Origin of the sequence: Dyella lipolytica (assembly GCF_030160075.1) — a bacterium.
GTDB classification, from domain to species: Bacteria; Pseudomonadota; Gammaproteobacteria; order Xanthomonadales; family Rhodanobacteraceae; genus Dyella_B; species Dyella_B lipolytica.
In genome coordinates this window covers 479,347-537,017 of record NZ_BSNQ01000003.1, presented here as the reverse complement: position 1 = coordinate 537,017, position 57,671 = coordinate 479,347, and the positions used below count along the sequence as shown (strand labels likewise).

The window sequence follows — 57,671 nt, the reverse complement described above, 5'->3', positions numbered from 1 at the left end:
CGGTGCGATCGCTGGTTGGTTGGCGGGCAAACTGGTCAAGGGCGGTGGCTTCGGTTTGTTGGTCGATATCTTGGTCGGCATCGCCGGCGCTTTCATCGGCGGTTGGTTGTCCGGCGTATTGGGTATCAGCCTGGGCGCTGGCTGGATCGCATCGATCATCACCGCCACCATCGGCGCCGTGATCTTGTTGTTCATCGTACGGCTGATTAAACGAGCTTAAGTGGATGGCTAACAGTCGTTGCCCACATTCATTCGGGCAACGAACTGGATACTCGACTTCTTATATAGACAGACGGGAGCGTTTTGCTCCCGTCAAAGAAATGCATTACTGGTACGTGATCGAAGGGTCCCATCTCGTCATGTCGCAATAGTTATTGCTATTGGGACTGACCATAAAGAACAACCCATCGCCAGCCGCGACGTTCAGATACATATTTGGACTCTGGCCTACGGTGTCCGCGTATGCGATGGAGGCGGAAAAGATCTGGGTTCCGTTATGCACCAAAGAAGCGTTTACGCCATTACCACACGTTGGATCTGCTTTGCGCACCGTTCCGCCAATGAATACGGTTCCGGCTTTAGGAGCCACCCATTTGAGAACCGGGATCTCGGCTGTGCCGGGGTGCATCGCATCTTGATAAATACGCGCCCATGAGTCAGTACCAACCCAGTAAGTGCCTTGCCACGTCATGTCGGGTAGCGGACCATTGCCGCCATATTGATACGACCACACCGGACCTTGTGTAGTTGAGTAGTCACTCGACTGACGATAAGAATCGATCGACGGCCCAAGATTCACCTCCCAGCGATACAACGCGAAATTCGATTGGTCCGCTAGCGGATCCTTCTCACAGTAGACATAGAAGTACTGTCCGACCTCGCCGTTCGTTGCACCATTCGGATCCATCAAACTGCAGTACTGATAGCCGCCATTGGGGCGCTGTGTCGCGGCGGTCTCGTCCGCTATGACATAAGACGGCGACCAATTTATGCCGTCGGATGACTCGTAAAGTTTGACGGTGGTGTCAACACCACCCCAGGCCATGGAGCTCAACGCCAAGTAGTACAGTCCCGTGTAACTGCTATGCACGGCTTGTGTATGCGTGATCCCCCAGGGTGCGATTGGGCTTGGCTGCCCTCCGAGACCTGGTTGGCTAAAGCTACCGTTGTAATACTTTTGCCAGAGGTTGTTTCCCACATTACCGGCCTGTGCCGCCGCAATGACGTCGTTAACACTGGCTCTCGCTACGCCGATGCCTTCGGTAATCACACAGGGGTATCCCGTCGTGCAGTTGTTGGCCGGCGGAGGAACGCCAGTAACGGAGTCTGTGAAATAGACGTAGAAGTATCCGTCTTTGACGATGAAAGGAGCGCCTTCGATATTGAATGGCTGAACATCGCCGTACGGACTGATGATGCGTCCCAGGTATGTCCAATCGTTTCCTCCATCCGATGACCATGCTAGACCAATTCGTGTCAGCCCTTCTTGATTGGAGGATGTCCCGCCGGAATTACCTACCTGCTCTTCATGTATGAAGCCGAGCAGATTTGTACCTGTGGTGTCGGTTTGGTAGACATTGACAAACCAAAGATCCACTACATCCGTCGGAACGATATTAGTGAAAGCTGTATAAGATCCGTTTACGCAATAGTTGTTGCTTGCGCGATGACAGGTGTCCTTGGTCCATGGCACTGCGGTATACGGACTGTCCAAACTTCCTTGCAGCATTGACTGGCTAAGTCCGCCGCTCAAAACCCATGATGTAGCCATCCAGTATCGCACCCCATATCTCGTATAAGTCGCGAGGGGCGCATCAAGCTGCGAGCCCGCGAGGGTGCCGCTTGTCATTTGCGCGTGAGTTGCGGATATGACAGGTGAGGTTATGTTCGACGTGGTCAACGTTTGCGCTGACAATTCGCAACTGAAAAACAGGGCGAGGCTCGCCAAGAGAAACTTATTACGCATCTTGCATCTCCTTTGCTTAGGCATTTACATAGTGCATGCCGAGCGCGAGTGACCGCAAGTCACCCACTGAGACTCGCATGACGAGCTGCGACGGTGTTCTTAAATTCGTCTAGTCATCTGCATTGCGTAGTTCAATATCACCGTCCGCCTTCACTCTCTTGGCGTCAACCCGGAAGCGGCAACACTGCCCGCCGCGCACGATGCACTCCAGATGATGGATGTCACGTCCGCTGGCAGCCTTCATATAAGCGACATCGAACTTGCAGACTTCCTTGTGCTGCTTGGCTACTTCATGAAAGACGCAGTTGAAGGCTTCGATTTGCCATTCATCGCGATACTTGACCGGCAATGCCTCGTAACCGAGCCGGTCGAGATGGGTCGCGAGCGCACGCACAACGTCCTCATGACTTGCCGTCGCCGGCAAGGGCACCTCGCGTTGCCCGAGGGCCAGACCCATCTGCTGCATGAAATGGTCGAGTTGCTCGTCGCCTAGCCGGCTTCGAAGAGCGGCGAACATTTCCATCGTGATGACGCTGTAGTTGCGGGGAAACAGCAGACTCCCTGTCTCAGTGATGCGGAAGGTAGCCAGCGGGCGCCCGCCGCTGGGCCGCGACTGTGCGCGTTCGACATAGCCGTGCGCGATCAGAGCACTCAAGTGTTGGCGCACAGCGTTATGCGTAATACGAAGCTTCAGGCAAAGGGTCTCGACCGTGCAGCCCGCGTGCTCAGCCAGCAGCGCCCTCATGAGACGCTGCTGGGTTTCGCCTAGACGGTCGAGGCCACTCATGGTTATGCGGCTTTCGCGGGAAATTGCTTGGCGATCGCGCCAGCCAGTGCATCGGCGATGACATTCATATGCTGCTGCATCGCCGTCCACGTCGTGGCTTCGGCCTTTATGTCACCCGACATGATTTCCTGGATTTGCGCGGAGTGATGCGCGACATGTCCCTCCAGCAGGCTAGCCACGGTTGGCTCCGGCAAGTTGGGATTGGCCGCGGCGAGGAACTTTGCAATGTCGGTGACATTCGCGTTTAGCGCATTCATGGCGGCTGCCTGACCGGCAGTATCGTGTGCGTTGACTGCATTCGTGAGCGCCTTCACACCGCCCCAGTGCCCTGCCAGCAACGTAAGCATCTGATCGCCAGCGGCCTTGCCGTAGAAACTGCCGACGGCATTGGCGATGGCTTTGGCGTTGGCCACTACCGCATCTTCCGCAGCCTTGGCTTTGGCCGCATCGTGCGCATGCACGGCCAGTGCGTATTCGCGGGTATGCACGACATGCTCATGCCATAAGGAACGCATGGCCGCTTGCAACTTGGGCGCAGCCACAGGCGCTGCTGCATCCATGGCCATGCCGTCCATCGTGGGCGCTGCCGCGAGCGGCAAAGGCTGTGCGAAAGCGAACCCTGTGCAGGTCAGCAAGAAGGTGGTTGCGAATAAAAGTCGAGTTTTCATTGGTCTACCCCAGAACGTCGCCGGATGCGACTGCGTTCATTCTGGACACACCGTCGAGATAGGCAATTGACCTATGTGTAAAGCTTATCCTATATGGCTCTCGGCGGGTGGCAGGCGGGCCGTCGATCAGCACAAGCTATGCTCCTGCTGAGTTCAATCGGAGCCTAGAGCCATGGAACCTCGCCTTATTACCGATCCGAGGTTATTGCCGATACTCGACGCATTGAAGCAACGCGAGCCGATCTTCCATCGACCGGAATTCGGCACGACACGCCACGACTTCGAAGCCATGACAGAAACCGATTATTGGGAAGTCGGCGCATCCGGCCGTCGTTACAGCCGCTCATACGTGCTCGATGTGCTGGAAGAACGCTTCAAACATCCTGTCGAAGATGTCTGGGAGACGAGCGACTTTCACTGTCTGGAAATCGCTAGCGATAACTACCTGCTTACCTACACGTTGCATCAAGGTGAGCGCATCACTCGCCGTTCGACCCTTTGGCGCCATACCGCGCAAGGCTGGAAGATCGTTTATCACCAGGGAACCTTGGTCGCCGACTCAGCTTGATAGCGCAGCGGAAGATCGCCGCCTGCAAAACCAAAAGCCCGCACTATGGCGGGCTTTTGGCATCTTGACGCTGCATATAGCGCCCGTGCTTATCTACACGGTAACGCGCGACGTTCGTTCAAGTCGTTTCTCAATGCGCAGCCCCGGCGTTCTTCACCGGTATGTCGCCGCTCTGCATCTGCCCGAGATTGCTCGGCCAGTTGTTGTTGGCGTTGGTCTTCGAATTTGACCAAGAACGAACGAAGTGACCTGCCTGGTCGAAACTCATCATGGTGGAGACCGTCGTGCTGGAGTGCTTCGGAATCTCCGAACCTGTCGTAGGCGTGCTATCCGCCGATATGTTCTGCACCTTGCTCACATACTGCAACTGCTGCGTACCATCGGGCATCCGTGTCGACTGAAACGGTTGACCCAATGCAGCTTCGACCTGGGCAATCGTGGTGACGCCCGGCTGGAATGTTGCGATGGTTGCCGGGTCGATCTTGTTGCCTGAAGTGGTGGCGCACCCTGCAAGTAGTGCCATCACCATCGCTGCTGCAAAGCCCCTTTTCATTGAACCCTCCTGTTGGACTGAAACTGCACTGTGCAGCGGGCATACTCCGCAAAAAACGTGAATAGGGCACATGCCTTAAGTCACGCCGCAGAGGCAAACCACGCTGAGCGGGTCAATTTGTCCGAATGGATTGAAGAGTCAAGGGCCGCATGCCTCTGAAAAACCGTGCGATTGGCTTGCCCCCTATCCTGCCCGCGCGGCCGAGGAACCTTACGTAAGGCCCTTGTAATGGCTTATTTAGATCAGGGCACTCGGTGCCGCAGCACCGAGCGCTCTCATGGACGGCGCGCAAGCAATGTACGCTGAGCAGAACAGCTCAACGAAACCATCGACACGGCGTATCTGTTGCGGTGAACGGATCAGGCTTTCAGCTTGGAGTGGTCACTCTTAAAACCGGCATCCTTTACGTGCGGGATGTTGCGATTCTTTTCCTTGACCTCGCGCAGAAGTTCCAGCACGTGTGCGCGCTGTTCCCGTCGTTTCTGATCCTGCATCGCAAGCAAGGCTTCACGTCGCGTCATGCGCACGGGAGCTTGCCGCAACGAAGCGTTCATCGTCGGGTGAACGATGCGGGTGATGTAGTGGGACCATGTGCTGAGATGCCATGGAGAATGAGAAGAGCCCTGCGTGTTCATGAATCGGCCTCCACTGCATTGACGGTTGCCCGCGGCAGCTAGACAGCTGCCCGGACTATCAATGTGCGCCTAGGATCGTTAGACATTCGTAACGCCAGCGGCAGGGAATCGGTGATCACGCAGGCAGCCAGAACCAGGCGCAGCGGGTGCTGGCACGGATACCTCAGTCCGACAAGGACTTACAGATCGCTTCTAACGGATCGCTTCGGTTCTAGGGTGCGATCCACCCGGCAGCACCCGCCCGAACGACCAATCGAAATGCCCACAGACCTTCCTTAAACTCTCGTCAGAAGTATGACTTGGTAGGAAAGAAAGAACCGATGCGCATCATTCCCGGCGACCTCAACGATCCGCGCGTCATAGCGCTTCTCGACACTCACGTGACGACCGCCCGGGCTGAAACGGCACGGGGCAGCGCGCACGCGTTGGACCTTGCCGGCTTGCAATCGCCAGACATCCGCTTCTGGGCGATCTGGGAGAACGAGCAACTTCTTGGCGTTGGCGCGCTGAGGCGGCTCACACCCGATCACGGCGAAATAAAGTCGATGCACACCGCGCAGTCCACGCGCAGGCACGGTGCGGGCAGTGCCATGCTTCGACATATCATCGACACTGCGCGTGCGGAGGGTTTGTCACGTCTGAGCCTCGAAACCGGCGCGTGGGATTATTTCATTCCTGCTCGCGCGTTCTATCGACGCCATGGATTCGTGGAATGTCCGCCATTTGGTGATTACGCGGCCGATCCGAACAGTGTCTTTATGTCGCTTGATCTAGAGTGCCCCTCGCAGTCGTAACACTCATCTGCGGTTGACCCATTCATACGTTCCGGCTTGCGAGGACACGAACATGAGCCGACGCTTCGACGCGATCATCATCGGTGCCGGACAGGCCGGTCCCTCCCTGGCGGCCAGGCTGACTGGCGCAGGCATGACGGTGGCACTGGTGGAACGCCATTTTTTTGGCGGTACCTGCGTCAACACAGGCTGCATGCCGACCAAGACCCTGGTCGCCAGTGCACGCGTCGCCCATCAGGTGCAGCGCGCCGCAGAATATGGCGTGGTCGTGCACGGCGACATCGGCATCGATCTACCGCGTGCCATGGCACGGGCGCATAAAGTCACGGAAACATCCCGCGGTAACATCGAGCGCTGGCTCGGCAGCATGGAGCGCCTCACTGTGTTGCGCGGTCACGCTCGTTTCGGGCGCGCGGATACGCTGCGTATCGACGATGAAGTCATTACCGCGCCACGCATTTTCCTCAACGTCGGCGGCCGTGCCCTGGTGCCGGAGATGCCAGGGGTCGGTGCTATCGACTACCTCACCAATACCTCGATATTACAGCTCGATGTTGTACCCAAGCATCTAGCCATTGTCGGCGGTAGTTACATCGGTTTGGAATACGCACAGATGTTTCGTCGCTTCGGCGCCGAAGTGACGATCGTGGAACGCCTGCCGCGACTGATCGCGCGCGAAGACGAGGACGTCTCCACGACGATTCGCGAGATACTCGAAGCCGAAGGCATCACCGTGCGCACGAATGCCGAATGCATCGCTTTTGCGGCAAGGCCGAATGGTATTGGCGTACAAGTCGATTGCACTTCCGGCAGTCCAGAAGTCATTGCCAGCCATGTGTTGCTTGCGGTGGGCCGCCGTCCCAACACCGACGACCTGGGCTTGGAACATGCGGGCGTGACAACGGATCAACACGGTTACGTCGTGGTCGATGACACGCTCGCCACCAACGTGCCGGGAATCTGGGCGATGGGAGATTGCAACGGTCGCGGCGCTTTCACACATACCGCTTACAACGATTACGAAATTATCGCCGCGAACCTGCTCGATGGCGGACAGCGTCGCGTGTCATCGCGCATTCTCGGTTATGCCTTGTATACCGACCCGCCGCTGGGGCGCGTCGGCATGACAGAAACTCAAGCACGCGCTAGCGGCAAGCCGTTGTTGGTATCGAAGCGTCCGATGACACGTGTGGGTCGCGCCGTCGAACGCGACGAGACGCAAGGGTTCATGAAAGTCGTCGCCGATGCCGAAACGCATCGCATCCTTGGCGCCGCCATCCTGGGAGTCAGCGGTGACGAAGCCATCCATGGCGTGCTTGATCTGATGAACGCCGATCAGCCTTACGAAACGCTGCAATGGGCCGTGCCGATTCATCCGACCGTATCCGAATTACTGCCCACCTTGGTGGGAGATCTCAAACCGGCCTGACCGCACTCAGCGCCCCTCACCCACATAGTCGACACGCCAGACGGAGTTGGATCCATCGTCCGTCACCAGTAACGAACCATCCGGCGCGGTGGCAAGGCTTACCGGGCGCCCCCAGACCCGTCCATCCGGCAGCACGAAACCGGTGAGGAAATCTTCGTACTCGCCGCTCGCTTTGCCCGTGTGATGACGGGGAACGCGGATCACTTCGTAACCCACCCGCGTCGCTTTGTTCCACGAACCATGTTCGGCGCCGAACAGATCGCCGTCATACTGTTGGGGAAAACGGCTCGCTTCGTAAAACGTAATCTGCAGCGCCGCGTTATGCGGCTGCAGGATCACGTCGGGTGTGATCACCCTGTCTTTCAGTTCCGGATGCTTGCCGGCGTGGCGGGGATCCTGATGGGAACCCATGTACCACCACGGCCATCCATAAAAACCGCCTTCGCGCACCGACGTGATGTAGTCCGGCACGAGATTGTCGCCTAGACCATCGCGCTCGTTGACGGTCGTCCACAATTGTCCGTTCTTCGGATCGACGGCGATACCCGAAGGGTTGCGAATACCCCAGGCGTAAATGCGCTGGTGCGTGCCATCCGGGTCGAAAGCCAGAATGTCTGCGCGATCTTTCTCTGCCGGCGTGGTATCAGGATCATCCACGTTGGAGGCCGAGCCGACCGCGACATACATGGTCTTGTTATCGAGCGAGAACGCGACGTCGCGCGTCCAGTGTCCGTCTCCGCTCGGTAAGTCGACGATATGTTCGACCTTTCCCCTCGCCTGCAGATCACCGTTGCGATATGGGAAACGGACCACCGCGTCGGTGTCGCCCACGTAAACCCATTGCGGATTGGGTCCCAGCGGATAGAACGCGATGCCATAGGGCTGGTTGAGGTGCCTGGCAAACACTTCAGTTTGCTCGGGTTTGCCGTCTGCCGTCATACCTCGGAAAACACGAATCTGTCCGCTGCCGCTTTCGGCAAGAAAAATATCGCCGTTCGGCGCGACACGAATCACGCGCGGCGTACCTAGCCCTTCGGCATACAGGTTGACCTTGAATCCTGCGGGCGCTATCGGCCATGCATTGGCGGGGCGCGACACCATGGTGGGTGAATTGCCAGCGGACCGGGTGGCGTACGGCGCCGGCAAATCCGCAAGTGTGATCTTGCGTGAATTGCCGGGCGCTTCGTAGCGGAAATCGGTAAACGGCGGTTGTGGCGGCGGTGTCGTGATGGACGACGCCACCGGTGTTTGCTGTGCCGCTTGCACAGGCTTCGCTGTCGGCAACGTTTTCAGATAAGAAACAATCTGCCAGCGTTGCTGCTCCGGTAGCGAGGACCACGACGGCATGCCGTTATTCACCGCGCCCTTGGTGATAAACCAGAACAGCGCACCGTCTGTCGCTTGTTGCGCGGCACCGTGCGCGAGAGCCGGAATATTGCCGCTGCCCTGCCCGCTGATACCGTGGCAGCTCGCACAATAGGTGGCATACGCCGCGCCACCTGCCTTGATCGCCGAAGCTTGCCCGCTATACGGATTGGCGACGGACGATGCAGCGCTCGGCGCATCGTGGAAGGCCGGCGTATCCGCAGCAATGCTTGCAGCCGCTCCGAGCAACCCAAGAAGGCCACCTGCAAGAACCGGAAAAGTTGGACGCCATGAATATGGCAGCGTGAAAGATTGCCTGGCCAAGATCCGCCTCCATCCGTCGTATTTCGCTAGATTGTCGCCCCTGAAGTGTTACCGATGACTGCCTGATGCTACGAAAAAATTGCCAGATAGCCTCAATAACACCTTCGCCAACCCAAATATGCGACAGAGCACGCGGCCTTCACAGTGCCAGAAGGCTATGTCTGAGTTGATCTGAACTTCCTTGTCCGGATCCACTATTCATACTGAGAGATCACTCGCCATAGTAGTCGCGGTACCAGCGCACGAAATTGGCCACGCCGGTCTCGACCGAAACCTGCGGGCGGTAACCGACTGACTTGATCAGCGATGAAACATCCGCCTCGGTATCGGGCACATCACCCGCCTGCATCGGCAGCAACTGCATCTCTGCCTTGCGTCCTAGACACTGCTCAAGCACCTCGATGTAGCGCAGCAGTTTGACCGGCTGTTCGTTGCCGATGTTGTAGATGCGATACGGAGCGACTCCGCTGCTGGCCGGGTCCGGCGCATGACCGTTCCATGTAACCGCTTTATCCGGCACGGCGTCCAGCGTCCGCACAACGCCTTCGGCGATATCGTCTACGTAAGTAAAGCTACGCCTGTGCCTGCCATGATTGAAAACCTTGATCGGCTCGCCAGCCAGCATCGCCTTGGTGAACAGGAACAGCGCCATGTCGGGCCGGCCCCAAGGCCCGTACACCGTGAAGAAGCGCAGACCCGTGCATGGAATGTCATATAAGTGTGCGTAGCTGTGCGCCATCTGCTCATTGGCTTTCTTGCTGGCGGCATAAAGGGTCAACGGATGTTCGGTGGACCGGTGCTCGGAAAAAGGCATCAACGTATTGGCGCCGTACACTGAACTGGTCGATGCGAACACCAGGTGTTCCACGCCATGGCGGCGGCATCCTTCCAGAATATGCAGAAATCCCGTGACATTGCTGCTCACATATATATGTGGATTTTCCGCCGCGTAGCGGACGCCGGCTTGCGCGGCGAGATTCACGACGCGCTGTGGCTTGTGTTTGGAAAACACTTCTTCGATCGCGGCCCTATCCGACAAGTCCGCATGGACGTGCGTGTAGTTGGATCGATCGGTCAGGCGCGCCAGGCGCGCCTTCTTTAGTCTCACGTCGTAATAGTCGTTGAGATTGTCGACGCCGATCACCTCGTCGCCGCGATCGAGCAGCTTGGCCGCAACAAAAGATCCAATGAAGCCGGCGGTTCCGGTAACTAATATTTTCATTTTTTGTAATCTCTAATCAAAGGTGACGGTCGACGGCGTCGTGCCTCGGCGGGGCTTCCTATCGCGGACTACTGCGCAGCTCCGCTTGAAACTGTATCCATCGAGTGAAAGTATCGATGTCCGATGAGCAACAGCTGACCAACCATGTCGTGCCATGCTAAGCGTAGGTGCGGCAACGCATGTACCCTGCGCAATGGCTGCTCGTCACGACCGGTAGCCATGCGGATGCTGCGATTGCCAGCGCCAGGCGTCCATACACATCTGCGGCATATCGTACTGCGCACACCAGCCGAGCATCTGCTCCGCACGAGAAGGATCGGCCCAAACTTCCGCCACATCACCGGCACGACGGTCAACGATCTGATAAGGGACGCGTCGACCCGAAGCACGCTCGAAAGCCGACACCACCTCCAGCACGCTATGGCCTCGGCCCGTACCTAAATTCAGCGCACTGCAACCACCGTTATGCAAGACGTCTAACGCCTTCACGTGCGCATCGGCGAGATCCATCACATGAATGTAATCGCGCACACCGGTACCGTCGCGTGTTGGATAGTCGCCACCGAATATATTCAGTCGCTCGCGCAACCCTACCGCGACTTGCGATATATAGGGCAGCAAATTATTGGGGACGCCATGCGGGTCTTCTCCAATGAGGCCGCTCGGATGCGCACCCACCGGATTGAAGTAACGCAATAGGACGGCGCTGAACGAAGGATGCACCTCGCACAACTGGTTGATGAGCTGCTCCATCACCAGCTTGCTCTGGCTGTAAGGATTGGCCGCCCTCAGCGGCGCATCTTCAGTAATCGGAACTGCATCCGGTATTCCATAAACCGCAGCGGATGAACTGAAGACCAAGTTGTCCACACCTGTGGCGTGCATCGCCTGCAGCAGCGTGATCGTGCCGGAGATATTGTTTTCAAAGTACGCCAAAGGCTTCCGGCGACTTTCGCCTATGACTTTTAACGCGGCGAAATGGATCACCGCATCCACTTTATCGGCCAACAACGCCTCGACAGCGGCGCGATCGCGGATGTCACCTTGCACGAAGCGCACACTGGTGCCGCTCAATTCGCTGATGCGCTCCACCGCGACCTGCGACCCGTTGACAAGGCTGTCGTAAATCACCACCTCGTGACCGTGCTCTAGCAGTGCCACGCAGGTATGACTACCGATGTAACCAGCTCCGCCGCAGACAAGTACTTTCATGCGTCCTCTCTCAGCTTGTCCGCACGTCTTCGAAACGGACGACATCGTTATTTCCGAGAAGATAACTGCCCGGCAATGCGTTCGACATCGGGATCGCAGCCCGTGTCGACAGAGTGAGTAATTCCGAGCCGCTATATCGCCATTCGCAAACTCAAGCAGCGAAAATTACGAGAAAACGCTGGTAAATCTTCTCACCGGAAACAACATGTCCGTGTTCATCACTGTCATGGATAGCTTGCAGTATGCACCTCGCTTGTCCCAATCTGCTGCGTCATCAGTCTGCTCATCCGTCCGATGAAAACTCAAATCGTCATTCCGTGGGGATAAATTTTCCAACTTGAGCAAATCTCGTTTCATCATGATTCATGCGCGAGTGCTTCGTCGATGTCATCGCAAGTTGTCGTGCAGCAACGATTCAGTTTTTTCATCGGTCAATTAAGTTCTGTTCACGCGACATGTGGCATCACATAACACCCTTTTGATATCCCGCTCATCTCGATGTTCTCGCGCACGGAAAGTCATTGACGAAAAGTGATGGCCGCGCTTTTTCAGATCGGTTTTTCGAGATCCCTGTGGTTTAGCTCGAAAAACTGAACGCGATGGCAATTCGTCCATGCGCGCGGCGGATTGCTGCCTCGTGGTACGCCCTCTCGAATACGGAGCCCACCGTCCATGAAAATATTGTCCGCCTTGATCGTTTTGAGTTCGACGCTGCTCCTTCAGAGTTGCGTGTTGGCACCGGGACAAAACATGTCCACCAACGGATTGGTCCGCGGCACGCCGACGGACAACAGTCAGATCCAACTGGTAACCATTACTCCGCAACTTCTAGCGAGCGACCATGCCGCGGCGACGCTGAGCGCCGCGATACCGCAGGAACTGCTGACGTATCGGCCTGAACCGTATCGCATCGGCCCTGGTGACACGCTCTTCATCACCGTCTGGGATCATCCGGAACTGACCTCGCCAGCCGGCGCGCAACAACAGTCCTTGCCGAACGGCCGCTTGGTACGCTCGGACGGCACACTGTTCTACCCCTACATAGGTGCTCTCAACGTTGGCGGAATGACCATCGAAGACCTGCGGCTGGCGCTCACCGCCAAACTCGCCAAGTTCGTGGAGAAGCCGCAGGTGGATGTGAATGTCGTTGGCTACAACAGCCAGCATGTGACATTCCAGGGCGCGTTCATGAAAACCGATCCACAGACGATCACCGCCGTTCCGTTGACCTTGGGACAGGCGATCGGCCTGGCTACCATCAATCCCGATCAAGCCAATCTATCGGACTTGACTCTGAGCCGCGATGGTCACGATTACCACTTGGATCTGACCGCACTGAACCACGGACATGGCGCTGCGAAGGATATTTACCTCAAGCCGGGTGATCACATCTTTCTTCCGTACAACGACACCAAAGAAGTGTATGTCATGGGTGAAGTGATACGTCCCATGGCAGTCGGCTTCAGAACCGTCACCGATCTTTCCTTGACGCAAGCGCTAGGCCGCGCGGGCGGTCTCAATCCCGTCACCTCCAACGGCAAGGAGGTGTATGTCATTCGCGGCGCGAATGATCTGCAAAACGCGCCTGCCAAAGTGTTCCAGCTCGATGCCCGTTCGCCATCGGCATTCGCGCTGGGCGATGAGTTCAGGGTCGAGCCGGGCGACGTGGTGTTTGTCGGCGCAGCAGGCATAACCCGCTGGAATCGTGTGTTGAGCCAATTGCTACCGGCGGCCAGTCTGCTCAGCAGCGCGGCTTACACCAATTACAGCGCGTCGCACTGAATAGTTGCGCGATCCTTACTCTGCTTGTTCAGAAACAATATACAGATGCCATTCAGAAATTTTTCTGCGTCGCGAATGAATCGCTCAACATAATTTGAACAAGCCGTTGACAGGATCGCCAACTAAATTTTTTTCAGCTGAATACATCGCTCTCATGAAACAAAACCGATATCTTGAGGTGATAGGTTCCAGAGTAGAGCGTTAACACCAATGTCTTCATCACTCACGCAACAACCGCAGGATGGTTCATCAGCGTCAACGTTGTTCCTAAACAAAAGAAAGTAAGCGATCTGATGATCGTGGACTCATAGACGCAGGTCATCGTGCAGGTCATCGCACGGCGCCTGTACCACTCAACCAATGAGCTCGTTCGGATTTAGGGGGAATCACTGAGCGCGATGGAAAAGAAGTGCTATGCAAGAACCACGTGTGATTTTCGACTGTCTAGTCGGTACATGCACCTCAGCAGCGGCCATTTTCATGCTGCGACGATACGCCCTATCGCTGGGCCTTATCGATCACCCCAGTCAACGCAAGCGGCACGTTGGCGATGTGCCGCTGGTAGGCGGTCTCGCCATTTTTATGGGCGTGATCGCGGGAGCGGCCTGCTATGGCCAATTCCATTGGTTCGCGAAGATTGTGATCGACACCGCTGCGCTGCTTACCCTGCTTGGCGCATTGGATGATCGCTTCGATCTCAGCGTGCGGGATCGTCTGCTGATCCAGGCCCTAGCCATTCTGATCGTCATTGCCAGTACCGGCGTCTACATCCGCACACTGGGACACATCTTTGGCTATGAGGTGACGCTCGGCTGGCTGGGACCTCCGCTAACGGTGATCGCCGTCATCGGACTGGTGAACGCGTTCAACATGATGGACGGTATCGATGGTCTTGCCGGCAGCCTGGAGCTGGTCAGCATTGCCGCCATCGCCTTGTTTGCCAATGTCTCCGCGTTGCACGAGGTGATTATGCTGCTGGCCTTGTTGGCCACCGCCTCGTTGCCATACCTGGCTACCAATCTGGGACTTATGGGCCGCAAGATTTTTCTGGGTGATGCGGGAAGCATACCTATCGGCTATCTGTTGGCGTGGGCGCTGATCCGTACGAGCCAGATGCCGCAGACGCATTTGTCCCCGGTCAATGTGCTGTGGTGCGTGGCGTTGCCAGTCTTCGACACGCTTGCAGTCATGTCCCGGCGCATGAGCCAAGGCAAGTCGCCATTCAAGCCGGACCGTGGGCACATTCATCACATCCTGATGGGGGCCGGCCTGGGACCGCGCACAAGCCTGGTCGCACTCATCGCGCTCGCCATCGGCTTTGCGCTCTTGGGTTCATTCATCAGCCACGCAGATCTCTCGGCCGGTCTCAATCTAGCGACGTTCCTTTTCGTGACGGGTGTCTATGTCGCGACCGTCACGCAGATATGGAAGCGTCAGGAGGCCGCGCGCGTACGCGAGCGCTCCATAGCGCAGCGTGCCACGAAGACGCGCCTCGTTGCATCGAAGATAACGCGCCCGTTCGGCATGCATATGTTTGCCTCGCGCGTGCGGCCACGCCTTAAGCTCTAGGGATACCCAGATCCGGATTATTGGATTTCACGGAACTCGACCGCCGCACCATTTGCAATACCTGTTATGCCGCCGCCGACGTCGTTGTTATATTGGAAGGAGCCGCCGAACATCATGTGACCCCTGCTGATACGCATCTGGTTGCTGGTGCTAAGAAACGACATCGCGGTAGGCTTTGCTGACGCGAAGGGCGCGCTGTGTCTTGCCGTGTTCCCGGAGATGATCACTCTGTCGATGTGTTTTGAATGGTCGGCAGGCTCGTCTTCGGCGAAGTCGATGCAGGAGCCATGAATATCGACAAACACGTTGCCCGCACACACCAGCCCGCTCGCGCCAAGTATTCCGATGGCCCCGATCTGCGGGCGTATACCGGTGAATGTATTGCCGGTTATCACCGCGTTGATAGCGTTCGCGCTGGTTCCCCAGGCAAAGGCGCCGAGGCGAATCGCATCGCCGCCCGGCCCTGATCCTGGCGGCGATCGTTCAAACGTGCATCCGCTGACCCGTGCGCCGCTCAATCCAGCGATGGCTATGTCCACGCGTATCGAATTGAGAAAGCCGCAATTCAATACCGAAAGGTTGTCCGGAACGTCTGCGGCCGTCTTCGATTTTGTCGCAGCGGTGATACCCCAGTAGCAGTTCGTGAATTGGCAATCCGATACCACCCAATCATGAATATTGTCGCCCGACTGACGTCCGTTAAAGAACGTGATGCCCGCCGTGTTCACCGTATCGATATTGATGAATCGGCAACGGGAAATCGTCACGTCCCGGTACACGCTCCAGGTGTGATCGGGTTCGAAGTCGATGCCGCCCACCGAACAAGACAGTTTCGCGTTGCCGATATTCTGGAAAGTGCAACCTTCCACCGTCAGCTGGTCGCAGTCGATAATGGATAGGCCGTTACGATTGCTCTTGACTGCGCCGTCGAACAGGCAGTCGCGCACGACGACACGCTGGTTGTGACGCTCCGTCGTCTTCAGCGTGCCGGAGCCGACATACATGCCGTCGCCGCGAAAACCGTAGAAAGTCACGCGCTCGACCGTGAGATCCGACGTGGCATTGACGGCAAAGAGATAGAAGAACTGCATGTAGCCGAACTCCGCTACACGCCCATTGAGCTTCAGATCATGCAGATAGATGTTGCGCATATTGTCCGCGACATGACTGCTACCGCCGTCCCGCACATAGGTGACGATCATGAACTCGCAAGCCAGCGAATTGTTGTATGCCCGAAATTCGCTGGCATCCCCTTCTCCATACAATTCGAAGTCGGATTTGAGGTTCAGCTGTCTCACGGGGTAAACCCCGGCAGGCACAAACACTTTGCCGGCAAAGTCGATGGCCGTCTGGATGCCACCCGTGCAGTCGTAGGTGCTCGTACCGGCGCGAATGGCGGCGTGCTCTGCCTGGGGCAGAAAATCCAATACATTTGTCGCCTGCGACGCGGATGGCATGATATTCCTCCAGTGACGAATGGCTTCAATGACGAAGGCACAAGCTTTAGTGCGTACGTTGGTCGAGTCTAGCTCGACAAAAGTTTGTGTTATGCATGGTCCGTACCAGAATGCGACCACGAAATCCTAACTTGATGGACGTCTATCTGCGTTGTTCGCCATCGCTTCAGCCGGATGACATAGCTCCGCATAAACCTCCAGGGTCCCCTGAATGACCATGCGCTCATCGAACTGCGTGCGGGCCTTCATGCGTGCTGCGCTTCCCAATCGACGTGCGAGGTCCGGGTTGTCCTGCAATCGCTCTATGGCTCGCGCAAGCGCATCCGCGTCTTTCACTGGAACCAGCAATCCGTCGACGCCATCGCACACAACCTCGCGGCATCCAGGAACATCGGTGGTAATCAGCGGCAGTCCGCACGCTGCGGCCTCGACCAGGCTCCTTGGCAATCCTTCGCGATAGCTCGGCAACACGACGACATCCACCGATCCAAGCAAGCCGACCATGTCATCGACATGACCGAGCCAGGTAATCAGGCCCTCATCGACCCAGTCTCGTATCGTCGATTCTGGAACCGTCGCGGGGTTGCCCGGATCCGGCGTGCCGGCGAGCAGCGCGTCGATGTCGCGACCTTGATTGCGTAGCTTTCGCAAGGCGGCGATATATTCATCGATGCCTTTATCCCAGAGCAGGCGGCTTGCCAGCAACACGCGTATGCGTCCGCCATCAGGAACGCGACCAGACACCCCGGCGAACTGCGCGCAGTTCACCCCCGAGCCACGGATCAAGCGAATATGCTCAGGATCGACCAAGTGCTCTCGCTTGAATAGTTCGACGTCGTCAGCGTTCTGCAAGATGAGCCGCGCATCCTTTCCACCCAGTGCGAGCCGCATCAGGCCACGCACCACCGGCCGCAGCAATCGCGCCTTCAGCTGTGTGCTGGTAAACACGTAGCCCATTCCCGCTACGGCATTCACTCTCACGGGAATGCCGGCCAGCCGCGCTGCGAGCGAGCCGTATACGGCGCACTTGATGGTGAAGCCGTGTACCAGCGTCGGCCGCTCGCGTCGCAACAATCGGATGAGATACCACAGCAACATCAACTCGCGCAGCACATTGAGGCTACGCCGTTGCATCGGCACCGGTTCCCAGCGCAAACCCAGCTCACGCAGTTTGTCGCCGTAAGGTCCGGGAGGAGAAATCAGCAGCACGTCGTACCCTGCCCGGCGCAACGACATCGCTAGAGCGCGCCGGAAGTTGTAGAGGTACCAGTCGGTATTGGCGAACAGAACAACCTTCATGCATCTACCTCATACGCGCACCATCGGTGATTGCTGTATGCAGGCAGCAGGGCCGTGCATGGTTTGCGGGCAATCGTCATATCGACATCCTCCGGTTCTCTTCAAGCCATGCCTGGAACATCAGCACCGTCCACAGCGCGTGTTGCCAGTTGCGCTTGCCGCTAAGGTGCTCTGCCCATTTCTGTCGTATCGGGGCCGGCTGGAAATAACCTTCCTGGCGAAGACGGCTTTCGCCAAGCAAGGCTTCCGCCCAATCGCGCAAAGGTCCGCGCAGCCAGCTGTCCAGCGGAATGCCAAAACCCATCTTCGGCCGCTCGACCAAGTCCCTCGGCACATGGCGATACAGCACCTGGCGCAGCAACCACTTCCCCTGTCCGTCGCGAATCTTCTGATGCAGTGGCATCCGCCATGCCAGTTCCACTACGCGGTGGTCGAGCATCGGCACGCGAGTTTCCAGACTGTTGGCCATCGCGGCGCGATCGACTTTCACCAGAATGTCGTCGGGCAGATAGCTTTGCGCATCCATCGCCATCATCCGCTGCGACAGATCGTCGGCGTGTGGCCAAGTTTCCGTATCGGTCAGCAAGGTCTGCGGCTCCTGCGCGCCGAGCACGATGCTTGCCGGATCTTGCCACTGGCTGGCAAGACTGAGGAAAAATGCGCGGCCATCCGACATTGCAAGGACTTTCGCCAACTTGTGCGCCTTGTCGCCCGGCGTGGCCAGATGCCACTTCTTGGGTAACAGCGGCTTTGCTTGTTCCACAAGTTTGTCCCATGCAGCCGGCGATAAGGTGCGCAGCGCAGCAGCAACAGCATGTCGCGCAAACGGCGGCATGCGTTGCATCCGCTCCCACGTTGTGCGCGCCGTCAGATAACGGTTGTAACCGCCGAACAATTCGTCACCGCCATCGCCGCTCAGGGCCACGGTCACTTCGCGACGGGTCAACTGACTGATCAGGAAGGTCGGGATCTGCGAGCTGTCGCCAAACGGCTCGCAGAAGATGGATGGCAGCCGCGGAATGACCGCCAGTGCATCCTCGGGGCGGACGTATAGTTCGGTGTGCTCCGTCCCCAGATACCTTGCGACTGCCTTGGCGTGTGCGGCCTCGTCGTAGCCGTTCTCGTCAAATCCAATGGTGAATGTCTTGACCGGGCGGCGGCTGCACGCCTGCATCAACGCCACGACGGTGCTGCTGTCGATACCACCGCTGAGAAACGCCCCCAGCGGTACATCGGAAAGCATTTGCGCGCCGATGCTTGTCGTAAGCTGCCGCTCAAGTGCATCGGTTGCGTCGGCGTCGCTGCAGATCAGCGGCGCATTCAAGCCAGTGCTTACGGCATCGTTGTAGCGCCAGTACGGCTTCGGTTGCGCATGGCGAGGCGCGTCAACGGAAATATGCAGCAAGTGCCCAGGGCGCAACTTGAACACGTTGCGATAAATCGTGTACGGCGCGGGAATGCAGTCGTGGCGCAACAACAACGCCAACGCACCGCGATCGATATCCGAATCGAAAGCGGCATGCGCGCGTAACGCCTTCAGCTCCGAACCAAACAAGACGGTATCGCCCTGCCAGCCGTAGTACAGCGGTTTTTCGCCGATGCGATCGCGCGCCAGTGTGAGCGACCGCTGCGGCCGATCCCACAACGCCAACGCAAACATGCCAACGCTGGCCTGCAAGCTTCGTTCGACGCCCCAGGCGACGAAGCACGCGATCAGGGTTTCCGTATCCGAGTGCCCGCGCCACGCCGGCGCTGCACCTTCCGCGGCGAGACGTTCACGCAGCTCGAGATGGTTGTATATCTCGCCGTTGAAGGCGATGACGTAGCGCCCGCAGGCCGAATGCATGGGCTGGTGCCCCGCATCCGAAAGATCGAGGATCGATAGGCGCCGTTGCGCCAGCACGATGCCCGCCGCTTCATCGCACCACAGACCACTGTCGTCGGGGCCGCGATGCGTCAGCTGCCTGGACATGGCTTCCGCCTGCCCTAGCAACGTCTCCCGATTTCCACGATGCAACTGCCAGAAGCCGGTCAAGCCGCACATCGGCTCTGCCCTGTGCTGCGCAATACATCTGCGAGCCGTGGCGCCTGCATCCTGAGGCTGTATTCGTTTTCGACGCGCACGCGGCCTGCTTGCCCCATACGAAGGCGCAAGGAGCGGCTCGCGATCAACTGCTCAAGCGCGCTTTCCCATGCGGTAGCATGTCCGGCGAGAAACCCGTTCTCTCCATGACGCACAATGTCGAGATTCGCGCCGACGTCCGAGGCGACCACCGGCAGACCGCACGCCATGTATTGAATGATTTTGTAGCCGCATTTACCGCGCTCCCATGGACCATCGCGTAACGGCATGATGCCGATGTCCATTTGCCTGATCATGGCGGCCTCGCTCTCTTCGGACCACGCCACCACTTCCGGTACAACCCTGCTGAACCGCTCGGCCACCTCCGTTCGCGCACCGACCAGCAACAAGCGCGCGCCATGCTTCGCGCAAACCTTCTCCAAAACGTCGCGATGGTCCAACACGTACTGCTCGGTGGTGGGCGAACCGATCCAGCCTATGACTGGCGGCTTCTCGTTCGCATGGCTCACGGCCGTATAGCGCTGATCGTCCACCACCGTGGGAATAATCTCGACCCGCATCGCACCTGCCTTCGCAGCGCGCTCCGCCAGATAGTCATTGCCGGCAATCACGCAGGCAGCACCGTGCATGACTTGGTCGATCTTGTCGCCTAGCAAGCGTCTTACCAGCGGATTCGGTGACAGGTCGTATTTGTGGAACAACGCGTCATCGTAATCGGCCACATACGGCCTGACGGACCGTGCGAGCGCCGACTCGATCCAGTTCGGCAGGTATGGAAACAGTTCGCCCTCGATCCAAGTGAGATCGTGTTCGCCGCTGCGCAAGAGCTGCATGATGCGTTGACTGCCATGCCACCAGGCACGGTATCTGGCAGCTTTGGAATTCCCGCGATAGAGCGCTTCGAGATAAGCGTCCGGAAACAGCGTATGCACCTGCACGTCGATCCCATGACGCTCCAGCAAGGGCAGATATTGCAAACTTCGCAACCGCGAGCTTGGACCCTGTCTCGAATACTTTGAAAACAGCAGAACCTTGGTACGCTTCATGGCGGTGTCGTCCGCAAGAACACCGGATATTCGATGTACCACGCCACCAAGGGGATGACATACATCCACTGCAACGCGAATGCCTCGATATAAGGATTCGTGTTGGAAGCGAGGAACGCGCAGACAAACCCGCAGAACAGGAACTTGTGTCGGTTCGGCAAGCGTCGCGCGAGTGCCATCCGCACCACCCCGACGATGTAGACCAGAAACGGCAGTGCGTAGATGAAGGTACCCAGCAGGCCGACCCGATAGATCGTGGCCAGCCACACCAGTTCGTAGCGCCACGGGTGAACCGGATCGCTGACAAACCCGACGCCGACGCCATGACCGGCACCCAAGCCGCCATTGTCGAAAATACCCGCATACAACGAGCGCGCCATCTGGGTACGCGCGTCACCGCCACCGGAGGCGAGCTTGGTCGAGACGCTGTCGAGCACCGTGGACACGCTGACCTGCGTGTACGCCTGCAACATGACAAGCGCCACAACGATCGCGACCAGCGACGGCAAACCGTATTGGACAAAACGCGCTATCGCCGATGTTCGCAGATGCTCGGTCGTGCGCGGCGCGAGTATCCAGCCCAAAGCCCAACCAATCGGAATGGCGATGATCAATGCCGAGCGGCCGGAGGTCAGCGCGCAGGCAAGCAGCATCCCAAGCAACGCAAACCGCAGAAGCCTGTTCTTGATCAGCTCCGGCGAACTGAAGAAACCGCCGCACAGGAAAATCAGCGAACCATAGACATGCATGGTCGCGCCGGAAAATCCTTCGTTCAGATTGACGTTGGCGCCCTTGAAGAAAAAAGCCACCGCCGCCGCACCGCGCGTGAGGAACAAGTAGAAAAACAAAGCAACGCTCAAAGCGCAAAGAAAGCTGAGCACGACGAACCAGTCGATAAGACGATCGACACCAAGCTGTCTGCGCAAGCCAGCCGCAATGATGATCCAGAGCAATGGCGAAAGAATGTAGACGGCAGCGACTTGCGCCAAGGCGACCAAAGGAGCGTCATGCATGCCGCCCACGATCATGTAGACGATCGTCACGATGATCGTGCAGACATACAACGCCAGCAAATTCCTAAGCTCCGAACCGAACCGCAGTCCCGGCACCGCAAGCATGAAGGCCAGCCCCATCGCCACCGCGGTAGGCGCCGGTAGTGAATTGGGCACGACCACTGCAAGCAGCAGTAACAAAAAAGCCGAACCCAGGAACATATGCCGCACGGTGAGCCGATACTTGCCCGCGCGAGGTAACTGCGCCGGCGGCAAGGCCGGTTGTGCCGATGACATCAGCGACTGATCGTTACCGGCGTTCATACCAGCACCATCCGCGAAATCCAGTTATCGAGCATGCCGGCCTGCGCAATCTTGCTATAGGCACTGATGTCGCGCTGTGCGCGGCCGCCGGAGGGCGACAGCGCTTTTCGTAATGCTTCGCTACCTGCCGTCGCTTCGCCGGTCAGCAGCGCCTGTCCGGCACCGGTCTCCGCAAGGATCGCCGTCGCTGCGTTGTGCACACCGGTGATGCACACCACATCGGCTCCCGCGGCGAGGTATTCAAACAACTTTCCCGTGGCGCAGCTGGCGCGCGAACCGGTCAGCAACAGCAACTTGTCGCAGCGTTTCATGAGCTGCAGCGCTAGCTTGCGCTCGACCGGCTCCAGCACGCTGACGGAGAATGTCGCGCGCTCGATCGACGCGCGTTCGGATGGCGTCAGCTCGCCCACGAACATCACATGCTTGTTCGCGGACGCTTCGACGGAATCGTTCAGCACGTCGATGAAGTAATCGAGACTCTTGGATGCCGATCCGTCGCTAGCACCAATACGCCCGAAGTGGCCGATCAGCATGGCGCCCGCCGGCACATACTTGGCTACGATCGCGGCAGCCTGCTTTTCGCTGCTGGAGTCGTTCCCAAGCGCAGCAAAGTCTGCGGGATCGTAACCGTTGGGAAGTATCTCCGCGGTCTTGTCCGGATAGCGCTGCCGAAAATCGTCGACCAATGGAAGGCTCACCGACGTAATCAGTCTGCTGGCCGCCACGACACGTCTTTCGATCAACTTGCGCAGGGCATGTCGCAACCAACCAGGCCTGCCCAGAGGCTCGAACACCAAGCCATCCCTGAAATCCTGCAGACAACCAATGCGGTGTCGGCTGGCTAGGCTCGCTGCGGCGATCAGTGCGTCGATCGGCGAATAGGTACCGATCGCCACACATTGTTCGCCCGCCGCCAATTTTTCGCGACACAGGCGGTCGGCTTTTGCCAACGCTTGGACGAACCAAGCGTTCGCGGAGGCTTCGCCGTTTGCAAGCATGAACGGCAGTGGGCGTATGAAGGCCGCTAGCAGCGTGAGCAGTGACGATGGCGTGGAAGACTCACTGCCCACGCAGTACCCCGCCAGTGGAAACACTTCGGCATCCGCATGCAGAGGCGCTGCCGCAGCAGGCACGCCCGATGCTGGTTCCCGTGTGAAGACGAATACCCGGTATTTCGCCGGATCCAGATATTTCAGCAAGCCCTTGAAACGCTGGGCCGCAATATTGTTGGATGAATGATGTGCCGCAAAGACAAACAAATTAATCTTATTCACTGTTTGACCCTCAATCGGTCTGCAGCGTCGCCCTCCCCCCTAGTGCGTCGGTGATGTGGAATCGTGCAATTTCGCCTCCGTGCGCATCGTTTCGTTACTCTCGCAACCTCCCTGTGCAAGCACACGATCCGAAGACCGAAGCGCGTTGATGATCAGGGAAGGACATCAGGTCCCCTCCCCGGCGCCAGCAACCAGCCTTCGGACCTTATCGCCGCATGCAACGATCGATACATGACCGTCCATTCGGCGCGGAAATACCAGAAGACCAGTGGCAGCATGGCCATCCAGACAAAGCTGAAGTGAACGGGAGCGTCTGGACCGAGCAACAGCGTGGCGATGGACAGCGCTACCGCGATAACCACAAACACATACAGCCGCGCACGTGGGAAAGGTCGCCATACGTATGCCGACGCCTCGGTCCTGGCGATGAAGAAAACCAGAAAAGCAATCGCGTTGGCGACTACCGCACCGGCCGCGCCGTGCTTCGGTACAAGCCACACACTCGCGCCGACATTGACCGCCAAGGCCACCAGAGTCGACCACAGCGATAGCATCGACCGACGCGTGATGCCGATGCCCACGCACGTCACCTCAGATAAGGTGTACAGCAACGGTTCTCCGATGCAGCACAACATGAGGTACTTCACCTGGACGTAGCGTGCAGGCAGTATGAAGTCGGTCAGCCACGAAAAGGTTCCGCTCAGCACCCAGATGGCGCAGACCACGGCCAGCGCCTGCTGCGCGATGTGATCGACTCTTTTCATATCCACGCCATGCGCTACCCACTTGTAGACCAGCGGTGCCCATAGCACGGTGAAAATGGTCTGGAAGACGACGCCTACACCGGCGAAGCTCATGGAGACCGAATACACCGCCAATTCCGGCAACGTGGAAAGCGAACGCAAAGCCAGCGTGCTGGTGGCATCGAGCCCCCAATAGGCCACGCCTGCAAATATCAATGGCACACCGTAGCTGATGAGACCGCTTATTTGGGTGCGCGAAACGGTGGCGCGCAGCGCGGGACTCCACTCACGCCAGGTATTCCAGCTGTAGAGAAAGAGCACCGACAGCAACGACGCAAGGTAGGCGACTTCCAATTGCCCGAACGAGCGGGAAAAAATTGGCAACACCAACACGCCTACTGCAATCAAAAGAATGATCTTGGGCAGAATCTGGCTCATAGAAAAAGCAATACCCCGATCCTGCATGCGCAAAATGAGCGACAAGAAGCGCGAAACGAAACTCACCACTACGCACGCAACAAGCACCCAGTAGTAAACGACATGGTCCAAACCGAACAGCCACGTCGTAATAACCCGGTCATACGGAAGGGTGATCACCACCGCCAGCAGCAGCAATACGAACCCCGGCACAAAACAAGCTTTCAGCAATGCACCGCGATCAGTCCATTCGTGATACTCCCTCACGTAGGCTCGGTCCAGACCGAGGTTGAAGAGTAGTACGCCGAAAGACACTGCGATCTGAACGATATTTAGGCGACCCACATCGGCAGGCGGAAATATCCAGGCGATGGCGGGCACTGTCAGCAAACCGAGTCCCGCTGTGGCGATAGGTCCAAGAGCAAATGCCAATATGGTTTTTATATTCACTTGCCTACCTTTCAGTTTGACTGCCTTTCAACGAGCTTACGGAGTTAATAGGCGTCGTAATTTCCCCCTTTATGCGGAGGCCCCGCGCGCTGTACGCGTTGGTCGTAATACGAACGTTCGACTTCTTCCTGAACACTTCCGATAGCGAGAACATCCGCCACGAAACGCGAATAATTTCTGGCTGAACTGAAGCTGTCCTCAATCACCTTCCGCGCATTCATACGCATGACCTCTCTCTGTGTGTGAAGCGCGAGCTTATCGATCGCATCCGCGATCTCCTGGCTGCTTGGAGACTTGCTCAACAGAACGCCGCAGCGGCTCGACACCAGGTTAGAAATCCCACCGACATCGGGCGCTATCGCAGGTACGCCCGCGCTCATCGCCTCCATGATGGAAACGGGAATGCCTTCCGATTCGCTGGTATTTATAAATAAATCCACGGGCGTGCCTAGGTAATATTTCTTGATGGTGCTGTTCGGCAACTCTCCCATGAACTCGAAAGAAATATTGTCGATGCCAGTCATTTTCGTCTCGGCGAGCTGCCTGATTTTTTCGAGCAGAGGGCCGCCGCCAATATGAGTCCACGTCGTCTTTATTTGGTTGTGCTGACCGGCGAACAAACACAGCGCTTCGACAATCCTGTCCAGACGCTTTACGGGAAGACAAAATGAAACCGAAACAATATGCAAAACACCATCGGCACTGGGTGCGGACAAGATGTCCGGCAACGGCACACCCAAAGGGCCGACTTTCACGTTCGAAGCGGAAGCGCCGTAGGTCTCCGCCAGGTAAGACTTCGCCTCCTCGGACAGCGCAAATATCCGATCGTAGGCGTGAATGAATTGCCGCTTGAGCGGCATGTATGCATATGCTCGACGCGTTTCGTAAAGGTCGATGCCATGCACACGTGAAACGACTTTGCGTACGAGCCCTTTTCGCTTGGCCAGTACAGCGGCATACGACTGTGTTTCGTTCCAATAACAATAGGCCACGTCGATAGGGCCGTGGATCCAGACGTATCGCTCCAGGCTCTTCGCCTGCTCGATGACCTTGGACGTATGCAACAAAGCACGAAGGACGGTGTAAACGCCTATTTTTCGAGATCGCCGCAAATAACCCAGCTCGTTTCGAAACATCGCTGAAAACAATGCGGTCAGCATGAACCACCATCGCCCCAGCGCTGTACTCCGAGCCATCTCCAGCTCGATCGATATGCCGTTGGGTACGGACCTGGGTGTACCTGTCGCCACGGCAGGCAATACGGTCACCTGTGCGTCCTTATTCTTCGTCCAATACTCGATCTCGTCCTCGATGAATTGCTCGCCGGGATGGTAGGGATACGCATTGGTGAGCATGGCGATTCTCATGACCGCGCCGCCATTTCCGTCATGAGGAGGGAGGCCATGCTGTTTCGGTAAACGATCGGATCCATCTCGAAAGGAATGCTGACCTTGGAACACGCGACGTTGGCGAGACCTTTCGAAAGAATGATCCGCCAATTCGCCACTACGTCTTCCAACGTCAGCATGGGAGGCTTTTCTGTTACCAACGCGTTGTATTTTTCCCAATAAAGATGATCGTGAAAGATGCTGTATTCGGCACTGATGACGGCGATCGACATCTCGACGGCATTGGCCACATCGAGGTCGGACACGCGAATGTCGGAGACATCCTCCCGGACCACGTAGTACAGACGAGAAAGGGGGGACGATGCCGATTCGACTTTTCGATAAAGCCGGTCCGGCCTGATCTTCCTGCGCGCGCTGGCGGCGTTGATCCAGGTCTTGATGTTGAAGTGGGCTTTGTCGATCCAGCCTCGCCCCGCGAGGATCTCGCTCTTCAATACATTGCCCGCGCAGTTATAGCCGTAGATTTTCGGCCACGCCATATTGGCGTGAACATGCGAAGATTCAGCGGAAATGAAGACGATATCGTCGCCGACAAAACCGACGTGCTCATTTCGCCTTAGCGCCAGCATGGCGGCCGATTTACCCGCACCTCCCGTGCCTGCCAGCAAGCAGGCGCGGCCGTCCACCGTCATGCATGACGCATGGATAGGCGCCACATCCTTGAAGAAATAAGCCGATGGAACCAACACGAATTCGTGCAGTATTTGCTCGAATGATTCCACCGCACTGGCATATTCCATCGACAGCAGCTTTTGGATTCTATGCTTGATGCCGCGACGTATCTTGAGAACGACTTCGACTTCCAGGCGCCCACGGTCTGACCAACGCCAACCGACGTCTACTGCCGGAAACGACGTCAGCATCCCATTACCGAATTTTCTGTGCGCCTTTGGATTGATGGCGGAAGGCTTTTGCGTGGTAAGCGCACGTGCAATACGCACCTCCACCTGCGGTTCGATATCTCCCGCATCCGCATAGAGTTCCAGACACTCCAGCAAGGATTCATGGCTCGCTTCGCCTGAAAACAAATAGCATCTTCCAAAGATGATCTTTTTCATGCGAGCGAATCCGACAGCATCTCAACGAGAAACGCTTGAGGCCAACGAAGCGGCAATAAAATCCTGCTGACTCGTATCGAGATAGGGCGACATGGGCAAACTGATGACTTCCTCCGCCGCTTTGTCGCTTATTGCCAAATGCACCTCTCCGTCTAGCAAGGACGGCTGCTTGTGGAGTGGAATCGGATAATGCACAGCGGTCGGAACGCCCAGCTCTTGGAGGCGCGCACGCACGGTGTCACGATCAGGCACTCGAATGGTGTACTGCGCCCATGCGCTGGTGTTGTGCTTGTCGATCTTGGGCAAGGTGACGTGATCGATCCCAGCAAGTAGCCGATCATAGACTCGCGCCACCTGCTGACGCCGAGTCATCTCCTCGTCGAGAATCTCAAGCTTCGGCAGCAGAATGGCCGCTTGCAGAGTATCGAGACGGCTATTCACGCCAAGGCGTGAGTGGTGATAACGGCGATCCTGGCCATGCCTGGCGATTTGGCGCATGGCTTTCGCCAGCGCTGCATCGTTGGTAAAAATCGCGCCACCGTCCCCGTAACAGCCCAGTGGCTTGCTCGGGAAAAAGCTGGTGCATGCGATGGTGCTGAGATTGCAACTCTTGCGATTCTTGTAAGTGGCGCCAAAACTCTGTGCCGCATCTTCGATGACGGGAATACCGTGCTTCGCTGCAATGGTGTTGATGGCGTCGATATCCGCGCACTGACCGTAGAGCGACACCGGAATGATCGCCTTGATGCGCGGCGTGATGGCCGCTTCCAGCAACGCCGCATCGAGATTGTAGGTATGCGGATCAATGTCCACATACACCGGCCTGGCGCCCAGCACAGCTACGGATTCAGCGGTGGAAATGTGGGTGAACCCCGGCGTGATCACCTCATCGCCCGGACCTATGCCGAAAGCCATTTGGGCGATCTGCAGCGCATCGGTGCCATTGGCCACCGAGATGCAATAAGCCGCGCCCACGTAGGCTGCCAGTTTCGCCTCAAGCTCGGTGACCTCCGGACCGAGAATGTACTGGCCATGTGCCAGTACATGGGCGATGCCCGCGTCGATGCTCTCCTTGAGGCGGGCTTGTTGGGCCTTGAGATCAATGAAGTCGATCATGCAGAGGGCTCCTGCTTGTGCAGCGTGCGCCCCCGCAACACGTAACGAGTGCCCGAGTGTGTGCAGACGTCCTCGGCCTGCCCTTCCAACGGCAGGTTCAGTCGTTCGCCAAACTCGCTCATCCAGCCGATTTGCCGTGCCGGCACGCCCACCATCAGTGCGTAGGCCGGCACATCCCGATTGACGACTGCGCCGGCGCCCACAAAGGCGAATTCGCCGATCGTAATGCCGCAGATGATGGTGCAGTTCGCGCCCAAGGTGGCGCCTCGGTGCACCATGGTGTCGAGGTATTCGTCCTTGCGCTCGACGAGCGAACGTGGGTTGTAGACATTGGTGAACACCATGCTTGGCCCACAGAAGACCGCTTCCTTCAGTGTCACGTTGTCGTACACCGACACGTTGTTCTGAATCTTGCAATGATCTCCGATAACCACCTTGTTGCCGACGAATACGTTCTGGCCAAGCGAGACGTGCTTGCCGATACGCGCACCACCGCAGACATGCACGAAGTGCCATATGCGAGAGCCTTCGCCGATCTGAGCGCCTTCGTCGACGATGGCGGACGAGTGCTGGTAGTAGTCCATGCTGCTCACTTTTTGTTGAGGAACGGATGACCGTCGTTCGCAAAGGAAACCACCTTGCCGGTGCGGATCGCCGCTACGGTCTCGATGGCGGTGCGGTTTTCTTCCAGACTAAAACCTCGTCCGGCGAGAATCTCTTCATAGCTGCGATTATGCAGATCGGTGAAGCCGCCGGAAAACTCGATCTCCTCACCGTCCACGGTGATCGAACGGTAGGTGCGCTGACCGCTCTCGCGTTGCGCGGCAGGCACATCTTCGATATCCACTGACAAGAACCAGCGCACGCGGGCGTTCTCGTATTCCAGGTAGCCCGCCGCTTTCGTATCGCTGGACAAGTGCACTGTGTTGATCTGCAACGTACCGAAGATGTAGTGCAGCATGTCGAAGAAGTGCACACCAATATTGGTGGCGATGCCGCCGGATTTCTTCGTATCGCCTTTCCAGCTCTGCAAGTACCAGTGGCCGCGCGAAGTGACATAGGTAAGATCCACTTCGTGCTTGTGACCGCCCTGCTCGCCTCGCACCCTGTCGCGCAAGGCGATGATCGCCGGATGCAGGCGCAGTTGCAGGATGGTGTTGATCTTTCTGCCGGTTTCGCGCTCGATCTCCGACAAGCCGTCGATGTTCCAGGGGTTGAGCACAAGCGGCTTTTCGCAAATGGCACTGGCGCCGGAACGCAAGGCAAAACGCATGTGCGAGTCATGCAGGTAATTCGGAGAGCAGATGGAAACGTAGTCGATCTGGCCGCCGTTCCTGGCACGCCGACGCATGTCGACGTGCCGATCGAAGCGCTCGAATTCAGTAAAGAAGTCGGCATCGGGAAAATGACTGTCGATGATGCCGACCGAATCGTTCGGATCGAGGGCGGCTAGAAGCTTGTTGCCGGTCGCCTTGATAGCCTGCATGTGACGGGGCGCTATGTAGCCGGCGGCACCGATTAACGCGAAATTCTTCATAACTGACATGGAGTTGATCCCGATCTTGCGTCGTTTTTGACGGCGTTAGAGCTACGTATGGCGCTACGGATGTATCTGCAGCGCGCATGCTTTCAATGACATGCCATTCTTCTCATCAAGTCGCCTCGTCGATAGCGTAATAGGCATACGAGTAGTACCCCGTGCTGCGTCTTTCCACGGCATTGAAGATGGCACCCTTGATCACGACACCGTTCTGTTCGAAACGCTGCTTCGCCAAGGTCAGTTCGCGCGGTTGATTGACACCAAAACGCGCCACCAGCAAGCCGGTGCCGGAGTGATGGCCGATGATGGCGGCATCGGTGACTGCCAGAATGGGCGGTGTGTCGATGATGATCAGGTCGTACAGCGGCTTCAGATGATCGAGCAGCGCGGAGAAGCGCGCGTTCATCAACAGCTCCGAGGGGTTCGGCGGAACTCTGCCGCGGCCGATGAAATACAAGTTGTTCAGCGGTGCCACTGGGCGTATCGCCGCCGCTAGTTCGGCTTGATCCGAGATCAGTTCGGAAAGACCGATGTCGGCTCTGCCGCCCATGATCGTGTGCAGCGAGCCCATGCGCATGTCACCGTCAATCAGCAACACCCGCTGGTTGCTTTGCGCAACGACGGCGGCAAGATTCGCGGAGACGAATGTTTTACCCGTATCCGGGCTGGCTCCGGAAATCATAAGCACGTTGTTTTTCGCCTCCAGTCGGGCGAAATGCAGACTGGTACGCAAACTGCGCAAGGCTTCGGTGGCCAGATCCGCCGGCGCATCCATGACCAGCAAATGCTGTCTGCCGTCACCACGATCGCGTTTGCCTTGCAACGCCAGCTCACGCAGGCTGACCGGAATGGTGGCGTACACGGGCAGCCCGAGATTTTCGATGACGGCTGGATCCTCGATGCCGCGATTGAGCGCTTGCCGGATGAATACGTACAGGAGCGCCACAAATCCACCGAGCAGCAAACCGCCAAGCACCACGATGACTTTTTTCGGCCATATCGGCTGAGTAACGTCCACCGCCGCCTTATCAATGACGCGCACATTACCCACGGTGCCGGCACGAGCAATGTCCAGCTGCTGCGCCTGGTTCAGAAGACCTGTGTAGGTGTCGTTGGTCACCTGCACATCGCTGGTGAGCTTCAGCAGCTTCTGTTGGGTATCCGGCAAGCTGCCGACTTTCTTGTCGATCGCGCCCTTTTGCGCTTCCAGCTCACCGATCTGCTTCATCAGCGCTTTGTAGGCTGGATGCTCCGGTGTGTATTGACGCTGCATGTCCGCTTGCTGCAGATGCAACTGCTGGATGTTGGTTTGGATGGAAACCTCCTGATCCAGCAAGCTTTGGGTTTGCATGCTTATATCGACGGAATGTGCCTGGTTCTGAAACGCGTTAAGCGCTGCCGTAGCTTTTTCCAGAGCTTCACGCACGTTCGGGAGTTGTTCGCGGACAAACTTCAAGCTGTTCGTCGCTTCCGCCGAGTTGCGGTCTACATCCTGCCGTACATAAAGCTCGCCTACCTGCTCGAGCAGATTGGTGGCCAGATTCGCATTGGTATTGTCATAGGTCATCTGCAGGATGCCCGAGTCCTTCCCCTGCTCCGTGACATTGATCGCACGTTGCAGCTTGTTGATCACGGTCAAATCGCGATGACGGAAGACAGTAAAATGCGTGCCCGGATTGGCGATCAGCGTCTTGACCTGCATGGTCACGCCGTGGCCGCTGGCAGATTGTCCGGCGCGGCCGATAACCAGGATGTTGTCATTGTCATCCTGCAGAACATAAACACCGCCCTCGCCGGCAATCAGGCGCAACGGTTTGTCCTGCAGGCTGTCGGGAACGTCCAGCTGGAAAATATCCAGCTTCGCACCGCCCCAGTCAAAACTGCTCAAGCCGAACGGAGCTGGAGCCAACGTACCCGGATTTTTCGAAGCATAGTGACGAGCGAAGAAATTGCCGAACAACGGCAAGCGTCGCGGACTGGCTTCAATCGTGAGATTGAGTTTGTCCACCACCGCACCAAGTACCATGCGCGACGTGATCAAGGCCGTTTCAGTCGTCGCTTCGGGACTGGCAGCCCCCAATGTCTGGGTAAGCGCGCTCAATCCCGGCAGACTTGGCACCTTCTGTTCCACCTGCACAACGGCACTCGCCTGATAAATCGGCGTGGCCAACAGCGCGTAGGCCACGCTGATCACCACAAAGATACCCGTGATGATCCCGATCAGCCATTTGTGATCCTTGAGCGTGCCAAGCACTTCGCTCAAGTCGATCTCGTCGTCGCGCTGCAGTGGATTGGGGGTATTGGACATAAGTACGGTCATCGCATTACTCGTAAGAAGAGAGCGGTCACAGATAACGCGCCCAGCTATCGACGCCACGCGCAATCATCTCGTGAACATGCTCGAACGCCGCACGCTGCTGGCGATAGGGATCAGGGATGTCGCGCCCACCCAACCATTTATCGATTAGGTAGATCTTGCCGCGAGACTCGGGCGCAAGCTGAATCATCGCGTCGACGTGATTCTTTTCCATACCAAGCACCAAGTCGGCTTGAAGCAGCATCGAAGGCGTGAGCTGATGAGCGCGATGCGCCGTACCATCGACGCCGCTTTCGCTCAGCAGCTGCAAGACAGTTGCGTCCATGGGACTGCCGATAAGTGCGCTGAGTCCAGCGCTGCATAGTTCAATGCCACGCAGCCCTGCATGTTGCCGAAACAGATATTCGGCCGTTGGGCTGCGGCAGATATTGCCCATACAAACGATCAATATCCGCTTGAACACGTATTCACATACTCCCGGATTGAGGCCAACGGCGTCGCGTAACGACACCTGCGATAAATAGGCCCCCTGTCCGACCTGGAAACCTCATGCTTGAGTGGATCCAGGGTCTTGCTACTGAAGAGATCGGCTATACGGACTCCGTAGATAGTTGAAAACGGTCGCCAGGAAAGTTTCAGCCACACTCATCAATCTGCATACGGTTTGTGTTCTTGAGACTGCAGATCAACGGTATGGCTTGCCGTCCGTAGCAAAGACAATCACTAGTGAAGAACATTAAATCGCCATCAATCATTGCATGATCGAATTGCCAGACCGTGAACCGTAGCGAAATGAATCATGCGTTGAGTGATGAGACGGTGGGATGACATAGGGCGGTCAAACTTAAAAAAACCGCCACGATGAGTCACATAGCGCTTAACAAGTTTTGTTCCAAAGCAACACTGATTCGGCTGCCTACTTCAACTCTCCTTCATGTACCGCGGTACACGCTTGCACTGTTGCGTCCTGCAACTCGCCGTCGTGGAGCGTCATCATGATGACTATCTCTAACAAATCTTTGTGCTCGATGCTCGGCTCATTGTCTCTCGCTGTTGCTTTCAGCGGTGTCGCCCTGGCCCAGGACAGCATGCCTGCCAGCAGCACAACGGCGATGAGTCGCATGAGTACGGGCGCCATGCATCCCGGTATGAAAAGCATGCACACCTTGATCGGCATGCATGCGATGCCGGCAACAGTCTCAGCAGTGGACACTCACACCGGCGTGGTCGATGTCACCAGCGAAGGCATGGCGCTTAAAGTGCATTTTCCACCGGCGGCCATGGCCGATCTGAAAGCCGGCGACACGATCACATTGCACATGGGTTACAGCAAACCCTAGATTGTTACCCGATCGAGCCGCTTTCGGGCGGCTCGATTTGTAGGCACCACGCGAGTCGAAGACCTCATCGTGTTATGAAATCCAGCTCGCGGATTGAGCGCACTGTTTACGCCAAACCCGAGGCGTTACCGCGTTATTTCAATGGCCGTTTAGGCGAGAAAAGTAGGCACTGAACCGCTTCGCGAGCGCTCGATCGCCGTGAACGTCAATAGTGTTCAATGCGACGCCGCCGTAAATCACCATCGCAATGTCGTTTGCCGTTCCTTCGAGTAGCACATCGGCGTCACTGGGATCATTTCGCTCCACCGACAGATCGCCAGCGTCGAGTTTGGCGACAAAGCCTTCTCTTCCCATGCGGAAACCAATCGTCGCGCGCTCCTTGCGGCTACGTGTGCTGTCTAACAACCCCCGCAGCGACAACATCAACGTCGTTGGGCTCATCGGGTTGGAGAGACTTAAGTCCGGTGACATCGCCCCCCACTCAACTAGCGCCCTAACGACGGGTTCGGCCTGGTAACCCCAGGGAGTAAGTTCATAGATCGACACAGAGGCAGGCGGCGGCAGCAGCCGCTTCGTAAGGACTCCCGATTCCTCCAGCCCGTCGAGCCGCATGCTCAGCACGTTGGCGCTAACGCCCGGTAGACCGCTTCGGATGTCTGCGAATCGCTTCGGACCGAGCAGTAATTCTCGAACGATCAGGAGCGCCCAACGTTCACCCAAGACGTCGAGCGCCACCGCCGCACCGCAGGCTTGTTCATAAAGTCGTTTATTGTCTCTCATTGATTTATGTTACCATCAGTCCTAATATATAACTACTAGTTCGTGCCGAGATCCATTCTCTCATCGTCCGAAAGTAAAAGCCCATGCGTGCCCTGCAAATCTCAGCCTATGGAAACCCGTCAGACGTCTTGCATCTCGCAGATGTCCCCTCACCCGGTGCTCCAGGCAAGGGCGAGGTACTGATCGAGATCGAACTTGCGCCATTGAACAAGCATGACCTTCTCTTCATGGGCGGGTACTTCGGCGGTCCCGCCGCGCCCACGGTCGTCGGCAACGAGGGCTATGGCCGTGTCGCCGCTGTTGGGCCGGATGTCGAGAACGTCAAAGTGGGCGATCGAGTTCTAGCGCCAGTCCTAAGCCTTACATGGAGCGAGCAAATACTCGCGCCAGCAAAGACTCTATTTGCGCTACCTGCTGCAGATCCGTTGCAGCTCGCACAGCTCGGCAGTAACCCACCCACGGCTGCGCTGCTTTTAAGTGAGTACACCGATCTCAAGCCTGGGGATTGGATCGTTCAGAACGGCGCAAACTCGGGCGTCGGACGTTCATTGATCGCGATCGCGAAAAAGCGTGGCTTTCGGACCATCAATCTCGTTCGGCGTGACGAACTCATTGACGAAATGAAGCAGGCTGGTGGAGACATTGTCCTCAAGGATGACCCAGCTTCCGTTGCGAAGGCTGTTCAGACGGTCGGCAAGGATGCGATCCGCCTTGCGGTCGATTCTGTCGGAGGCGGTGCTACGGATACGTTGATCCAACTGCTATCCGATCGCGGTGTACTTGTTACCTATGCCGCCGCGACCGGTCAGCCGCTTGCGATAAACCCGCTTCAGTTGATCGGAAAACATCTGACGGTTAAAGGGTTCTACTTGGGTGACTACGACTATCTCTCGAAAGTGCTCCCTGCGCAGATCGAGGCCGCTCCCCTAATCGCTTCCGGCGCGCTGCGCGTTCCGGTGGCCGCCGTTTACCCGATTGCCAAAATCAAGGATGCGCTAGAGCACGTCCAGCAGGGCGGAAAAGTCCTTCTTGATTTCTCGTAGTCCCATGAGAAATCTGACCAAGGAATGATTCGCTCGCGTGATTAGCAGTCATTGTAGGAAACATCCTACAAATGATCGCGCAAAAATCTGGGCCAAGATTTGCTATAGCAGCCATCACAAATCGATCACCAATCGATCGGCATGTTGCACCGGCTTGTCGTGAGTAACAGGGAACGCTAATGGATTTCGTTCGGGGCGTCTTGCGCATCGCGGGGGACTGTGCGCGGAGCTTGTAAGAAAGCACCTACAACCAATTTGGAACAACATAAAATTTTGCGCCAAATCCCAATTACGGGATTGACATAAATTCACTTGCGGGCGCAGAGTTCTCCGCCATGCGGTTCGAGAGCAACTCTCACCGCATCAACGTTATCCAGCATAGCGGCTCAGGGGAAAACATGATGACGCTCGATATGGACGTTTCGTCGCAGTACTTCGTCGCCTCGATTTTTCGCGAGCCCCTATTCGATACTGGCTAAGTTCCGCCAGAAAAGACGATCACCATCTCTCATAGCGCGATGCCAGAGCGGCAACCTCTAGGACGTTGGGCGCTTTCTTACTTCGGCTTCAAACAAGGGAATAGTCATGGCAAAGATCTCGAATCTTTCCAAGTTCTTCGGTCTTGTGCGCGCGAGTACGACGGAAACCAACGCTCTGCTCAATGTGCGGACACTTGCCGCCAAGCATATCCAACGTCGACCGAGTCGAATAAATTCCAAATTGGCTATAGCTCTGGCTGGACTGGTTGCAGTCGCCGGAATCAATAACCAGTTAGTAAGCGTTGCTCATGCCGATGATTCGATTCCCACGAATAACAACAATAACGGCGGCGGCGGCGGTGGCGGTGGCGATGGTGGTGGCAGCGACATCCCCACTTTGCCACCCGTGATTGTGCCTGGCTATATCCCTCCCTCTGTCTACCCCACCCAGATCACGCTGGGCCCCGGGGCGGGATATACGGGGCCAATGATCGAACCCGTGGGCATAGGCCCGAGTGGCGGTGGTTCTATACACACGCCAGCGAGCAAGGCCCCGACAAGCAAAAAGACTCAAAATTCGAACCCTTGCCCAGACAATCAAGGTGATCCCATCATGATGAGCACGGGCAATAAGGCCGTGTCCGTGATGGAGTTTTCGCTACCAGGCGAAATGGGGCTGACATTCGAGCGATTCTATAACTCGAAGTTTCTAGGCACTACCGACAATGCGGGAACGTGGGCAGATAGCATCGACTTCTTATTATCCGGAACGAACTGTAATTGGATTGGGCAGACAGGTGTTCCTGGCCGCTGCAGTGCCATCACATTCATTCGTCCGGATGGATCACAAATCAGCTTTCCAACGACAAATCCCACCCCTTTGGCCAACGGTCTCGACACGGTTAATTCATTTCCGAATGTCGGACCATTTACAGCAGTTGCAACCGCTACTCTGACTTACAACGCAAATGGCACCTATACGGTTCAGGATGAGGACTCTCATGCCCTTACCTTTAATGCATCAGGACAGCTACTGACGATAAAGGATCTTGCCGGTGTGGGCTGGACAGTCAGCCATCCAAATCAATCGACCACTGTAGTGACTCACACATCGGGTCAGTCCTACAGCATTGTGCAAACACAACAAAGCGGCAACAACATTCAAGTCCAGGTCACCGATCCTGCCTCAAACGTATACACCTATCAGAGCAGCAACACCCAACCTGGACTCAGTAGTATTGGCTTGATCAACTCCGTCACGTATCCGGGGTCGCCTACTACAACCGTTTCATACAAATATCAGCAGGCGCCAGGCAATTCCATCGCAAATGAATTGACCGAAGTTGACTACAACGGCGTTGCTCACGACTTAACTACATACGATAGCAACGGTAAAGCCAACTCGACGAGTATGGCCGATGGCACGCAGAAGACATCGATTGTCTATAGCTCGAATAGCACGGGGCCAGTCGCGACGGTAACCAATCCTCTTGGTCATGTGACCGTCTATCAGTACAACTCCAGCGGACTATTGACGTCGGTTACGGGTAACGCATCTGCCCACTGCTCAGCCTCATACGCAAGCGTTACTTACGACTCTAATGGCAACATGGCGTCCTCCACTGACAATAATGGAAACGTCATCAAATACACATATAGCGCCAACGGACTTCTGCAGCAAACGATCGAAAGCCCAGGTGCCTATCAGCGTGTGACAAATTACACCTGGGACCCTACCCCTGGCACTGATCGACTGCAATCGGTTACGGTGGTTGGATATCAAGAGATGTCGTTTGCTTACAATGCACAGGGCAGGCCGCAGTCAACTACAACGACAAATTTGACAAGCAATGGCGTAGCTAATCAAACCCAAACCACGACATATAGCTATGCGCTGGCGTCAAATGGAATGGTTACGAGCAAGACGATTACCCTTCCTTCCCCCAATAACGCCAATACCATCACTTACAACTACAACAGTGATGGCTTTCAGACTAGCGTTAAGAACGCCCTTGGCCAGTCAACAACATATAGCAATATCACCGGCAATGGCTTGGCGCAAACAGTCACCTCAGCAAACGGTGATGTAAGCAACTACACCTTCAATGCTGGACGCTTGACAACCACCTCTCACGCTCACAACGGAACTACGTACACCAAGTACTACTACTATGATGCCAACTCGCAAAATCTATCGCGCGTCGTTGACTATGACGGGGAGAGTACGTCTTATTCGTATGACGCCGATTTTAAGTTGACATCTTCGACATGGACGGGACCTTCCGGCGCATCCATCGTGAAGGCCTATTCCTATGATGCTAACGGTGATGTGACGGGCACCAGCTGGACACGGGGAGGGTTGACTAGTCCGGATTACACGACTCATACGTCCTACGACGAATTAGGACGTGCGATCGTCAAAAGCGGGAACAATAGTCAGAGCCGCACCATAACTTATGACCCCAATGGGAATATCTCTACCGTTACAGACACGGCCAGCAATGTAACCAAGTACAAGTACGATTCAGATAACCGCATACAGTACGTTATTGACGCAAACGGAAAGTCGACTCTTTACCAATACGACTTTGGGGACCAACCATTAGCAACGACCGACTCTCGGGGCCTGGTCACCAATTACTCATACGATGGCTTTGGTCAACTATGGGCCGTGAGCATACCTGACAGCGGAAAAACAAGCTTTTCGCATGACGCGTACGGCAGGCTCAGTTCTAGAACTTACAATAATGGTGTTGCCACCACGTATACGTATGACACGCTCAACCGTGTCACCTCAATGGCAGCAGGGTCTCAAACCTATGAATACACGTACGACTCTTGCACCTATGGCCTGGGACATCTCTGCTCGTACGCAGGAGAGAACGGTGGGGGGTCATCAACCTTAACTTACACAATAGAAGGACTCGTCAATACTCGCACTGATAGGACTTTCCTTGGATCGTCCGTTACGACATTCAATTACGACGAGATGAATCGTCTTACCCAGATGATTAATGGCTCGTCGTATACCGTCAATTACGGCTGGACTGATGACCAAGTGACGAACGTGGGTCTTCAATTCAGCGGTCAAAATGGCAGTGTTGTGTCGAACGTCAAATATGATGCCATGCGGAGACCGATAAGCTGGACGTATGGAAACGGCATTGTGCGCACGCAAACGTACGACCAGGATGAACGTCTGACGTCCATTAAATCGATGCTGAGCTCGACCGCCATCCAAAACCTCACATATTCGTGGGACAACGTGGATCGCATAACCGGCATTACTAACTCCGTGTATCCATCTGCGTCACAGACCTTTGGTTACGACAATCTTTATCGGTTGACCAGCCAGACGGGACCTGCGCCGATTGCATTGACGTACGACACGAATGGAAATCGCACTGCACAGAACTGGATGACAAACGATGCAGTCAGCATTCCGTCGACGAACAACCGCGTAACGTCTCGAGGCTCTCATTCCTACACGTATGATGGAAATGGAAATCGTGCAACTGACACGGTAAATGACGTAACTACGACCTACGCTTACGATGGCTTCAACCGCTTAAATAGCGTTGCAAGAAGCGCATCTCTGACCAACTGCGAAACCAACTACCAGTGCCCTGCATACCCCTCTGGAACCACCACGTACCAAGTTGACGGGCTAGGCCGCACAGTTTTTCGTAATGGCCCGCTTGGGCTGTGGCTGTATGGCTACGGATTGAACGGGGAGTTGATAAGCGAAGCAACGGCTCCCCCTTCTGGAAGCGTCAACGTCAATTGGTACATTTATCTAAATGGGCAACCCGTCGGCTTACTCAATCAGATTGGTAGTGCCACCCCAGTTTTGTACTACATGCATGACGACCACTTAGGGCGTCCCGAAGAAATCACCAATAGCGGCGGCTCGGTAGTTTGGCGCGCGCAAAACTATGGCTTCGATAGAGCTATCGTAACCAACGGGATAGCTGACGTAGACATTGGCTTGCCTGGCCAGGTTTATGACTCGAATACGGGTAACTGGAGTAATGGATTCCGCGACTATGACTCAAGTGATGGTCGCTACCTAGAGTCGGATCCAATTGGCTTGAACGGTGGGGTCAATACATACGCATACGTAAACAACAATCCGATTACTAATGTTGATAGCCTTGGGCTTAGAGCCGACACAGATTTATGCGCCGGCTTAACAGCTAAAGGTTGTATGCAAATTGGCTCTAATTACGCACCCGATTACGTCGAATTGAGCGTGACTGTTCCATCAGTGTTTTCGTTTAGCTACACGTTAACGAGGACCGGTGCTGTATTCAGTTCTGGAGGGTTCACGTTTGGCACTCCGAAATCCATTGCGAGCGGAAAAAACTGGGGCTTTTCCATCATGGGCGGTTTTTTATTGAACCCATGCCACACAGGCCAAAATGTAAATGACTTAGTCAACGGCGGGTCATTGAGTGGTTCATTTTATGATGGCGTAGGCGGAGGTTTCGTACATAACTCAAGCGGAACTGCCATAGAAATGGGATTTGGCTTAGGCGGCCTCGGGGCTGGCTACAGCTATGCGCAGCAAACTGGTCAGCTAGGTATCCATTGGTGAGTAAAGGGAGCTACAACGTCTTAGGCTATATAGGCATGATTGCGTTGCTCGCAATTTTTGCGCATGTAGCAGGTCGATATGACGCCAATCGAGTGCTACCTGGACAACCGTCGAAGTCCGCTCTTAGAGCGGACTTCGACACTATCCCTGTTGCCGAAGGTGATTTTCCTGTCAACGAAATCAGCACAGTTGAACGTGGCGGCGTTTGGAAGGTTGCGCGTAACTACAGTACGACGCGACCTTCCAAATCCGTCTTTGATTACTATCAAAAGGCGCTGCCACCGCTCGGATGGCATCTCGCTGATACGAGTGAGATGACTGAACCAAACGCTTGGATCAAGTTCTGCAAAGGTGCAGTAAGTGTGATCCTTAATACGCAACAAACTGGCTCTAGGACCATTTACTATCTGGGTGTCGGCTGGACGAATCATTCGCTAAACGATGCGTTTTGCCCGAATGACAGACCATTAGATTCGGTTGAAAATTGACGTCAAGATGAGGTCTATTAGAGCCGCGTGCTTTTCGTTCAGATAACTATGCTGTCGTGGAAACGACGCTCTGGCCAAGCCTTATCTAGACTCTAGCGCTATACCCGAACTTCAGGCTGTGTTCGTCTTGATCCCGATCACCTTTGCGCCAGCATGTAATGCGTCTATATAGTCCGCCCAAGCCTGCTTCATGCGTTTGCGATCATCCAGATATTTCGCCGCATAGTTGTACGCACCCTTCACTTCGTTGGGCTCGGCATGCGCTAGCTGGCGTTCGATCGCCCGTCCGTCCCAGCCCATCTTATTGAGTCGGCTGAACGCCATAGCTCGAAAGCCGTGGCCGGTCATCGTGTCACCGTCTTTTCATGCTCGCGAGCCATCCATTGGCGAGTCACCGCTTCGAAGGTATCGGTTGCAGCTTTCTGCGCCTCGACCCGCTGGCGCTTGGCCTCCTGCCTCTCGTCACTGAGGTCAATCCCCTGCGCCAGCAACCCTTCGAGCAGCTGCGTGCTTGCCCCGGGCTTCGGCAAGGGTCGTTTCGGGATAGGTGCCCATGCTCAGCGTCTTGCGCTTACCGGCAATGCGGTAGTTCCGGCGCCACCATTTGGAACCGTTCGGGTTCACCAACAGGTAGAGGCCGCCGCCGTCCGCGTTGGACGCGGTCGGACAATGGGCAACAAAAAACCCGCCTGAGTGGCGGGTTTCTTTAGTCTTTTTGGTCTTTATTGGACCGTATCGGACTTCTTATTGGTGCCCAAGAGGGGACTCGAACCCCTACGACTTGCGTCGCTACCACCTCAAGGTAGTGCGTCTACCAATTCCGCCACCTGGGCAGGTGTTTTGTTTAGTGCTTACTCGACGATGGCGACGCCGGAGCGGTGGCTGCCGGGACGTCGCCCGCCTTGGCCGGGGCCGGTTGAGCGGCTGGCACATCGCCATTGCCTGCTGCCGGTGCGACCGGGGCCGGAACGGCTGCCTGGGTCGGAACCGGGGCAGCGGGTTGCGCATTTTGCGCGGCGGCGGGCTTGTTGCCAAGGCCTGCCATCACGCCGAGATCGCTGTTTTGGGTTTTCTGCGGAGCCACGCCGCCGTGCATCTTCAGGTACATGCCCATGGCGATGCTGAGCGCGAAGAACAGGGCAGCCAGCACGGCGGTGGAGCGCGACAGGAAGTTGGCGGAACCGCGGGCGCCGAAAACCGTCGCCGAGGCACCTGCGCCAAAGCCGGAACCCGCATCGGCGCCGGCGCCGCGCTGCATCAGGATCAGCACGATCATCGATGCAGCGATCAGGATGTAGAACACGCTGAAGATGACGAACATGGTGTCTCGCGTAAGGGTTCGGTGATGCTCAGTGGGCGGCGTTGCAGATAGCGAGGAAATCGGCCGCAACAAGCGAAGCGCCACCGATCAAACCACCATCCACGTCCGGCTGCGCGAAGAGCTCTGCAGCATTGACCGCCTTGACGCTGCCGCCATAAAGCAGCCGAGTCAGACGGGCAATCATAGCATCCCCCTGCGCAAGTTGGCTACGGATGAATGCGTGCGCATCCTGGGCCTGCTGGGGCGTGGCGGTGCGGCCCGTGCCGATCGCCCAGACGGGTTCGTAGGCGATCACGGCGGTATCGAAGCTGGCGATACCGCTGAGCGCCAGCACGGCCTGCAACTGGCGGGCGATGACGGCTTCCGTCTCACCGGCCTCGCGCTGAGCCAGGGTCTCGCCCACGCACAGAATCGGCGTGAGCCCGGCGGCGCGTGCGGCGGCAAATTTGCGGGCCACCTGCTCATTGCTTTCGGCGTGGTATTGACGGCGCTCGGAGTGGCCGACCAGGGTCCATTGGGCCCCGACGTCCGCCACCATGGCCGCGGCTACTTCGCCCGTATAGGCCCCCTGCCCCTCGTGCTCGCTCACGTCTTGAGCGCCGAAACCCAGACCCGAGCCGGCGTAGGTGGCGGTAAGCGTGGCGAGGTACGGGAACGGCGGGAATACCAGGACATCGATATCGGTCGGCTTGGCCTGCGCGATCTCCTGCACCAGGCCCTCCGCCATCGAGCGGCTGCCGTGCATTTTCCAGTTACCGGCGACGAGTTTCTTGCGCATGGCCGCATCCGTTGCAATGAAAGCTGGCAAGCTTAACTACCACACCCGGGCACGGCAACGCGCCCTCCCCTTCGCCAGGAAACAGATTCATGACTCAAGCCCGCCCGCTCAGCCTGATTACCGGCGCTTCAGCAGGTATCGGCGCCGCTTTCGCCCACGCCCTGGCAGCGCGTGGTCACGATGTGGTGCTTACCGCACGGCGCACCGACCGCCTGGAAACACTGGCGGCCGATCTACAGGCGGCACACGGTGTAAATGCGACGGTGCTAACCAGCGATCTGGCCGATCCGCATGCTGTAGAGAAACTTTGCCAGACACTGGATCAACGCGGGTTGAAAGTGGATTGGCTGATCAACAACGCGGGTTATGGCGTGCCCGGTCGCTTCGATCAGAGCGATTGGACCGTGCATGCAGATTTTCTGCGCGTGCTAGTCACAGCGCCTACCGAACTGGCGTGGCGATTGATCGGCGGTATGCGCGAGCGCGGGTATGGGCGCATCGTCAATGTGGCATCGCTGGCCGGGCATGTGCCGGGTTCGGCAGGCCACACACTGTATGCGGCGAGCAAGGCGTACATGATCAAGTTTTCGCAGTCGCTAGCGCTGGAAAACGAAGCGACGGGCGTCAACGTCTGTGCGCTATGCCCGGGCTTTACGCGTTCGGAATTTCACGATGTCACCGGTACGCGCCCGTTGGTAAACAAGATGCCTGATTTCATGTGGCAAAGCGCAGAGCAAGTGGTGCAGGAAGGCATCGCCGCGGTGGAACGTGGCGACGCCGTCTATGTGACAGGCCGCTTCAATCGCACGGTGAAAAGTGTATTCAAGTTGATGCCGGACAAGCTGGCGCTGCGGATGTCGGCCAAGCAATCGCGCCGGTATCGCGCGCAGGATTCGTCACACTGAGATTTTCTTGCTGCCCTATGGCGGTGGGTTGCGTAAGCGGAAAGGTTTAACCACCAATCCAGCGAGCGAGGAAGAAAGCGGCCGCTGAAGCGAGACCGCCCACGAGTACGGTCTGCACAGCGCCGCGCAACATGCCGATGCCGGTGAAGCGGCTCTTGGCGGCACCGAACAGGGCCAACGCAATCAGTGTGCAAATCACGGACACCCGTAACGCCGGTTGCAAGCCTTCGATCAGCATATAGGGCGCCAGCGGCACCAGGCCGCCGATCACGTAGGCGCCACCGATGGTCAGCGCGCTGCGTAATGCACGCCCGGGCTGCGGTTTTTCCAGGCCCAGTTCAAAACGCATCATGAAGTCCACCCAGGCTTCATGATCTTGATGGAAATGAGCAAGCACCGGCTTGCAGGCCTCGCGATCGAGGCCGTAGTGGGCGAAGATCTGCTCGATCTCGTGTTCTTCTTCGCGCGCCAGCTCGCGCACTTCACGCACTTCGCGCCGGCGCTCGGCGTCGTAATGATCGGCATCGCCGCGTGCGGCAAGGTAGCCGCCGAGGCCCATCGCAATCGCGCCGGCTGCAATTTCCGCCACCCCTGCCACGACCACAATGCGACTGGCTACCACGGCCCCGGAAAGACCTGCCGCCAGTGCGAACGGCACGGTGAGTCCATCGGCCATGCCGATAACCAGATCGCGCACCACGTCGGAAGAGGTGAAGTGTCGTTCGGTGTGATGATGCTTGGCGGCCATGGCAACGCTCCGTGAGATGCGCGCTAATGTAACCGCAAGCGCCGATAGATGACGCAATGAGAAACACACGCATTGTCTTTCGCACCAAGGCGGCGCGACATAAAACGCGGGCAGCGTTTCGACTAGATCAACTTGATCTCGCGCAGGCGCTGCATGAGGTATTCATGCGCGCTGATCGAGGTGTCGTAGCGGCGTGGATTGTCGGGCGTAATGCATTGTGGCAGCGGATCGAGCATCACATCCGGATTGGGGTGCAGGAAGAACGGCACGGAATAACGCGGCTTGCGCGCATTGGCATTCTGCGGATTCACCACGCGATGCGTGGTCGATGGATACACATGGTTGGACAACCGCTGCAGCATGTCGCCGATATTCACCACGATGGCATCGCCCTCGGTAGTGATCGGCAGCCAGTTTCCTTCGCGCGTGAGCACTTCCAGGCCTTCGGCACTGGCGCCGACCAGCAGGGTAATGAAGTTGATGTCTTCATGAGCGCCCGCGCGCACGTTGGGAATGTTTTCCTCGGTGATCGGCGGGTAATGGATCGGGCGCAGGATGGAATTGCCCTGATCGATTTTGTCCTCGAAATAGTCTTCGGGTAAATCGATGTGCAAGGCCAGCGCCTGCAGTACACGACTACCGAGAAGATCCAGCGATTCATACAGCTCGTAACCGTATTCGTGAAAGCCTGGCACCTCGGCTGGCCACAAATTAGGCGGCATGACGTCCACGAATTTGGAATCGCGCGACATTTCGCGGCCGATATGCCAAAACTCCTTGAGATCGGGATAACGGCTGTCTTTCGCCGTTTCGATCTTGAATGGCGTGTAGCCGCGCGCACCGCCGGTGCCAGGCATGTGGTACTTCATCTTGGTTTCGGGCGGCAACGCAAAGAAACGCTCGAAGGCGTCGTAAGCGCCATCGATCAGCTTGGGCGACATGCCGTGGCCGCTGATGCAGCAGAAACCGAACTCGCGGTAGGCAGCGCCTAGTTCAGCGACGAACGCCGCACGATCGGAGTCGTAACGTCGAATGTCTAGCGTCGGAACCCGTTTGATGGATGCGTCCATAAGCTTGTCCACAGGCTGGCGTGTGTCGATGTGTAGTCCACTACTGCTGCGCGGTACACGTCGGGCCTATTCCTTGGCGACCTGGATTAAAGCCCGCCTGGTGAGGGGCGTGCTCTATTGGTTCACGAGCGTTCGGCTGAAGATTTTACGACTTCCGCAAGCCGTTCGGCCATCTGCCTAACTTCGACTGCGTCGGCAGCTTCCACCGTAACGCGCACCAGCGGTTCCGTACCCGATGCGCGCAACACCACGCGTCCGCGACCGTGCAGGGCCTGCTCGGTTTCCGACAATGCCTTACGCACCGCATCGCTCTGCAGCGCTTCGCGAGCGCCGGGTGTGCGCACGTTGATCATCACCTGAGGCAACTTGCGCAAGCCTTCGCGCGCGGTCGCCAGGTCCTGATCGCTAAGCTTCAACGCTTCGAGCACCGCCAGTGCGGCGACGATGCCGTCACCCGTGGTGGCGCGGTCCAGGCATAACAGGTGACCAGACGTTTCGCCGCCCAATATGCCTTGGTGTTCTTTCAGCTGCTGCAAGACGAAGCGATCGCCGACATTGGCGCGGATCAAGTCCACACCGATATCGGCCAGTGCCCGTTGCAGACCGAAGTTGCTCATCGACGTACCGACGACCGGCCCCTTGAGCATGCCCCGTGTACGCCAGCTGCGCGCCAGCACGTAAAGCATGTCGTCGCCATCGCCGATGATGCCATCGCGGTCGGCCATCTGTACGCGGTCGCCGTCGCCATCGAAAGCAAAGCCAATGTCGGCGTGATGATCCAGCACCGCGCGCTGCAGCGTTTGCGGATGCATGGAACCGACGTTGTGGTTGATATTGAAGCCGTCCGGCTTGTCGCCGATCACGTGCAACTCGGCACCCAGCTCTGCGAACACTTTGGGAGCCACTTGATAGGTGGCGCCGTGCGCGCAATCCAGCACGATCTTCATGCCGGCGAGGCTGAAATCTTCCGGCACGGTGGATTTGCAGAATTCGGCGTAGCGTGTCACCGCATCGGTAACGCGTACGACCTTGCCGAGATTTTCGGAATCGACGGTGGTGAATTCCGCGTCGGTTTCCCGCTCGATCGCCTGTTCGATCTCGTCGGAAAGTTTTTCGCCGCGCGCGGAAAAGAACTTGATACCGTTATCGTGATGTGGGTTGTGCGACGCGCTAATCACAACACCAGCATCGGCGCGCAGGCTGCTCGTGAGGTACGCGACCCCAGGCGTGGGCATCGGGCCGAATAGACGAACGTCGGCGCCGGCGGCAGCAAGGCCCGCTTCCAGCGCCGATTCGAACATGTAGCCGGAAACGCGGGTGTCCTTGCCGATGAGTACCAGCGGACGACCCGGCGTTTTTTTCTGCGCGCTGAGTACCACGCCAAGCGCGCGCCCCAGGCGCAGCATGAAATCCGCGCTGATCGGCCACTGCCCAACCCGGCCGCGAATGCCATCGGTACCAAAGTATTTGCGTTGATTCATCGATTACCTTACCTATTCGTCATCCGGCCAGCGCGGCGCCTTAGGTGTGTCCCGCCGTTCGGGCTTGTCGCCCGATTGCACAGCGTGCCATACCTTCAGGGCATCCACGGTGGCGGCTACATCATGTACGCGTACCATGCACGCGCCATGCTGAACCGCGATCAGCGCCGCGGCAACCGAACCGGCCGCCCGCTCGGCGGGATGTTTGCGGCCGGTGAGTGTGCCGATCATTGATTTGCGCGAGAGGCCCACGTAAACCCCGCTGCCGAGATCGGCGAAGCGCCCCAACCGGCGCAGCAGGGCCAGATTGTGTTCCAACTCTTTGCCGAAGCCGAAGCCGGGATCGACCATCACCTTGCGCCGATCGATACCGGCCAGCTCACAAGCGAACAGTCGATCGGTGAGAAAACGGTGCACCTCGCCGACCACGTCGTCATAATGCGGGGCGTCCTGCATGCTGCGTGGCTCGCCTTGCATATGCATCAGGCATATCGGTACTCGCATTTCAGCTGCGGCGTCCATCGCACCATCGCGGCGCAATGCGTACACGTCGTTGATCATACCGGCGCCAGCGGCGACTGCCGCACGCATCACTTCCGGCTTGGACGTATCTACAGCAACCGGCAGCGACGTGCGCGCGATCAATTGCTCGATGACCGGCAACACACGGCGTAGTTCTTCCTCGACGGGTACGTCAGCGGAACCCGGCCGCGTGGACTCGCCGCCCACGTCCAGCATGTCCGCCCCCTCTTCCGCCAGACGCAAGCCGTGCGCCACGGCGGCATCCATATCCTCGAACTGGCCGCCATCGGAAAACGAGTCGGGCGTGACGTTGATGATGCCGACTATGCGCGGACGGTCCAGCGTCAACGGACGGCCGTTGCAATCGAGCACCGTGGCAAATAGATCGGCGGACATGTGGCTTACTCCATACCGCCCAGCGGGCCCATGAACTGGCGGTAATAGCGCAATTCATCGATGGAATCACGGATATCCGACAGCGCGGTGTGAGCGGACTCCTTATTAAAGCCACGGCCAATCGCCGGGGCCCAGCGTCGCGCCAGTTCTTTCAGCGTGGAGACGTCGAGGTTGCGATAGTGAAAAAAGCGCTCGAGTTGCGGCATCTGGCGATGCAGGAAGCGACGGTCCTGGCAGATGGAATTGCCGCACATCGGCGACTTGCCCGGAGCCACCCATGACTTGAGAAACTCCAGCGTCGCCCGCTCCGCTTCGGCATGATTGGCGGCTGAGCTGAGCACTTGTTCCCATAGGCCCGAGCGGCGGTGCTGGTTACGGTTCCAGGTGTCCATCGCTTCCAGACGCGTCACCTCATGGCGAATGGCGAAGACAGGGCCTTCGGCCAGAATAGCCAGATCTTTGTCGGTGACGATGGTAGCGATTTCCAGTACGGAATCGTTGTCGGTATCCAGACCCGTCATTTCCAGGTCGATCCAGATGAGATTGTCTTCGTTGACTTGGCTCATGCGCCCTCCCGGCGCGCAGTCTATCAGGCTCGCATGCGATGATCTGGTGATGCAGACCTTTTTCTGGCACGACTACGAAACCTTTGGCACGGATTCGCGGCGCGACCGGCCGATTCAGTTCGCCGGCATCCGCACGACGATGGAGCTGGAAATCATCGACGAGCCCGTGATGTTCTTCGGGAAGCCGCCAAGGGACATGCCGCCCAGCCCCGAGTCCTGTCTGATCACCGGCATCACGCCGCAACAGGCCGAACGTGATGGCGTCGTCGAAGCCGACTTCGCCGCGCGAGTACACGAGCAGCTGGCCACGCCGGGCACTTGCGGTGTGGGCTACAACTCCTTGCGTTTCGACGACGAATTTTCGCGCCAGCTGTTCTACCGCAATTTTTTTGAGCCTTATGCGCGCGAGTGGGAAAACAACAATTCGCGCTGGGATCTGATCGACCTGGTGCGCATGTGCGCCGCGCTACGCCCAGAAGGGATCGTATGGCCAACCCGCGACGATGGTATGCCGAGTTTCAAGCTGGAACATCTGGCCAGCGCCAATCATCTGCAACAGGAGCGCGCGCACGACGCGCTGTCGGATGTGCATGCACTGATCGATCTGGCGCGCCTGGTCCGAGTACGTCAACCGCGCCTGTGGGATTGGCATTACGGGTTGCGCCGCAAGCAGCGCGTGTTCGAGCTGCTCGATGTGACGAACATGACGCCGCTGGTGCACGTATCGTCACGGTATCCGGCCAGCCGCCATTGCCTGGCGGTGATCGTACCGATAGCGGTGCACCCCGGCCGGTCCGGCGAGATCATCGTGTACGACCTGGCGCAGGATCCCGCCGACTTGCTGGCGCTGGAGCCCGAGGACATCGCCGACCGGATCTTCACCGCACGCGCCGACCTGCCCGAGGGTGTCGAGCGCATTCCGCTACGCACCATACACGCCAACCGCTCGCCCGCACTGGCGCCGCTGTCAGTACTTAAGGGCGTGGATATGCAGCGGCTGCAGCTTGATCTGGATCGCTGCCTAGCGCACGCCGACCAGCTACGCGCCGCTGCCGGACTGAGCGACAAGCTGCGTCAGGTTTTCCAGCACGCCACCGCATTGCCGCCCCCTGAAGATCCGGAGCTGGCGCTCTATAGTGGTTTTCTGCCCGACGCCGACAAGCGTCTTCTGCGTGAGGTACGCGCCACGCCACCGGATCAGTTAGGCCAACGCAACTTCGGCTTTCGCGATGCACGCTACGCCGAACTGCTGTTCCGCTACCGCGCACGCAACTGGCCCGAAACCCTGGCGCCGGACGAACGCGAACGCTGGGAAACGTTCCGTCGCGAACGGCTGACGCGCCCGACGCCGCTGACCACATTGACGCTGGACGAATACTTCGCCCAACTCAGTACCTTGCGCAACGACTCCACTCAAGGCGATAAATTCGCCCTGCTCGACCAACTGCAAGCCTGGGGCGAACAACTCGCCATCGAAGCCGGCATTGCCGCCTGACATACGGAACCGAAAACCATGCCACGTGCTTATTTCTCGACCGCAACGTTTCGCTTTCTGCGCGCACTGGATCGCAACAATAACCGCGAGTGGTTTCTTGCGCATAAGGCCGATTACGAACGAGATGTCCGCGACCCGTTTCTTGAGTTGATCACCGATCTGCAGACACCACTGGCGAAAATCAGCGAGCACTTTCGGGCCGATCCGCGCAAGAACGGCGGATCGCTGTTTCGCATTTACCGCGACACACGCTTTTCCGGTGACAAGGACCCCTATAAGCCTTGGGCCAGTGCGCGCTTCTTCCACGAGCGTCGACACGAGATACCGGCACCCTCGTTTTATCTGCACATCAAGCCAGGCGATTGTTTTATCGGCGGCGGCATGTGGCATCCCGAACCGGACGCGCTGAAACGCCTCCGCGCTTTTCTTGCGGATAATCCGGCGGCATGGAAGCGCGCCACGCAGGGCAAAGCATTTCGGGATCATTTTGCGTTCTGGGGCGAATCGCTAACGCGACCGCCGCGCGGTTTCGATCCGGATCACGAGTTGATCGAAGATCTGAAGCGCAAGGACTTTGCTGCTGGCGAACAATTCGAAGAGTCGCTCGCCTGCTCGGCGGAGTTGCTGCCTTATATGGTGGCAAGCTTCAAGCGCATTGCGCCGATGATTGATTATCTTTGTGCGTCGCAGGAACTGGATTTTTGATCTTTTGAAGCCCCTCTCCCGCCGGGAGAGGGGTTGGGGTGAGGGTACGGGGCTCGCGTGATATTGAATATTTCCGCTTCAATGGCTTCAACGCTCCGCTCGCACCCTCATCCGCCCTCTGGGCACCTTCTCCCAAAGGGAGAAGGGCAAACGCTTCACGCTTCGGGACGCATGTAAGGGAACAACAACACATCGCGAATCGACGAGGAATTGGTCAGCAACATCACCAATCGATCGATACCGATACCGAGACCGCCCGTCGGCGGCAAGCCCACTTCTAACGCACGAATATAGTCGGCATCGAAGTGCATGGCTTCGTCGTCGCCCGAATCCTTCGCATCCACCTGTGCCTGGAAACGCGCAGCCTGGTCTTCCGGGTCGTTCAACTCCGAGAAACCGTTGGCGATTTCTTTGCCGTTGACGAACAGCTCGAAGCGATCGGTGATGCCCTTGTCGGTGTCGTTCTCGCGAGCGAGCGGCGACACTTCGACGGGATGGTCGATGATGAAGGTGGGCTGCACCAAGGTGTGTTCGACCGTCTTCTCGAAGATCTCCAGCAACAACTTGCCCCAGCCATAACCCGGCTTCACCTGCGCACCGAGCCGCTTGGCATGCGCAGCCATCGCTTCGCGGTTACGTAAATCTTCGCGCTTGATCTCTGGGTTGTGTTCGAGCACGGCATCTTCCATGCGCCAGCGACGGAAGGCCGGACCGACATCGATGTTTGTGCCTTCCCAGGTCAGCTCCGTCGTGCCGAGCACTTGCTTGGCCGTGTCGCGAATCACCGCCTCCGTGAGATCCATGATCTCGTGATAGGTGGCGTAAGCCTGATACAACTCCAGCATGGTGAACTCGGGATTGTGCCGCGTGGACACGCCCTCGTTGCGGAAATTGCGATTGATCTCGTACACGCGCTCGAAGCCACCCACGACCAGGCGCTTGAGGTAGAGCTCCGGCGCCACGCGCAGGAACAGGTCGATATCCAGCGCATTGTGATGCGTGACGAACGGGCGCGCCGTGGCACCGCCAGGGATGATGTGCATCATCGGCGTTTCCACTTCCATAAAGCGCCGCGGCTCGGCTTCCAGCCATTGGCGCATATAACCGATGATCTTTGAGCGCAATGCAAAAGTACGGCGCGCTTCCTCGGTGACGATCAGGTCGACATAGCGCTGGCGATAACGCTGCTCCACGTCGGCCAGGCCGTGGAACTTGTCGGGCAGCGGTCGCAGGCTCTTGGTCAGCAAACGCAACACATGGACCTTGATCGACAACTCGCCGGTCTTGGTGCGCATCAGCACGCCTTCGGCACCGACAATGTCGCCCACGTCCCAGCCCTTGAAGGCTTCGTATATATCGCCGACGGTGCCTGCATGGATAAACAGCTGGATGCGTCCGCTGAAATCCTGTATCTGCACGAAGCTGACCTTGCCTTGCACGCGCTTGAGCACGATACGGCCGGCCACCTTCACATGACGCGCAGCGGCCTCGATGGCTTCTGCGGTGTGCACATCCTTGTCGGCGAACTCGGCCTGCAAGTCGCCAGCAAAGCTATCGACCTTGAAGTCGTTCGGGAACGCCACGCCTTGCGCGCGCAGCGCGGTCAACTTCTCGCGGCGCTCGGCGATCAGCTTGTTCTCGTCGATGATCGGATTGTCGGTTGCTTCACTCATGGAGATTCCATTTGATGCCGGCGCTCGCGCCGGTTGCCGAGAGCCTCGTTATATATCGCTTGGTTGCCGAACGACGCGAGATGGTTTTCTTCTGGAGCGGTGCTGTGCGTCAGTCGCCCTTGTGGAATACCTGCTTGACCGCGTGTTTGGTCGCATCCCAGCCTTCGCGCGTCCCGTGCGCGATGCCATGACCGACTTCTTTCGCGCCGTGCCCGATGCCTTGGCCGGCCTGTTTCGCGCCATGCCCGATGGATTTGGCCACATGCGCGGTCGCGTGCCCGACGTCGCGCGCGCCGTTGCCGATACCTTTCCCGGCCGCCTTCGTATCCTGCTTGATGTCCTGACCCAAGCCGCTGGGCGTTGCGTTTGCAGCGTGACTGAACAGCGCGAACGCGCCACACGCGAACAGGGTTCCGCAGACCTTCTTGGCGTTCATGCTGTGACTCCTCGATCGGTGGTCAGGTATATCCATCCGTCACGCGTCGACGCGCTTGGCGCCGGCGTCCAGGCCGGATTTCAGGCTGGCCTCGACGAATTCATCCAAGTCGCCGTCCAACACTTTCTGCGTATCGGTGCGTTCGATGCCGGTACGTAGATCCTTGATGCGACTTTGATCCAGCACGTAGTTGCGGATCTGGCTGCCCCAGCCGATGTCCGACTTGGTGGCTTCCAGCGCATCCTTCTCCGCGTTGCGCCTCTGCATCTCGAGCTCGTACAACTTCGCCGCCAGCATCTTCATGGCGCGGTCGCGGTTGGCATGCTGGCTGCGCTCGGTCTGGCAGGCCACGACCACGCCCGATGGGACGTGGGTGATACGCACGGCCGATTCGGTTTTGTTCACGTGCTGGCCGCCGGCACCGGACGAACGGTACACGTCCGTCTTCAGGTCGGCCGGGTTGATGTCGATGTCGATATCGTCGTCGACTTCCGGCGACACGAAGACCGAGGTGAAGCTGGTGTGGCGGCGATTGTCGGAATCGAACGGGCTCTTGCGCACCAGGCGATGCACGCCGATTTCGGTTTTCAGCCAGCCGTAGGCATAGTCGCCTTCCACCCGGAACGTGGCGGATTTGATGCCGGCCACTTCGCCCGCACTCACTTCCATCAGCTCGGTTTTCCAGCCGCGCGCCTCGCACCAGCGCAGATACATGCGCAGCAGCATTTCGGCCCAGTCCTGCGCTTCGGTACCGCCGGCGCCAGCCTGGATATCGACGAAGGCGTTGGCCGAATCCATCTTGCCGGAGAACATGCGCTGGAATTCCAGCTTGCCCACTTGCGCTTCGATCCGGCCGACGTCGGTCACGATGGACTGCACGGTGGCCTCGTCGCCGTCGGCGGCAGCCATTTCCAGCAGTTCACCCGCATCGGCCAAGCCGGCGGTGATGCGGTCGATACCGCTCACGATAGTGTCGAGGCGGGCGCGTTCGCGGCCCAGCTCCTGCGCGCGCGGCGGATCGTCCCAGACGTTGGGGCTTTCCAGTTCGCGGCTTACTTCTTCTAGACGCTCACGCTTGGTGGCGTAGTCAAAGATACCCCCTAAGCGACTCGATGCGGCCTTTGAGGTCCGCGATCTGCGCGAGGATCGGATTGGTCTCGATCATTCGAAATAATGGGCTGTCATGGTGACCTCTCAGGATATCAGATAGATACCCGCAACGTAGCCCCTCTCCCTGCGGGAGAGGGGTTGGGGTGAGGGTACGATCGAAGCGCATTATTGAAATCCCGCTCAAGACTTCAATAAGACGCTTCGATCGCACCCTCATCCGCCCTTCGGGCACCTTCCTCGCTCCTCAGAGCTGAGCACATCCATGCGCTCTCCCCGCGTGCTCCCGGAGGGAGAAGGATCAGTGTTTCACTCGACAAGCACACGTACTACACCACCGTATCCAGCGCATGACTGTGTACATCGCGCACCGCCCGCCCAGACGGATCGGCCATCGCAGCAAACGCCGGATCCCATGCCAACGCAGCGGGCGAAGAACACGCAATCGATTTGCCGCCCGGCACCGTTGCAGCGCAGGCTTCGCCCGGGAAATATTTCTCGAAAATGCGGCGATACAAATAGGCCTCCTTGGTCGCCGGCGTGTTGAATGGATAGCGCGCCGCCGCAGCGGCAAATTCGCGATCGCTGATGGCCTGCTCGGCATGCGCCTTTAAGCCATCGATCCAGCCGTAGCCCACACCGTCGCTGAATTGTTCTTTCTGACGCCACAGGATCGATTCCGGCAACGCGCCGTCGAACGCTTCGCGCAACACGGCTTTCTCGATCCGCCCCTTCCCCGCCATTTTGTGCGCAGCATCCATGCCCATCGCCACTTCCATGAATTCCAGATCGAGGAATGGCACACGTGCTTCCACACCCCAGGCCATCATCGACTTGTTGGCGCGCAGACAATCGTAGCTATGCAAGGCATCCAGCTTGCGCACGGTTTCTTCGTGAAAGGCTTCGGCCGAGGGCGCTTTGTGGAAATACAGATAGCCGCCGAAGATTTCGTCCGAACCTTCGCCCGACAGCACCATCTTCACACCCATCGCTTTGATGCGACGTGCCAGCAGATACATCGGCGTCGAAGCGCGGATGGTGGTGACGTCGTAGGTTTCGATGTGCCGGATCACTTCCGGCAACGCGTCCAGACCTTCCCAGAAGGTGTAGACAAAGCCGTGATGCACGGTACCCAACGCGTCGCCCACGATTTTCGCGGCGGCGAGATCGGGCGAGCCTTCCAGACCGATGGCGAAGGAATGCAGCCGCGGCCACCACGCTTCGCTGCGATCGTCGTCTTCGACACGTTCACGCGCAAAGCGTGCAGCGCAGGCGGCAACCAACGAAGAATCCAGGCCGCCCGACAGCAACACGCCGTAAGGCACATCGGTCATCAGCTGGCGATGCACGGCCTGCTCGAACGCCTGCCGTAGTTCGCCCGGCGCTGGCGACTGCCCTTTGGTTGCCGCGTAGTCGCGCCAGGGGCGACTGTAATAGCGCTTCAACTCGCCGCTGACGCTGTCGTACACGTGCCCCGGCGGAAATGGCGCAACGTCGGCACAGATACCCACCAACGCTTTCATTTCCGAAGCGACACACAGCCGCCCCTGCGCGTCGTGGCCCCAATAAAGCGGACAGACGCCGATCGGATCGCGGGCGATCAGGTAGCGCTGCGCATGGCCATCCCACAAGGCGAACGCAAAGATACCGTTGAGCTTGCCGAGAAAATCCGCACCGTGTTGCTGGTAGAGCGCGTTGATCACTTCGCAGTCCGAGCCGGTCGTGAAGTCGTAATCGCTTTGGGCGCGCAACTCGCGGTGGTTGTAGATCTCGCCGTTGACCGCCAGCGCCAGATGACCGTCGCGGGAACGCAGCGGCTGCGCGCCGCTGGCCGGATCGACGATGGCCAGACGTTCATGCACCAGGATCACCCCGGCATCCACGAATACGCCGCTCCAGTCCGGCCCGCGATGACGCTGGCGCTGCGACTGTTCCAACGCGAGCAGGCGTAACGCCGCCAGGTCATCCCCGGGTTGCAGGTCGAACATTCCAAAAATGGCACACATGACAGGTTCCTCGGTGGGTCGAACGGCATAAAAAAAGGGCCCGCACTTGGCGGGCCCTTTTGCGTGTGTATGTCTGTCGCTTTCGTCTACACGCCGGCCCACCCGTTATGACGGGGAGTATTATTGGCGTTGTTATTCAGGCCGTTCGCAGCCACAAGCGCACCCGCCGCAGGAGCGGCGATGCAGGCAAGTTGGCGAGCGACGGAAGCGTTCATAGCCCGACTAGACCACAAGCTGTTTCTGCGCGCAAGCTGTAATAACCGTGATACAGCGATTTGAGCGTCGCCCGATCTTCACGCTGCTGTAGCCCGGAGCTTGCTCAACTGCATGCCTTCCTGCCGTAGCCGGCGCGGAGCCGCCGCCCAACCAAGTGGTACTGGGGACAACACAAGTCGTCGAAACACCCGCACATGACATCACCCAACGGTCCGCCACGCGGATCACCCGTTCATTCATTAAGGAGCGAACGATGGGAACGATGAAGGGTTTGAGTGGTTTGCTGATGTTGGCCGCCCTGTCGCCGGCGTTCGCGCAAAGCGATACGCGCAAGCTGCAGAAAGAAGTGGACGACCTGCAGGCAACCGTGAAGGAATTGCAGGCCGAAGTAAAGGCGCTGAAAGCGGAACAAACCAAGCCGGCGCAACCGACGCCCCCGGCCGCTATCGTTGTCGCACCGTCCCCTGCTCCACCTACGACAACGACACCAGCTACCGCGCTCACGGCCGTGCCCACCGAACAGGTCGACGCCATGCAAATGGGCGACGCGACACGCTCGCCACTGCCGCCCCAGCAAAGTGTTTCGGAAAACGCCGATTCGGCTTCGCGCATCGACAACGAAGCGCCTCCTACCGACCCTGATCTAAAGGGTTTTGTGCGGATTCCCGGCACTCAGACCATCGTCCGCTTAGGCGGCTACGCCAAGCTCGACACGATCTACGACACCGGCAGCATCGGCACGCCGGATTTCTTCGCCACATCCGCCATTCCCGTGCCGGCACCACACAACGACAGTGGCAACTTCAACATGCAGGCGCGACAGACCCGCTTCAACCTGGATATACGGCGACCGACCATTTTCGATGAGAGCATGCGCTTCTATTTCGAGAGCGACTTCTACGGCGGCGGCAACGGCGCGTATGGCTTTCGCATGCGCCAGGCCTATGGCCAGCTCGGCAATACGTATGCCGGTTTCGGCTGGTCGGCCTATACCGATACGGATGCGCTGCCTGACACCCTGGATTTCGCCGGCCCCGGTGGTGCCATCGCGCCGCGGCAGGCGGGCATCCATCAATTTTTCCGTCTTAGCGAAACCAACAGCGTGACGATTGCCGCCGAA

Annotated in this window: 51 protein-coding genes and 1 tRNA gene (2 of these 52 only partly in view); 14 read left to right on the top strand and 38 right to left on the bottom strand. The window is 57.7% G+C overall.

Features of this window, described 5'->3' with window-relative positions:
• A protein-coding gene (locus tag QQL64_RS04090) for a GlsB/YeaQ/YmgE family stress response membrane protein (RefSeq protein ID WP_284396112.1) crosses the window boundary here: on the top strand, window positions 1-220 show its 3' portion. It extends 35 nt beyond the left edge of the window; 220 of the gene's 255 nt are visible here — the last part of the coding sequence; the start codon falls outside the window, past its left edge; its stop codon occupies window positions 218-220.
• A 105-nt stretch (window positions 221-325) separates the two neighbouring features.
• Here the strand turns inward: QQL64_RS04090 and QQL64_RS04085 are convergent, their stop codons facing one another.
• The 3 genes from QQL64_RS04085 to QQL64_RS04075 form a co-directional block, all read right to left on the bottom strand.
• Entirely contained in the window at window positions 326-1,966 is a 1,641-nt protein-coding gene (locus tag QQL64_RS04085; RefSeq protein ID WP_284396110.1) for a hypothetical protein, read from the bottom strand.
• Window positions 1,967-2,075: 109 nt separating this feature from the next.
• Window positions 2,076-2,711 (bottom strand): helix-turn-helix transcriptional regulator, encoded by a 636-nt coding sequence (locus tag QQL64_RS04080; protein WP_284396107.1) that lies wholly within the window; start codon window positions 2,709-2,711, stop codon window positions 2,076-2,078.
• Window positions 2,712-2,755: 44 nt separating this feature from the next.
• The gene (locus QQL64_RS04075) at window positions 2,756-3,421 is read right to left on the bottom strand and encodes a hypothetical protein (protein WP_284396105.1); all 666 of its coding nucleotides are present in this window, start codon (window positions 3,419-3,421) and stop codon (window positions 2,756-2,758) included.
• Window positions 3,422-3,593: 172 nt separating this feature from the next.
• Between QQL64_RS04075 and QQL64_RS04070 the strand changes: the two genes are divergently transcribed.
• A complete protein-coding gene (locus QQL64_RS04070) occupies window positions 3,594-3,989 on the top strand; it encodes a nuclear transport factor 2 family protein (protein WP_284396100.1) in 396 nt (131 codons plus the stop codon).
• A 130-nt stretch (window positions 3,990-4,119) separates the two neighbouring features.
• Here QQL64_RS04070 and QQL64_RS04065 read toward each other — a convergent pair whose 3' ends face one another.
• Window positions 4,120-4,542, bottom strand: a complete 423-nt coding sequence (locus QQL64_RS04065) for a hypothetical protein (RefSeq protein ID WP_284396099.1) — start codon at window positions 4,540-4,542, stop codon at window positions 4,120-4,122.
• A 359-nt stretch (window positions 4,543-4,901) separates the two neighbouring features.
• Window positions 4,902-5,177, bottom strand: coding sequence for a hypothetical protein (locus QQL64_RS04060; protein WP_284396098.1), 276 nt, complete (start codon window positions 5,175-5,177; stop codon window positions 4,902-4,904).
• 320 nt (window positions 5,178-5,497) lie between these two features.
• On the opposite strand from QQL64_RS04060, the gene QQL64_RS04055 reads away from it, so the two are divergent.
• Together QQL64_RS04055 and QQL64_RS04050 are read left to right on the top strand one after the other, a co-directional pair.
• On the top strand, window positions 5,498-5,971 hold the full coding sequence (locus QQL64_RS04055) for a GNAT family N-acetyltransferase (RefSeq protein ID WP_284396096.1): 474 nt from the start codon (window positions 5,498-5,500) through the stop codon (window positions 5,969-5,971).
• A 52-nt stretch (window positions 5,972-6,023) separates the two neighbouring features.
• On the top strand, window positions 6,024-7,400 hold the full coding sequence (locus QQL64_RS04050) for an FAD-containing oxidoreductase (RefSeq protein WP_284396093.1): 1,377 nt from the start codon (window positions 6,024-6,026) through the stop codon (window positions 7,398-7,400).
• A gap of 6 nt (window positions 7,401-7,406) precedes the next feature.
• On the opposite strand, the gene QQL64_RS04045 is transcribed toward QQL64_RS04050, so the two are convergent.
• The 3 genes from QQL64_RS04045 to galE all read right to left on the bottom strand — a co-directional run bounded on the left by QQL64_RS04045 (window position 7,407) and on the right by galE (window position 11,523).
• Complete coding sequence (locus tag QQL64_RS04045; RefSeq protein WP_284396089.1) at window positions 7,407-9,089, bottom strand: PQQ-dependent sugar dehydrogenase; 1,683 nt, start codon at window positions 9,087-9,089, stop codon at window positions 7,407-7,409.
• Window positions 9,090-9,300: 211 nt separating this feature from the next.
• On the bottom strand, window positions 9,301-10,311 hold the full coding sequence (locus QQL64_RS04040; protein ID WP_284396085.1) for an NAD-dependent epimerase: 1,011 nt from the start codon (window positions 10,309-10,311) through the stop codon (window positions 9,301-9,303).
• A 204-nt stretch (window positions 10,312-10,515) separates the two neighbouring features.
• Window positions 10,516-11,523: a UDP-glucose 4-epimerase GalE gene (gene galE, locus QQL64_RS04035; protein ID WP_284396083.1), complete on the bottom strand. Its 1,008-nt coding sequence runs from the start codon at window positions 11,521-11,523 to the stop codon at window positions 10,516-10,518.
• A 672-nt stretch (window positions 11,524-12,195) separates the two neighbouring features.
• Here galE and QQL64_RS04030 point away from each other — a divergent pair.
• Together QQL64_RS04030 and QQL64_RS04025 are read left to right on the top strand one after the other, a co-directional pair.
• A complete protein-coding gene (locus tag QQL64_RS04030) occupies window positions 12,196-13,305 on the top strand; it encodes a polysaccharide biosynthesis/export family protein (RefSeq protein ID WP_486599105.1) in 1,110 nt (369 codons plus the stop codon).
• A 480-nt stretch (window positions 13,306-13,785) separates the two neighbouring features.
• The gene (locus QQL64_RS04025) at window positions 13,786-14,874 is read left to right on the top strand and encodes an undecaprenyl/decaprenyl-phosphate alpha-N-acetylglucosaminyl 1-phosphate transferase (RefSeq protein WP_284396080.1); all 1,089 of its coding nucleotides are present in this window, start codon (window positions 13,786-13,788) and stop codon (window positions 14,872-14,874) included.
• A 17-nt stretch (window positions 14,875-14,891) separates the two neighbouring features.
• Here the strand turns inward: QQL64_RS04025 and QQL64_RS04020 are convergent, their stop codons facing one another.
• The 14 genes from QQL64_RS04020 to QQL64_RS03955 form a co-directional block, all read right to left on the bottom strand.
• Window positions 14,892-16,331 carry a right-handed parallel beta-helix repeat-containing protein gene (locus QQL64_RS04020; protein WP_284396078.1) on the bottom strand — a complete coding sequence of 480 codons (1,440 nt, stop codon included), beginning with the start codon at window positions 16,329-16,331 and terminating at the stop codon, window positions 14,892-14,894.
• A gap of 126 nt (window positions 16,332-16,457) precedes the next feature.
• Window positions 16,458-17,630, bottom strand: a complete 1,173-nt coding sequence (locus QQL64_RS04015; RefSeq protein WP_284396076.1) for a glycosyltransferase family 4 protein — start codon at window positions 17,628-17,630, stop codon at window positions 16,458-16,460.
• A gap of 76 nt (window positions 17,631-17,706) precedes the next feature.
• Window positions 17,707-19,674, bottom strand: coding sequence for an asparagine synthase (glutamine-hydrolyzing) (gene asnB, locus QQL64_RS04010; protein WP_284396074.1), 1,968 nt, complete (start codon window positions 19,672-19,674; stop codon window positions 17,707-17,709).
• The gene (locus QQL64_RS04005; protein WP_284396072.1) at window positions 19,662-20,759 is read right to left on the bottom strand and encodes a glycosyltransferase family 4 protein; all 1,098 of its coding nucleotides are present in this window, start codon (window positions 20,757-20,759) and stop codon (window positions 19,662-19,664) included. The genes asnB (QQL64_RS04010) and QQL64_RS04005 overlap by 13 nt, the downstream gene beginning before the upstream one ends.
• The gene (locus QQL64_RS04000; protein ID WP_284396070.1) at window positions 20,756-22,075 is read right to left on the bottom strand and encodes a hypothetical protein; all 1,320 of its coding nucleotides are present in this window, start codon (window positions 22,073-22,075) and stop codon (window positions 20,756-20,758) included. The genes QQL64_RS04005 and QQL64_RS04000 overlap by 4 nt, the downstream gene beginning before the upstream one ends.
• Entirely contained in the window at window positions 22,072-23,349 is a 1,278-nt protein-coding gene (locus QQL64_RS03995; protein ID WP_284396068.1) for a glycosyltransferase family protein, read from the bottom strand. Before QQL64_RS03995 ends, QQL64_RS04000 begins: the two co-directional genes overlap by 4 nt.
• Window positions 23,350-23,501: 152 nt before the next feature.
• Entirely contained in the window at window positions 23,502-24,959 is a 1,458-nt protein-coding gene (locus tag QQL64_RS03990) for a lipopolysaccharide biosynthesis protein (RefSeq protein WP_284396066.1), read from the bottom strand.
• Between the two features lie 44 nt (window positions 24,960-25,003).
• The gene (locus QQL64_RS03985; RefSeq protein ID WP_284396064.1) at window positions 25,004-26,326 is read right to left on the bottom strand and encodes a glycosyltransferase; all 1,323 of its coding nucleotides are present in this window, start codon (window positions 26,324-26,326) and stop codon (window positions 25,004-25,006) included.
• Window positions 26,323-27,426 carry a phosphoenolpyruvate carboxykinase (ATP) gene (locus tag QQL64_RS03980; RefSeq protein WP_284396062.1) on the bottom strand — a complete coding sequence of 368 codons (1,104 nt, stop codon included), beginning with the start codon at window positions 27,424-27,426 and terminating at the stop codon, window positions 26,323-26,325. Before QQL64_RS03980 ends, QQL64_RS03985 begins: the two co-directional genes overlap by 4 nt.
• A 21-nt stretch (window positions 27,427-27,447) precedes the next feature.
• On the bottom strand, window positions 27,448-28,542 hold the full coding sequence (locus QQL64_RS03975; RefSeq protein WP_284396060.1) for a DegT/DnrJ/EryC1/StrS family aminotransferase: 1,095 nt from the start codon (window positions 28,540-28,542) through the stop codon (window positions 27,448-27,450).
• The gene (locus QQL64_RS03970; protein WP_284396058.1) at window positions 28,539-29,126 is read right to left on the bottom strand and encodes an acyltransferase; all 588 of its coding nucleotides are present in this window, start codon (window positions 29,124-29,126) and stop codon (window positions 28,539-28,541) included. Before QQL64_RS03970 ends, QQL64_RS03975 begins: the two co-directional genes overlap by 4 nt.
• Before the next feature lie 5 nt (window positions 29,127-29,131).
• On the bottom strand, window positions 29,132-30,088 hold the full coding sequence (locus QQL64_RS03965) for a Gfo/Idh/MocA family protein (RefSeq protein WP_284396057.1): 957 nt from the start codon (window positions 30,086-30,088) through the stop codon (window positions 29,132-29,134).
• A 106-nt stretch (window positions 30,089-30,194) separates the two neighbouring features.
• Window positions 30,195-32,402 (bottom strand): polysaccharide biosynthesis tyrosine autokinase, encoded by a 2,208-nt coding sequence (locus QQL64_RS03960; protein ID WP_284396055.1) that lies wholly within the window; start codon window positions 32,400-32,402, stop codon window positions 30,195-30,197.
• Window positions 32,403-32,427: 25 nt separating this feature from the next.
• Window positions 32,428-32,862 (bottom strand): low molecular weight protein-tyrosine-phosphatase, encoded by a 435-nt coding sequence (locus QQL64_RS03955; protein WP_284396053.1) that lies wholly within the window; start codon window positions 32,860-32,862, stop codon window positions 32,428-32,430.
• Window positions 32,863-33,394: 532 nt separating this feature from the next.
• Here QQL64_RS03955 and QQL64_RS03950 point away from each other — a divergent pair.
• The gene (locus QQL64_RS03950) at window positions 33,395-33,739 is read left to right on the top strand and encodes a hypothetical protein (RefSeq protein WP_284396051.1); all 345 of its coding nucleotides are present in this window, start codon (window positions 33,395-33,397) and stop codon (window positions 33,737-33,739) included.
• Window positions 33,740-33,877: 138 nt separating this feature from the next.
• On the opposite strand, the gene QQL64_RS03945 is transcribed toward QQL64_RS03950, so the two are convergent.
• A complete protein-coding gene (locus QQL64_RS03945; RefSeq protein ID WP_284396049.1) occupies window positions 33,878-34,519 on the bottom strand; it encodes a winged helix-turn-helix transcriptional regulator in 642 nt (213 codons plus the stop codon).
• 83 nt (window positions 34,520-34,602) lie between these two features.
• Between QQL64_RS03945 and QQL64_RS03940 the strand changes: the two genes are divergently transcribed.
• The 3 genes from QQL64_RS03940 to QQL64_RS03930 all read left to right on the top strand — a co-directional run bounded on the left by QQL64_RS03940 (window position 34,603) and on the right by QQL64_RS03930 (window position 41,126).
• On the top strand, window positions 34,603-35,562 hold the full coding sequence (locus QQL64_RS03940) for a zinc-dependent alcohol dehydrogenase family protein (protein ID WP_284396048.1): 960 nt from the start codon (window positions 34,603-34,605) through the stop codon (window positions 35,560-35,562).
• A gap of 585 nt (window positions 35,563-36,147) precedes the next feature.
• Window positions 36,148-40,638 (top strand): RHS repeat-associated core domain-containing protein, encoded by a 4,491-nt coding sequence (locus QQL64_RS03935; RefSeq protein ID WP_284396047.1) that lies wholly within the window; start codon window positions 36,148-36,150, stop codon window positions 40,636-40,638.
• A 35-nt stretch (window positions 40,639-40,673) separates the two neighbouring features.
• Entirely contained in the window at window positions 40,674-41,126 is a 453-nt protein-coding gene (locus QQL64_RS03930) for a hypothetical protein (protein WP_284396045.1), read from the top strand.
• 111 nt (window positions 41,127-41,237) lie between these two features.
• On the opposite strand, the gene QQL64_RS03925 is transcribed toward QQL64_RS03930, so the two are convergent.
• From QQL64_RS03925 to tpiA, 6 genes are all read right to left on the bottom strand, one after another.
• Complete coding sequence (locus tag QQL64_RS03925) at window positions 41,238-41,474, bottom strand: hypothetical protein (protein WP_284396043.1); 237 nt, start codon at window positions 41,472-41,474, stop codon at window positions 41,238-41,240.
• The gene (locus QQL64_RS03920) at window positions 41,471-41,656 is read right to left on the bottom strand and encodes a hypothetical protein (RefSeq protein WP_284399783.1); all 186 of its coding nucleotides are present in this window, start codon (window positions 41,654-41,656) and stop codon (window positions 41,471-41,473) included. Before QQL64_RS03920 ends, QQL64_RS03925 begins: the two co-directional genes overlap by 4 nt.
• Window positions 41,598-41,750: an Arm DNA-binding domain-containing protein gene (locus QQL64_RS03915; protein ID WP_284396042.1), complete on the bottom strand. Its 153-nt coding sequence runs from the start codon at window positions 41,748-41,750 to the stop codon at window positions 41,598-41,600. The genes QQL64_RS03920 and QQL64_RS03915 overlap by 59 nt, the downstream gene beginning before the upstream one ends.
• 124 nt (window positions 41,751-41,874) lie before the next feature.
• Window positions 41,875-41,959, bottom strand: a tRNA-Leu gene (locus QQL64_RS03910).
• A gap of 11 nt (window positions 41,960-41,970) precedes the next feature.
• A complete protein-coding gene (gene secG / locus QQL64_RS03905; protein WP_284396040.1) occupies window positions 41,971-42,447 on the bottom strand; it encodes a preprotein translocase subunit SecG in 477 nt (158 codons plus the stop codon).
• A 28-nt stretch (window positions 42,448-42,475) separates the two neighbouring features.
• Entirely contained in the window at window positions 42,476-43,225 is a 750-nt protein-coding gene (gene tpiA / locus QQL64_RS03900) for a triose-phosphate isomerase (protein ID WP_284396038.1), read from the bottom strand.
• 89 nt (window positions 43,226-43,314) lie between these two features.
• Between tpiA and QQL64_RS03895 the strand changes: the two genes are divergently transcribed.
• Window positions 43,315-44,130: an SDR family NAD(P)-dependent oxidoreductase gene (locus QQL64_RS03895; RefSeq protein ID WP_284396037.1), complete on the top strand. Its 816-nt coding sequence runs from the start codon at window positions 43,315-43,317 to the stop codon at window positions 44,128-44,130.
• A gap of 46 nt (window positions 44,131-44,176) precedes the next feature.
• On the opposite strand, the gene QQL64_RS03890 is transcribed toward QQL64_RS03895, so the two are convergent.
• From QQL64_RS03890 to orn, 5 genes are all read right to left on the bottom strand, one after another.
• Window positions 44,177-44,878 (bottom strand): VIT1/CCC1 transporter family protein, encoded by a 702-nt coding sequence (locus QQL64_RS03890; protein ID WP_284396036.1) that lies wholly within the window; start codon window positions 44,876-44,878, stop codon window positions 44,177-44,179.
• Window positions 44,879-45,000: 122 nt separating this feature from the next.
• Window positions 45,001-45,936: an isopenicillin N synthase family dioxygenase gene (locus tag QQL64_RS03885; protein ID WP_284399636.1), complete on the bottom strand. Its 936-nt coding sequence runs from the start codon at window positions 45,934-45,936 to the stop codon at window positions 45,001-45,003.
• A 134-nt stretch (window positions 45,937-46,070) separates the two neighbouring features.
• Complete coding sequence (glmM, locus tag QQL64_RS03880; RefSeq protein ID WP_284396034.1) at window positions 46,071-47,429, bottom strand: phosphoglucosamine mutase; 1,359 nt, start codon at window positions 47,427-47,429, stop codon at window positions 46,071-46,073.
• A gap of 12 nt (window positions 47,430-47,441) precedes the next feature.
• The gene (gene folP, locus QQL64_RS03875) at window positions 47,442-48,347 is read right to left on the bottom strand and encodes a dihydropteroate synthase (protein WP_284396033.1); all 906 of its coding nucleotides are present in this window, start codon (window positions 48,345-48,347) and stop codon (window positions 47,442-47,444) included.
• 5 nt (window positions 48,348-48,352) lie between these two features.
• The gene (orn, locus tag QQL64_RS03870; RefSeq protein ID WP_284396032.1) at window positions 48,353-48,913 is read right to left on the bottom strand and encodes an oligoribonuclease; all 561 of its coding nucleotides are present in this window, start codon (window positions 48,911-48,913) and stop codon (window positions 48,353-48,355) included.
• A gap of 49 nt (window positions 48,914-48,962) precedes the next feature.
• Between orn and sbcB the strand changes: the two genes are divergently transcribed.
• Both sbcB and QQL64_RS03860 read left to right on the top strand, forming a co-directional pair.
• Window positions 48,963-50,408 (top strand): exodeoxyribonuclease I, encoded by a 1,446-nt coding sequence (sbcB, locus tag QQL64_RS03865; protein ID WP_284396030.1) that lies wholly within the window; start codon window positions 48,963-48,965, stop codon window positions 50,406-50,408.
• Window positions 50,409-50,426: 18 nt separating this feature from the next.
• Window positions 50,427-51,113 (top strand): DUF2461 domain-containing protein, encoded by a 687-nt coding sequence (locus tag QQL64_RS03860; protein WP_284396028.1) that lies wholly within the window; start codon window positions 50,427-50,429, stop codon window positions 51,111-51,113.
• Between the two features lie 155 nt (window positions 51,114-51,268).
• Here the strand turns inward: QQL64_RS03860 and lysS are convergent, their stop codons facing one another.
• The 4 genes from lysS to asnB (QQL64_RS03840) all read right to left on the bottom strand — a co-directional run bounded on the left by lysS (window position 51,269) and on the right by asnB (QQL64_RS03840) (window position 56,335).
• Complete coding sequence (lysS, locus tag QQL64_RS03855) at window positions 51,269-52,786, bottom strand: lysine--tRNA ligase (RefSeq protein WP_284396027.1); 1,518 nt, start codon at window positions 52,784-52,786, stop codon at window positions 51,269-51,271.
• A gap of 109 nt (window positions 52,787-52,895) precedes the next feature.
• Window positions 52,896-53,222, bottom strand: a complete 327-nt coding sequence (locus tag QQL64_RS03850; protein ID WP_284396025.1) for a hypothetical protein — start codon at window positions 53,220-53,222, stop codon at window positions 52,896-52,898.
• Between the two features lie 39 nt (window positions 53,223-53,261).
• Window positions 53,262-54,387, bottom strand: a protein-coding gene (prfB, locus tag QQL64_RS03845; RefSeq protein ID WP_284396023.1) for a peptide chain release factor 2 whose coding sequence is annotated in 2 segments (ribosomal slippage) — window positions 53,262-54,311 and window positions 54,313-54,387 — 1,125 coding nt in all. Because the reading frame shifts where the segments join, the coding sequence is not laid out codon by codon here.
• 271 nt (window positions 54,388-54,658) lie between these two features.
• The gene (gene asnB, locus QQL64_RS03840) at window positions 54,659-56,335 is read right to left on the bottom strand and encodes an asparagine synthase B (protein WP_284396022.1); all 1,677 of its coding nucleotides are present in this window, start codon (window positions 56,333-56,335) and stop codon (window positions 54,659-54,661) included.
• A 469-nt stretch (window positions 56,336-56,804) separates the two neighbouring features.
• Here asnB (QQL64_RS03840) and QQL64_RS03835 point away from each other — a divergent pair, with 469 nt between their 5' ends.
• Window positions 56,805-57,671: the 5' portion of a DcaP family trimeric outer membrane transporter gene (locus QQL64_RS03835; RefSeq protein WP_284396021.1), read on the top strand. Its footprint extends 621 nt past the window's final position; only the first 867 of its 1,488 coding nucleotides appear in the window; the start codon lies at window positions 56,805-56,807; its stop codon lies beyond the right edge, outside the window.

Coding starts and splice junctions, on each gene's coding strand:
- QQL64_RS04085 (WP_284396110.1), bottom strand. CDS start 1,966: ATGCGTAATAAGTTTCTCTTGGCGAGCCTCGCCCTGTTTTTCAGTTGC.
- QQL64_RS04080 (WP_284396107.1), bottom strand. CDS start 2,711: ATGAGGGCGCTGCTGGCTGAGCACGCGGGCTGCACGGTCGAGACCCTT.
- QQL64_RS04075 (WP_284396105.1), bottom strand. CDS start 3,421: ATGAAAACTCGACTTTTATTCGCAACCACCTTCTTGCTGACCTGCACA.
- QQL64_RS04070 (WP_284396100.1), top strand. CDS start 3,594: ATGGAACCTCGCCTTATTACCGATCCGAGGTTATTGCCGATACTCGAC.
- QQL64_RS04065 (WP_284396099.1), bottom strand. CDS start 4,542: ATGAAAAGGGGCTTTGCAGCAGCGATGGTGATGGCACTACTTGCAGGG.
- QQL64_RS04060 (WP_284396098.1), bottom strand. CDS start 5,177: ATGAACACGCAGGGCTCTTCTCATTCTCCATGGCATCTCAGCACATGG.
- QQL64_RS04055 (WP_284396096.1), top strand. CDS start 5,498: ATGCGCATCATTCCCGGCGACCTCAACGATCCGCGCGTCATAGCGCTT.
- QQL64_RS04050 (WP_284396093.1), top strand. CDS start 6,024: ATGAGCCGACGCTTCGACGCGATCATCATCGGTGCCGGACAGGCCGGT.
- QQL64_RS04040 (WP_284396085.1), bottom strand. CDS start 10,311: ATGAAAATATTAGTTACCGGAACCGCCGGCTTCATTGGATCTTTTGTT.
- galE (WP_284396083.1), bottom strand. CDS start 11,523: ATGAAAGTACTTGTCTGCGGCGGAGCTGGTTACATCGGTAGTCATACC.
- QQL64_RS04030 (WP_486599105.1), top strand. CDS start 12,196: ATGAAAATATTGTCCGCCTTGATCGTTTTGAGTTCGACGCTGCTCCTT.
- QQL64_RS04025 (WP_284396080.1), top strand. CDS start 13,786: ATGCTGCGACGATACGCCCTATCGCTGGGCCTTATCGATCACCCCAGT.
- QQL64_RS04020 (WP_284396078.1), bottom strand. CDS start 16,331: ATGCCATCCGCGTCGCAGGCGACAAATGTATTGGATTTTCTGCCCCAG.
- QQL64_RS04015 (WP_284396076.1), bottom strand. CDS start 17,630: ATGAAGGTTGTTCTGTTCGCCAATACCGACTGGTACCTCTACAACTTC.
- asnB (WP_284396074.1), bottom strand. CDS start 19,674: ATGTGCGGCTTGACCGGCTTCTGGCAGTTGCATCGTGGAAATCGGGAG.
- QQL64_RS04005 (WP_284396072.1), bottom strand. CDS start 20,759: ATGAAGCGTACCAAGGTTCTGCTGTTTTCAAAGTATTCGAGACAGGGT.
- QQL64_RS04000 (WP_284396070.1), bottom strand. CDS start 22,075: ATGAACGCCGGTAACGATCAGTCGCTGATGTCATCGGCACAACCGGCC.
- QQL64_RS03985 (WP_284396064.1), bottom strand. CDS start 26,326: ATGAGAATCGCCATGCTCACCAATGCGTATCCCTACCATCCCGGCGAG.
- QQL64_RS03980 (WP_284396062.1), bottom strand. CDS start 27,426: ATGAAAAAGATCATCTTTGGAAGATGCTATTTGTTTTCAGGCGAAGCG.
- QQL64_RS03975 (WP_284396060.1), bottom strand. CDS start 28,542: ATGATCGACTTCATTGATCTCAAGGCCCAACAAGCCCGCCTCAAGGAG.
- QQL64_RS03970 (WP_284396058.1), bottom strand. CDS start 29,126: ATGGACTACTACCAGCACTCGTCCGCCATCGTCGACGAAGGCGCTCAG.
- QQL64_RS03965 (WP_284396057.1), bottom strand. CDS start 30,088: ATGTCAGTTATGAAGAATTTCGCGTTAATCGGTGCCGCCGGCTACATA.
- QQL64_RS03960 (WP_284396055.1), bottom strand. CDS start 32,402: ATGACCGTACTTATGTCCAATACCCCCAATCCACTGCAGCGCGACGAC.
- QQL64_RS03950 (WP_284396051.1), top strand. CDS start 33,395: ATGATGACTATCTCTAACAAATCTTTGTGCTCGATGCTCGGCTCATTG.
- QQL64_RS03945 (WP_284396049.1), bottom strand. CDS start 34,519: ATGAGAGACAATAAACGACTTTATGAACAAGCCTGCGGTGCGGCGGTG.
- QQL64_RS03940 (WP_284396048.1), top strand. CDS start 34,603: ATGCGTGCCCTGCAAATCTCAGCCTATGGAAACCCGTCAGACGTCTTG.
- QQL64_RS03935 (WP_284396047.1), top strand. CDS start 36,148: ATGGCAAAGATCTCGAATCTTTCCAAGTTCTTCGGTCTTGTGCGCGCG.
- QQL64_RS03930 (WP_284396045.1), top strand. CDS start 40,674: ATGATTGCGTTGCTCGCAATTTTTGCGCATGTAGCAGGTCGATATGAC.
- QQL64_RS03925 (WP_284396043.1), bottom strand. CDS start 41,474: ATGACCGGCCACGGCTTTCGAGCTATGGCGTTCAGCCGACTCAATAAG.
- secG (WP_284396040.1), bottom strand. CDS start 42,447: ATGTTCGTCATCTTCAGCGTGTTCTACATCCTGATCGCTGCATCGATG.
- tpiA (WP_284396038.1), bottom strand. CDS start 43,225: ATGCGCAAGAAACTCGTCGCCGGTAACTGGAAAATGCACGGCAGCCGC.
- QQL64_RS03895 (WP_284396037.1), top strand. CDS start 43,315: ATGACTCAAGCCCGCCCGCTCAGCCTGATTACCGGCGCTTCAGCAGGT.
- QQL64_RS03890 (WP_284396036.1), bottom strand. CDS start 44,878: ATGGCCGCCAAGCATCATCACACCGAACGACACTTCACCTCTTCCGAC.
- glmM (WP_284396034.1), bottom strand. CDS start 47,429: ATGAATCAACGCAAATACTTTGGTACCGATGGCATTCGCGGCCGGGTT.
- folP (WP_284396033.1), bottom strand. CDS start 48,347: ATGTCCGCCGATCTATTTGCCACGGTGCTCGATTGCAACGGCCGTCCG.
- orn (WP_284396032.1), bottom strand. CDS start 48,913: ATGAGCCAAGTCAACGAAGACAATCTCATCTGGATCGACCTGGAAATG.
- sbcB (WP_284396030.1), top strand. CDS start 48,963: ATGCAGACCTTTTTCTGGCACGACTACGAAACCTTTGGCACGGATTCG.
- QQL64_RS03860 (WP_284396028.1), top strand. CDS start 50,427: ATGCCACGTGCTTATTTCTCGACCGCAACGTTTCGCTTTCTGCGCGCA.
- lysS (WP_284396027.1), bottom strand. CDS start 52,786: ATGAGTGAAGCAACCGACAATCCGATCATCGACGAGAACAAGCTGATC.
- QQL64_RS03850 (WP_284396025.1), bottom strand. CDS start 53,222: ATGAACGCCAAGAAGGTCTGCGGAACCCTGTTCGCGTGTGGCGCGTTC.
- asnB (WP_284396022.1), bottom strand. CDS start 56,335: ATGTGTGCCATTTTTGGAATGTTCGACCTGCAACCCGGGGATGACCTG.